Genomic DNA, 43,637 nt, shown 5'->3' on the forward strand with positions numbered 1-43,637 from the left:
ACCAAAGCGATCATCAAACATGACTTTATGTAAAAAGCTGGCGAGCTTTAATGACACCTCGCGATTGGGGTCAAATGATACATCTCCTTGCGCTTTCCACACGGCGGCAATGTCGTTAACCTCTGTGGTCATCCAAGTTTCGATTTGGTCCCAACGGGTTGAAAAATACTCACGCATTGCGTTTGCAAACACTTTTCGGTGGACCTGCCACTGTTCTCCGGCTTCTAATTCTAAAAAGTGCTTTTGTGGTGCGATTTGCAAAATTTCATAGTCCGCTCGAACATTAAATACATCGTTTTGAGCGACCAATGCTTCGCGTACATATTGATAACCATTCAGCGCCACTATTGGGCCCTTGGCTGTTTCTACCGAGTAGATATCTCCATATTTTTTCGACAGAGATTCGATTATTAGGTGAAAATCCTCACCCCAAAAAAACTGCTGTCCATCCTCACTGTCAAATGAAATATGAGGAATTGTCGGAGTTAATTCGTCTAGATTTAATTTGCTTTGTGGTAAAGCTTCTGCTGTATCGGTGTTTTTCATTGGTCAAATCCCACTGACTAAGGTTGATAATTCTGGTGTTGCAAATTGATTGTCGAATTGCTCTGACTGCATGTACCAAGCAAGTGGAAATTTCTCGGTAATGCGAAAAATTTTTCTACCTTGTGAATACACTATGTAAGTGCGGTACAACACAAGATCTTTGGGCTCTATGGCAAAATGCTGAGACAGCTCATTTGCATACTCAAAGCCCCAAGCGAGCAATGTCTTATACGTTTCTATTTGAAATTTTTCCCATGCTTTGCCAATGGGAATACGTGTTTCAGTTAATGCACGAGAAAAGTTCACATTCATATTGCCGTGGTACACTAAAGAGTCTGCATACAAATAAGGCAACCCAGTTTGGTCACCATTAAGCGTGATCACACGCCGCTGGCAATGCATCTCTTCTTCATGTGGTACTACTCCAACTTCCGCTTCGAGCAATTTGTCGACGACAATTTTTTCCCCAACAATGCTTTCTAGCAGCTGGGTTACAGTTCCATCAGTACCTAGAATAATTTTTTGTAGGTAGCTGAGGTTACTCAGGTTATACGCTTGCGTGCTTAAACTATCGTCTAAATTGCACAGGCTTTCATCTGACAATCGAATCATGTCCTTTCCTCGTACTATTTACTTGCTGATCTCGCGTAACCCGTCTAAACGCAAACGAGACAATAATTTCTGTGCGGCCAGTGCCACTTCAAAATGAATAATTCGCGGCCAAGAACTTATGTTTGGAAAGCTAAGCAAAAATTCTCTTGCCGTGTGAGTCATGTTATTTGGCCCATCAAGACGGTATTGGGCTGCAAATTGCGGATTGTGTAACAACTTTACACGTAACATAGGGTCTTTAAATAAGCTGGGAATTTGAGGCATACAACCAACCAGCTTCGCCACTGAATCCATGTAGTGACAATAGTTCACAAGAGAAGCGACATGTGGTGTGATCTTGTACTCAGTTTGCCAATGTTTCGTATCGTACTTAATCACGTCATGCATTTCTGATAGTGTTGGCAACTGCGCCTCACCACTTGCGAGCTTGGACAAATAACGGCATTGCATCTCTGCGATAACAGGAATGCCGCCTTGTTGTGGCCTGACAAAGCCAATGAATGATAGTGAATGCCCCATTTCGGGTATAAACAATTGTTTGTAGAGGTCACGCATGTTGGCAATACTGACATCCAAAAACGGGAAGCTCAGCTGATAACCTGTGCAAAAGACAACCGCATCAACCTCTTCACGCGTCCCGTCTTTAAATACTACTGCATTTTTCTCAAACCGTTCTATACCACCAATATTTGGCGTAACCTTACCGTCGGCAATAGGACGAAATAATCGTTCATTTTTAGTCACAGCTTGATGATGAGATGGTCCGGACTTTTTCAGCCACTCACCGCGAATACGCACATGGTCGTTGCGGCTCGTCACATACTTATTGAAAATGCCCTTGGTGATCCCACCGTGGTATCTATGCGGTAATTTATTTACGATCCGTGATGTGAGCCATGATGTATCTATTGTGAAGTACGGATCTTCTTGGAAAGCCATATATCGAGGCGCCACCGCAGGATACCGACGCAGCGATAAAATACACTTTCTCGCCACTTGCGAAATTTCTGATGTGATGTCTGCCGAGCTTTCGCCTAAGCCAACACATAATACCCGTTTGCCAGCATAGTTATGTTTGTCGCGATAATCATTCGAGTGCTCAATGTTTCCTTGATACATATCCAAACCAGGTAAGTCTGGTAACTTAGGCTTTTGGAAATGTCCTGAGCAAACTGCAACCATATCAAACTCTTTTGTTTGTTCGGTATCGGCATTCTTGTAGGTGACGAGCCATTTATCACCTTGCTTTTGAACACAGCATACTTCATGGTCATAATGAATATGCTTAGCTATATCAAAACGTTCAATATATTCGCCCAAGTAGTTGATATACTCTTTTTTTGACCAAAATTTCAACTTTTGATGGTTGGGCACATAGTCTGAGTAGGCCATAAAATAGTTTGAAATAGTCAGGTGTAAGTCGTCATAGATTTTTTTATCTGCGAAAACACCTCCAAAACTTTCTGCTTTTTCAAAACAAGTTACTTGATGGCCGCCATCTGTTAGCTGTTTGACGGCGGCAATACCAGATAAACCAGCACCTATCACTGCTATTGTCTTGTTCATAATTCTCTCCGTGTATAGCAAGGAACTGCACACCACAGCCATAACGGCTCTGCATAAAGCCATATGATATTTGTACAATTCCGAGGTTAATGTTTACTTTGTGTAAACTGGTTACGCACCACTTTGCACAGTATTACTCCCGTGCCGTGGGCGAGTTTCTGATAAGCTTCGACGCGATAATTTGCCGTTACCATTGCGTGGTAATGCATCCCAATAAACAACATGTTCTGGTAGCATGTATTTCGGCAATCGTTTGGCGCAATGCATTTTTAACGTCAGCAATGACGGGGGCTGGGAGCCACATGCGATGTGCGCGATAAGGTTTTTATTTTCATCCAGCTCTACCAAACATTCCTTTATTTCAGGATGCTGATACAAGGCGCGTTCAACCTCACCCAAATGCACTCTGTAGCCTTTAACCTTCACCATATGGTCTTGACGGCCGATATACATCAACTCTCCAAATTCATTGATATAACCAATATCACCCGTGTTATATGCTGCTTGCTGGCGTAACTCTTTGCCCCAATAGCCATCAAAAACAGTTGGACCAACGACAGTTATAAATCCTCTTTCACCTATCTCAACGCCATTACCTTGTTGATCACAAATGGCGATACGAGCCCCACTTGCGGCATAACCGATAGGTAATTCTTCAGGTACACTGTCTGGTACTTTGTAGTAGCTGCATACATTGGTTTCAGTTGGCCCGTAAAAATTAAATAAGTCACTTAAGGGAAACTGCGCTCGCAATAAGGAGAGCGACTTAGTGTCAAAAGCTTCACCTGCAAAAATAATGGTATGAAGCTGCTTACACTTTTGACCAAACTGAGGGTCTGCATTCATCATCATGGTTAATGCCGTTGGCACTGAATACCAAATAGTAATTTCTCGCTCAGCGATAAAATTAACTAACTTTTTAGGCACATAGCTGTCCAGCTCAGAAACAAGGTGCACACTCGCACCTGTTGCCAATGCCACGTAAATATCCAGTACAGACAAATCAAAGTGCCATGGCGCATGATTTGAAAACCTGTCAGATGCAATGGGTTTGATCTTGTCGATCACCCACTGTACAAATGCCAAAGCATTGGCATGACTAATACGAACCCCTTTTGGTACGCCCGTTGAGCCCGAGGTGTAAAGCATGTAGGCTAAGTCGTGAGCGCGCACATCAGAGTCGCTTTTAAACCTCGAGGGCTGACAAACTTCTATATCATGCCAAGTGCAAACTGAATTCAGTTCACAGGCTTGTGTTGCCGCAGCGCTAAGCTCCCCATCACTATCAAGCACGACAAACAGACAGTCATCAGCACGTGTATCGCGATATTGCGCTAATTTCGTTTGGGTCGTAAACATCGCTTTCATCGTGCAGTCGGTGCGAATAATATCAACACGGACCATGGGGTTCATGGGGTCAATGGGCACATATACACCACCCATCTTGGTCACGGCCAACATAGCAGCTAAAGCGCGACATGATTTATCAGCCCAAATGCCAACCCGATCACCCGCTTTTAGGCCTTTGCTTTGCAAAAGTACGGCTATTTGTGTCACTGCAAGAGATAAATCACCATAGCTATATGACTCGTTATTATCGGCCACCGCCAGTGCGTTATCACCTCCTTTGCAGAGTCCCTTGTGTAAAACATCACTGAGTATTTTCATAGCAAGCCCAACCGATTACAGATAAGTTCTCGTTGAATGTCTGAAGTCCCTGAAAACAGCACTGACCCCAATGCGTCGCGAATACTCGAGTCCACACCACTTTCTTGCAGATAACCTAGAGCACCATGCACACGGATCGAGTCTATCCCTGACTGTACAAAAGCTTCACTGATCGCAAGCTTGCTTGAAGCAACGGCTTTGGTGTTATCAACATTTTGTGACTTTTGCCAAGCTGCAAAGTACAGCAGCAAACGGGCACTTTGTAGACGGACTTCCATATCGGCAATACGGTGAGATACAGCTTGAAATTTGCTGATGGTTTGATCACCTTGCTTACGCGTATTTGCATAGTCGATACAGCGCTCTAAATCACGCTGCATCACGCCAATAAATAAAGCAAATAAGCAGCAACGTTCCCAGTCCATTGACGCGGCAAAAATTCTCGCACCTTGCCCCTCACTGCCAAGTACATAATCTTTGTGCACTTTAACTTCATCGAAAAAAACTTGATTAAGTTGCGCTGAGTTTAAGCCCAGTTTTTTATAGCTATTCCCTACTTCAATGCCTGGTAAATCCGCAGGCACCACAAAAGCGGTTTGGCCCAGGTAACCGAATTTAGCATTCGTAGTGGCATACAGTACAAAGTAGTCAGCCACACCGCCGTTTGTCACATACGACTTCGCGCCCTGAATGATGTAATAATCACCCTCACGCCATGCCTTAGTTGTTAACTTTGCGATGTTAGAACCAGCTTCTGCTTCAGAAATCGCATTGGCAGCAATCTTTTCTCCGCTTGCCAATAAAGGCAGTAACTGCTGTTTTAATTGTTCACTGCCATGCTCATAAATCGGCATCGCACAGGCAAACGTGTGTGCTGCACCCGCAAATAAAATACCGGTATCTGCGCACCCTTGACCCAAGCCTTCTAGGACTTTGACCGTTGTCAAAATGTCAAAGCCGCTCCCAGATGGCGAATACTTGCTGTCGATTGGTAGTCCAAAGTAGCCAAACTCGCCAAGCGCACGCCATGCATCCATTGGAAACTCCCCCTGCGGCAACTTAGAAAAATCTAAGTCTTGTGCAAAGCTCAGTGCATGCTCAAACAACTCGAGCTGATCCTCATTCCACTCAAAGTTCATAATCAATCCTTCCCTTAGAAGGAAAAGCGCAGTGCTTTTCCTTTACCCTACCATTTGCTTGCGATCGTACTCTTCAATGGCATTTCTGAAGATTGTTGGCGCTTTCCAGCCCTCACAATCAAAACAGCAGCCACCCAGAAGTCGAATAACTTCGTCACGTAGATCAGGGTTTTGCATCTGATAACCAAAGAAAATTGGGTAGATCCAGAAGTAGCGGATCAAATCTGCTGCAATTTGCTGCCCACCGTTACTCCAGTCTCGATAAGCATAAAATGGGGTTTTCCAATCATTTCCATCGATGGCTTGCTTGATTGCATCCGCAGCACGGATCCCCTCCTTCATAGCAAAAGACACACCGTAAGAGAAAATTGGGTCCAAGAATCTGTGCGCATCACCAATACACAGCCAGCCGTCACCAACAAAGGGTTCAATGCGGTATGAAAAGTCAGCCATGGACTGAGAATCACCGATACGCTCAGCATTTTGGAAGCGACGTCTGATCTCTGGGCTAATATTTTCCATTCCCCATTCGATAGCATCATCTGGGTTTTTACATTCTTTGTAGTAGAGGTCTTTTGGGATCACTATCCCTAAGCTGTCAGTATCTGGTGAAATAGGAATGATCCATGACCAGTGGTATTGTTTTGAATACAAAATGGTGGTGTTTGTCGAAAACGGCGGCAAATCACGTTCAACCCCCTTATAGTGTGCAAATGAAGCAATCTGCTGGGAAAAGAACTCAATCTCACGCTTTCCTGCGATGCCCTTTCTCGATAAGAAGGTATTTTGTCCACTGGCATCGACCAACACTTTTGAACGCACTTGGTGTTCCATATCATCAGCTTTGTATATAGCGCCAACAACTTTGCCGTCATGCTTGATCACATCCTTAACTAAGCCTTGTTGGTATTCAACACCATGTTCTAACGCCTTACGCTTGAGCATATTGTCAAAGTCACTGCGTCTAACTTGCCAAGTAGGTGCCAAAATTGGAATGAAGAACTCGTTTTTAGACAATGATCCGATAACATTTACACCCGGTTTATCAGGAAAACCAGCTGCATCCATTTCTTCTGCCAGACCTAAGTCTCTGATGATCTGACCTGCGTTTCCTGTCAGCGACTCGCCAATATGGAAGCGCGGAAATTCATCTTTTTCAATGCATAAAACTGACAGACCTTTTTTACGACATTCAATGCCACATAAGCTTCCAGCAGGACCACTGCCAATAATAACTACATCGTAACTCTTAAATGCGCTCATGCCATGTCCACCTTAGTTAAGAAGTCTTCAACAACCCAGACAAACTCTTCTGGACGCTCAGATGCCGAAAAGTGACCACATCGAGATAACCGAGTGACAGTGGCATTTTCAAGTTTTTCGGCGGCTTTTTCGCTCCATTCAGGTGGAATAATTTGGTCGTGGTTTCCTGCAACAAACAAGGTTGGAACAGTGACATTATCAAATGTCGTTGCCATCGACTTTTTCGCATATTCATCTAGGAAGGTGTGATATGCCGGGCGAGACAGCACATCATTTAGCAAGTCTTCCAAAGCTGGTGTCATTTTTGGTGGATGGTAATACGCTGCGGCCAAAAACTGTTCGGGGTTAGCAGACATTTTTTTCAAATCTCCCCACCAGCTCTCTACATCTTCAACCAAACCAAATCCGGTGCAGACCAATGCTTTAACTTTATCAGGGTGGCGCCTAGCAATTTCCGTTGCAATCATGCTGCCGGCAGAGTTCGCAACCAATACCCAATCTTTTTCTTCCAGTGTTTCAAGGTATTGCAACGTATATTCTACGTGGTCAACATATGAAGGAGAGTCGTTTTCACTCTCGCTTAGGCCAAACCCTGCTAAATCTAGTGCAACAGCGTTGTGACGTCCCTGAACGGAGCGCAATGTAGAAGACCAAGACGTCGAAGGGTTACCTAATGCAGGAAGCAAAATCCACAAAGGACCGTCTCCTTTGACGCGTAATGTATGCTGTTTAAAGCCACTGCCCGCTTGCACCAATTCACTTTGAATACCGTAGCTTTGCTGCAGTTTAACTAAGCGGTCTAGCTCAGAGCTTGCTTCTTGTGTCTGGCTTTGCTCCTCAGTGCTTAACACTTTGATTAAAGCGCATAGGGTCTCAATATTTTCAAAGTGTACTGGCGTAATATCATGCTCTGGGATTTTGGCACCATAACGCTGGTCAACATGAGCGAGCAGCCTGACCATGGATAAAGAGTTTAAAATTCCAAGTTCCAGTAATGGGGTATGTTGATCTAGATCGGGTGCCGCCCCTTCTAGTAAGTCTTGATTTATAAATTCAATAAGTTCTTCAATCATCCTAGTTTCCTATCTAGTCTGGCAATATTGTTAACCCTCAAAAAACATTCAAAACCAAAATTTGGTTTTGCGTATCATCAGGCAGATTTTCTTTTGGCACTCAACTCAAGCAACCTTGACTGTGTGCTTGTGCTTAATTCGTTCGCCTATAAAAACTCTATCGCTATCTAGTTTTTTACAACATAGCCCCAGTGGACTATCCCTTTGGTCCGAACGGACTATAGGCAGCAATGAGTAAAAAACTTACTTTGTTGGCATGATCACTAAGTTAGGAAACAAGGGAATATGAAACAGGGTAATAACCATTTGGTAACTCCAGTAGAAAGAGCTGCAACGCCACATCTGGAACCAATTTATCAAGCCATTGAAAACAATCTTGGGTTTATCCCAAATGGTATTCTCACCATGGCTAAAAACCCAATGCTTGCACAAGCTTTTGGACAACTATTTGGCTGTTTGAGTAGATTCGAGCACATTAGCAGCGAGCTTAAATGGGCAATTGCAACCATCAGTAGTAATGCTGCGGGGTGCCAATACTGCCAAGGCCACTTTTCTCACATCGCCAGTCGTGTAAACGTCAATAGAGCTAAGGTTTTGGCGGCATTTGAATTTGAAACAAACGTGCTTTTTGATGACGCAGAACGTGCTGCACTGCGCTTTGCTTTTGCATGCAGTACTTCACCTGCACACCTTGAAAAATCACACTACGAGACATTGGGCAAACATTACTCAGAAGAGGCTGTAATTGAAATTGCTGCTGTGATTGCCATTTGTGGCTTCCTTAACCGCTGGAACACCGCCATGGATAGCCAACTTGAAGCGGATCCAGCTGCCATTCTCGACGAAATAAATCAGATCACTAAATTTACCGTATAAGGACAACATTATGCCTGAGATTACATTTATAGATTTTGCAGGGAACGAAACCAAGGTAGATGTACCAAATGGCACATCATTGATGCAAGCTGCCATGGAAAATATGGTCGAGGGCATTGAAGCTGAATGCGGAGGCTCAGGTAGCTGCGCCACTTGTCACTGTTACTTGACGACTGATTGGCAAGGAAAAATTGCCGAACCCAACAGCAATGAAAGCGATATGTTGGAATTGGTTGCTGAGCCAAAGGATCTAAGTAGGCTAAGCTGCCAAGTTATGGTTTCAGATGAACATCATGGCTTGCAAGTCCACTTACCACAATCTCAATACTAAAGGAGCTAAAGATGCAAAGGTGTGTCATTATCGGTGGAGGTCATGCGGGCGCCCAAGCGTGTACCAGCTTACGAAGAGAAGGATGGACGGGTCAGATCATATTACTAACCGATGAAGACAGCTTGCCGTATCATCGCCCACCACTGTCAAAAACCTATCTACAAAACAAAGTCAGTGCCCAGCAGTTACTTATCCGGCCGCTAAATGCGTATAGAAAGGACGACGTCGAAGTAAAATTAAATACGCGTGTTGAGCGTATCGAGCCCGCCATACAAAGTATTGTGTTACAAACCGGCGAGCGCCTAAGTTACGACAAGTTATTAATTTGTACTGGCAGCCGCGCAAGGAAAGCGGACTGCATGGGAGCTGATCTTAACAATGTTTTTTATATAAAAACCCTCAAAGATATTGAAAAGCTATCCGCATCAATAAATTCCGAAAAAGGGAAACCGAATAAACGTAGAATTGTCATGGTCGGTGGAGGCTACATCGGGTTGGAAACGGCTGCGGTGCTTAAGAAAATGGGCCATGATGTATCTATTATCGAACGGGAATCAAGACTATTGGCTAGGGTGACAGCTCAAAGTATTTCATCCTTTTATCACAAGCTACATAAAAGCAATGGCATAAAAATATTCACCGATACCAACGTCATTGCTTTTCAGGGCAAAGACACCGTTAGTACCGTGTTATGCGAAGACAAAGTGATCCCTGCTGATATTGTGGTTGTTGGAATTGGTGCTAAAACCAACGTCGAGCTGGCAAAAAGTGCAGGGTTATTAATTGAAAATGACGGAATTGTCATTAATGAACTGTGTCAAACCACAGATAACAATATTTATGCCGCAGGCGATTGCACAATAGGTATAGAGCATCATAGTGGATTGGCCACTAGGATAGAATCCGTTCCCAATGCTCTAGAGCAAGCAAAAACAGCCGCCGCGACGATATGCGGTAAACATAAACCTGTCACAGCAGTGCCTTGGTTTTGGTCTGATCAATTCGATTGTAAAATTCAAATTGCCGGACTTAATCAAGGTTATGACGAAACCATTTTACGTCAATGCAACGAGCAAGCACTGTCACTGTGGTACCTCAAACAAGGTAAAGTCATTGCCGCAGATTGCATCAATTGCGCCAAAGAGTTTATGGCCGCAAAGAAAATCATTGCACTAAAGTTACCCATACCCAAAGAAACATTACTTAATACCGACATTGACCTATTTCAAGCACTAGCCCAACTCACACAGCCAAGCTAGCCATCTCACATAAAACGGCGCACACCCCAAGCGTGAAAGCCAAAAGAGCCCGTAAAGGGCTCTTTTTTTCCTTAAAGTCTCATTTATTGATGGTTAAAATCCCAGCTCAGAATCAAAAACAAATTGAAATACGCTCTAGGATTTTGCCCGCCACAACGAACTCATAGTTAAAACTGGCTTATCAATTAATGAGGGCTTACTTAACATCGAGTATCTCGATGGCGTCCCCCTTGCCATAGCCGGCGCAGAATTAAATATGAAGATCAATCGCGTGCATATCGTACTGCGCTATATATGCACGCAAAATGCTTAGACGTGAACTGACTTATGGGAAGTGTGTGGCTTTGCGACACCAAAGTCTTCTAAGATACTGTAAAGACATGGTAATACCAAAAGCACCAAGCATGTGGATGCCATAATGCCAAAAACAATACTGGTCGCCAGTGGTATCAATATCTGAGCCTGCAGACTGCTTTCAAACAATAAAGGAGTCATCCCTGCAATAGTTGTGACAGACGTGAGTACCACGGCACGAAATCTATCATGGCTTGCCTGAGCGGCAGCATCATGTACGCTCATTCCTTGTTTTACTCGGCTTTTAACAAATTGAACCAATAATATAGAGTCGTTTACGACAATGCCCGCAAGTGAAATAAACCCCATGAGCGACGGCATAGAGAAGTTGATCCCCATAATAAAATGTCCCCAAATGACCCCTATCATTGCAAGTGGAATTGAAACCATCACAATAAGAGGTTCAACATAGCTATGGAATTGCAGTGCGAGTAGCAAGAATATGCCAATCATGCCCAAAAGCATTGCTCGACGCATTGAGTTTTGAGTTATCCCTGCGTTTTTAACCTCCCCCTCTATGCTGTATATCAGACTTGGATAATGCGCTTGTAGGTCAGATAAAAACTGCTTTTTCAGATCTTGAACCACAGCAGACGCCGTATTGAGATCACTGTCAACATCTGCATACACAGAAACACTACTCAGGCTATCGATGCGATTTATCACTGCAAAGCCACGCGTTTGTTCAATATCAACCAATGCAGAAAGGGGAATAGCCACCCGAGAAGCCGGGTGAATAATTGGAAAGTTATCAAAGTCGCTGTACTCATCCATACTGGTTTCACTCAACTTGACCGTTACTTCGTAGTCTTCAAGTCCAATATGCGTTTCCAGCAATTTGGTCCCTTGAAATGCAGGCCTTAGTTGGTTGGCAATCGTAGCTGAATTAATCCCTAGCTCCAGCGTGCCTGGCTGTAAAGTTAAAGTATATTCGGGCTTACCTGGCCGCAAGTTATCAGTAATATTTTGCACCCCGTCATACCCTTTTAACCAATTCTTTAGATCATAGGCCGCATGAGCAAGTTCAGTGGTGTCCTCACCCATCAATCGAATATCAATCGCACGACCTTGCGGGCCAAGTTTTGGCTCTTTGAAGGACAGTGCCAGTGCTTCTGGCAAATTTCCAAGCTCCGCTCGCCACATATCAGAAAAGGTTTGGATGCTTGTATTTCGTTGCTCTGCGCTCAGTAAATCAACAGATATATATGCCAAATTCGCCCCTTGATCTTGGTAGTCAGGGTTTTCACCGTAGGTGATAGTCATAGCCCGTACCAACTGCGCTTCTTCGCCCTCACTAAGCTTTTTATTGGTGCGTTGTAACGCAGCTTCAATCTTTGCCATTGATTGCCGAGTCACCTCAAACGGGGTGCCGTTTGGCATCAACAGCCGCCCTTGCAGTACATCGCCATCAATATCGGGAAACGCCGTAAATTTTAAGGTGCCTGATACCAACATACTCAACGAAAACAAAAAACACGCAATCACACTTCCAATCACCAAATACCTGTACTTAATAAGGCGATTATTTAAGCCAAGGATAGCATCATTCCAATGCCTAAATTTGCTCTCAAACCGACTGCGGATCACCACCACTTTTTTCGATAGTGCCGTGTCTTTAGCTTTAGATTGCAACGCATGAGTTAAATGATTTGGCAGAATTAAAAACGCCTCTATCAGTGATACCGTGATCACCGAGATAAGCACGATTGGGATCACCTTTAAAATTTGTCCTAAATTTCCCTCGATAAACACTAAACCAACAAAAATACACAAGGTTGTGACAAAAGAAGAGATAACTCCTGGTAAAACCACCATAGTGCCCTGCAACACCGCTTCTTTTACGGCTAAGCCCTGCTCTATTTTGGTACCAATAGACTCAGCGATCACAATGGCATCATCCATTAAAATACCGAGTGCCAGTAGCAAAGCTACCATAGAGAGCATGTTGATTGAGATGCCAAAATGCAGCATTAAAAAAAAGCTTGCTAAGAATGATACAGGTAAGCCCATCACCACCCAAAATGCATATTTGAACGAGAAAAACAGCCACATCACGCCAAACACGAGTAGTAATCCTTGCCACGCATTACTGATCAGTAATGAAATTCTGTCTTTAACTAAGCTGGTATTGTCACTCGTTAATGTTAATAAAACGCTGTCAGGTAAGTTCAATCTGACATCAGCCAATGCAGCTTCTGTCGCCTGTAGTACTCGCAAACTATCGTCTACAGAATTCTTTTTAACCGTTAAAATGGCTGCTTGACGGCCATTGTAATAAATTCGATTTTCATCTTTTTCAAACATGTCTTGAACTTGGCCAAGATCAGCTATGGTCACATCGTTGCCTTGCGTCCCTGACGCAACAACAATATCACTGAGCGCCTCGGTGTCTTTCCTTTCGTCCATTAAGCGGATCTGAGTATCTGCATAAGCCGTGTTGAGTGTTCCAAGAGGTAATTCAATATTTTGCCCAGTTATTCGCTTCCCGAGCTCCTCCATACTCAAACCGTGTTGGCGAAGCATTTCTTGGGACGCCGTGACTCTCAATTGATGCTTTGAGAAATCATTAATTTCAACAATGGGTATATTTGGGTCCCGTAGTAACTGTTGTTTGACTTTTTCAGCCAGTGCCTTCAACTCTACACGGGATAGATCGTTGTGTTTTGACGCAAGCGCTATGCTCACCACCTCTTGTGTTCTACCGCGCTCTTGGATTGTCCACTGTTCAACTTGAGATGGAAAATCATCAATGGTATCAATGGCATTCTTCACATCGGTAGTAAACTGTTCAAAGTTGCCCTGCTCATACATTTTGACCGTCATTTGGCCAAGGTTTTGCCTTGCAACACAGTGCCGCTCTTCCATGAAGCTAATGCCATCTAATGCATTTTCCAAGCTCAAGCAAATCTTCTGCTCAACATTTTCTGCAGTTGCACCGGGATAAGGAACCAAAATATCGATTTGATAAGTCTCAATTTGCGGCAAAGTTTCGCGCTTAATCTGTGGCAAACTGAAAAGGCCAATGGTCAAAAACAACATCATTAATATATTTGCCGCCGTTGGGTGAGCTATAAAAAAACGGATCATTGATGACGCTCCCTATCGGTAACATCACTGAGTTGCTCAGAGGCTGTTAAATTCAATCGAGTACCTTCAATTGCAGGGAACAAATCGGTTGTAATTAGTCTAGCGCCACTTAGCTTGGGGTTATCAATCAAAAAACTACCAGACTGCTTTATTGCCCCGCGTAAAGATACCTTAGTTAATTTGTTATCATCACTGGCAATAAGTGCATGACCATCTCTAATAAAATACCTAGGTACAACAACAAAATCTTGCTCACTTGCCGACAAGGTTACTTTTGCCCTCATCCCTGCAAGTAGTGGCGGCTTTTCACCTAATTCAATTTGTTTGTAACTGTCACTAATTGACACTACGACGCCGACCGTCTGGCTTTGAGGATCAATTTCATCACTGAGCCTTTCAATTGATGCCTTCCAATAAACACCTGGTTGCGCAAGTATTTCAACTTTTGCCTCTAATCCCTGCGCTTTCAAGTAGCTTGCCATGCCACGCTCGGAAATAGTTTGCATACTCGGAGTCCGATTGAAAAAGCTTGAGAACTGGTTAAACGTTTGATAGGTATATTGTGCATTGATCAGCACTTTTTTGATGTCACTGGCACGGTATAAGCTCGTGCCCTTGGTCACCAGCTGCGCTCTTTCAATGTTGACTTGGTGAATACGGCCAGTAAATGGTAAATGAATTTTTGTGCGCTCTATGTCTATACGCGCTTTATTAACATCCGCCTGAGCTTTTTTTACCTGAGCTTGCAGTGCTTTCACTTCCAGTGGCAGTACGTTTTTTTGATTTACATAGCGCTGTAATTCTTGCTGCTGTGCCAGCATATTTTGTTGTGCTTTATCCAGCTCAGCTTGAGACACGCTAGCGTTGTCCAATAAACGTTTCAAACGCCTATGCTCATCGCTGGCAATTTTTAATTTGTGCTCGCTAAGCTTGATGTCTAGTAGGTTGTTCTTTATCGCCGTTCGCTTAACAGCCAGTTCAACTTCAGCGCTAGCTAAATCCGCTTCTGACTTGGCTAACTGTAATTGATAGTCACTGTCATCAATTTCTATCAACAAAGTGCCCTCTTTGAAGATTTCTCCTTTTTTTAATGCCGGGTGCAAATAAGTTACCACCCCCGACACTTGCGCAAGGCTATTGAGCTGAATATTTGGTGTTACCTTGCCATACCCCACAATTTCAGGCCTGATAGCCTGCATGGTGAGTACTTGATACTGGGCAAGTTGGCCAACTTCTTCAATGTCATTATGTTTGGTCGATGATGTTAATCTTACAACTAACAACACCAGTACTATCCCCACTAGGACGGCGATAGGCAGGTTTTTTTTTGCGCTAAAATTCCACCTCATTGATGTTACTCTCCTTAAGTCCATATATGAAATGCCGGTATAAATCCTTCGCCCACGCTTCACCTTGGATCTCGGTATCATCTATTTGCCAAGCTTGCTGACGCAAGGTTTTCAAAATATAGGGAGACACTAAAAGTGTAATGAGCTGAAAAGCGGCTAACTTCGCTTTTTTGGTATCTGAAATGCCTGTTTCTTGTTGAATAAGTGGTGGTAAAAATTTAGATACTCGTGCAGGGAATGCAGCCATAAAAGCCTGAGCTAAAGGCGTTGTTTTATTTAGAACTTCTTCGCTTAACAAATGCACAATACCCGGGTGAGACTGCAAAATTTCGCCAAAACGACGAATAAATAAATACACGGGGTTTTTGTGCTCCCCCAGATCTTCAAACTGGGAAAACTGCTCATCAGCAATAGACTTTATCAATTCAACAAATAAATTCTCTTTGCCACCAAAATAATATTTAATCATTGCCGAGTTGATGCTAGCTTCAGAGGCTATATCTCGGATCGTAATTTGGCTGTAAGACTTAATATTCAGTAATTGCTTGGCTGAGAAGATCAGCTTAGCTTTTTGCTCAGCTTGCTTGATCTCGCATACAGGACGGCCCCGTGTGACTTTTTTTGTGGTCTTTGATTCCATTGTGTATTCTTATTTTTTTAATCGCACGGTTAATTAAATAGAAAGTCGCAGCTACAGTCAAACAAATGTTTAAACTTTGCTCAGACTAGAACACTTCCAGACCACAATTCGTAGCTCGTGAAAGACACTTCCAAAACGATAAGTAACAGTAAGAAACTCACAAGTTGGCCAACTTTCACTTTCGAACAAACATATGCGCCCAGCGGTGCCCCAATGACCACAATAGGAATAGCGGCCAATAAATAGCTTTCTATTTGAGGTGTAATGGCACCTAAATACCAAGCATTCATGGCGCTGCCAACCAAAGATGTAAACGCCATAACAACCACAGACGTCGCGGTCGCTTTTTTAATATCCGCATTGTAGGCAATGACCAGTAGGGCAAACAACGCAATATCTGATCCAGACCCAACTAATCCACTGGCTATTCCGCCGACAAACGCTACCACCATAAATCGCAAAGTGTTTGGTTCAATCCGCTGTGCGCTGCGCTGATGATGTGCTTTTCGCCACCAACGCAACAACATAGTGACCGCGAAGCACAGCAGTAAAAAGCTGAAAATAGATTTTACCAGTAGCCGAGGTGCGGTAGGTGCAACAAACATTAAGCTTAAAACAACACCAAATGCCGACATTGGCAATGCCAGTAGAACTAAATTTGTATAGATAGGAATACGACGACACAATATTGTAATTGTCGCAGCTGTCATACCAAAGCTTTGAATAGCCAAAGAAAATACTTTGGCAGTACTTGGCTCAATAGCCAGTACCTTGGTCATGACAGGAAATGCTACCGCCCCGCCTCCAAGTGCGGTCCCCCCTGCGACAAAAGAACCCAATGCCATAGTCAATGCAATTTCGAACTCCTGCAATACTTGCAACATCGCGCTTGAAAAGCCTTGCATCCAAATTAGAGTCGCGTAAATCAACAAAGTGAAATAAAGCGGCCAAGTTGCCGGCTGTCTCAATTTTTCTATCATGGTGTTTTTATGTCCCTGCAATCATGACTCGCAGTTTAACAAACGAAAAATAGCCCTGCGAATAGTCTGATTGGACCATTAGGGGTAAAGCCCCACTAGCCATTTGTAGAAGTTTTAAACAGCCTTACGCTTTCGTTAAGTATTAACTTATTTTGTACCTACTTACATTTGACTTAGATCAACTTGACAAATTAAAAACTCGACCCAGCAATACTAATAACCCAATAATCGGATTAAAAACATAGACTTAAAATTCTAAGACTCTTGGCAACTTTGTTTAAAAATAAACCATATAAAAAAATTAATAACCGTCACAAACACATAAAACAACACTTTTTTAAAATTTAACACTTATTTACCACACAATTCGTTCACTTTTCGTTGATATCAATTAGCCGTTCATGTTTAATTAATCACACGATTAATTAAATAGGTATCGTCACCAATCGTACTTACTGAACACCAGAAAAGTCGATACGCCTATCGAAATCGTATTTGTAAAGGAGAATGCATATGTTTTTGGGCTGCACAAAAGAGCTTTCTAGCGTACTTAAAGCAATAGAGTTGCTTAAAACGTCAATTATTGAACGCTCACTAGATGGAATAGTATTTCAAGAAGCGATGTCGTTTGCCGAATCGGATGAGCTGTATTTAGCTTTAATTGATAAATCCAGCTTAGAAGTCAAAACAGAGTGCTTACGCTCATTTCCACAAGATTTTAAAGAGGATTTACTCACTGTTGCGAAAGTGAAGAAATTCACAAACATCAATATATTGAAGAGCTTATGCAAGGATAGAAACCCATTATCTGATATCACTATTTATGATTTAGATAATCCAAATTCAAACTTTTTAACACTGGTTGCGTTCAACAACAAGCGTTCCAATCGAACTGCGCCCGCTTCTTACTTAATTGAGTTGGTCCTGCCTTACCTGCACAAAGCTCAAATTTCTCGTTATCAAAATGACAAAACCTCTCGCTCCCCTATACAATCACTTACGAACCGAGAAAAAGAAGTACTGGACTGGATATCATCTGGTAAAACAAATGGTGAAATTGGCATGATCTTAGGAATTAGCCAGTACACAGTAAAAAACCATGTTGCAAAAATACTAGAAAAGCTCAATGCCCCAAATCGTTCTGCGGCGATGGCGTTGACCAAAGAGCTGAGCTTTAGCTAAACATAGTTACCTTACAAATACCCGAAACTATTAATAAATTCATTTGGCTGCAGCACTTGCTGCCAAATGAATAACAAGCATACAAACGAAACACACCATGGATTGATTTTTTAGCCTGTAGATATAGGCGGCTTTACGTATTCCCCTGCTCACATGTCATCTTTTAGCATACATGCGCTAGAAGTGAACAGCCAATATCACACTATTTTGCGAACCTGCACTGCGCTTTTGCGGATCATGAAACGTATCAACAACTAAGAACCCGGCTTTTTTCATCATGCCAGCGGAGGCAAGGTTTTCTTCATGCCTTTCAATGAACACCGCTTTTGCACCTTTATCTTTAGCCAACTCGATACAGTGATTCAAAAGCTGTGTGGCTATCCCTTTGCCATTGTGTTCAGCTGACACAACAACATCCCCTATAAATGAGATATGTTCTAAATCTGCATATTTAGTAAGGTAATCAGGGCTAGATGTTCCATCGATCAAAACAGCCATACCGACGACTTCATCAGCTTCCAATGCCACCATAGCCTCTGCACTAGCGCACTCTACCAATGCAAATTCATCATCAACACCGTCAGGGGTTAGATAATTCCACTCGTTAGGACCGTGTTTCCATAATAGTGATTTTAGATTGGATAATTCTGATAGTTTTGCTTTTCTGTAAGTGATCATTAAGTGAATACTCCTTTGGGACTTAATTTACACCAATCATTATATAAATGAATTGCTTAGTAAATAATTTTAGAGCACTGTAAACTTAAAAAGCCCTATATTGCTACGCAAAAATAGGGCTTTTAGTTGTTGCTTCAAGAATACAACTTATATCAGCTGATACAACAAAGGGCTATTGCTTTGTCATTTTGCTCACTGCACCATGGTTAAAATACGTCGCATAATAAGACAATTGATGTAAATCACCCATTTGATGTATTAACTGAAATCCATCAGATACTTTTTTGGTCAAAGTAAAGCGATAAACCCATGGAAAGTCGAAGGTAAGCGTTAAAACGTTGCCATCAATATCCCAGGTAAACTCGCTGCGATTTCCATTCTCAGAGAGAGAATATCCCACTCCATCTTCAAAGTGGTAAGTACTCAATTCATTACCGAATTCATAATATTTTTCGACAGACCAAGTACCAATTATTTCATCCTTCGACACATTTAGCCCCTGCTTAGCGTCAACCTTCGATAAAACCTCTTCCGTTGTGGTTTGCTCGCTCAATTGGCCATCTGAATATCTGTCAGTGGTTACTGTCAACACTACATTTTCATTTTGCTCTTCAATTTCAACCTTACTTAAAACTTCGAGAAAATAGTCAGGTATATCTGTTACTGGGGCACCTGTTAAGGTTATTTTCCCATTAGACAACGCATAGTCCATATCCCATTCTGTACTGGATGTACGTCTGAAGGCCACTTTGCCATTTATCATTTGCTCGATGGAGTAATGCTTAGAATTGAACTGCGTGGTGTCAAGCAGATGACTTCTTTGCCGGGGCACAGCACCGGGCTTTGTATACCAAGTCTGATGTTTATCGTCGCTGCAACCTGCTTCAAGTTCATAAACACATACACTGATAAAATTATCAGTCTCTTCAAGTAGAGATACTTGCATTTCAGTATCGCCATCAGAGTATTGAAGAAGGCCATTTACAATCTGCACTGGGTAGCTAGCATTGTTTCGTGTAATTGTGCTGATGAATTCGTCATTGTTGAACCCCTGCTCTCGAGATATTTCAATTGTTGGCGAGCTTCCCATCTCTGATTCAACATAAAATCGTGTGAAATCACTCAGCATTTCAGATGAGAACTGCTTATACGTATATTCTGGTGTATAAATGTAGTGATAGATACCTTCACGGGTCTGACCTTCCTGCTCAGTGCCCACTTGCTCGACCATACGGCGATAGACTAAGTAATCACTTCCCTCTACAGCCAAAAACTCATATTCCATATACGCAGTTAATTCACAGCCTTCCGTTACCTGTTCACATACCCGGAAGAGGTTATCTCTAAAATATTCTCTATAGAAGTGGTTGTTTTCCAACTTGCCATGACGGTATCGCGTTGACCCTGAAGCTCCTACTCTCACATCAAGCTTTTCTGAGATTCGAAGTTCATGCAAAGCCTGTGTACGACCGATAAAGCCAGTCCATCGTCCAGCAATCTGCTCAGCAGTTACCGTCAAATCAGACTGCTTTGCAACCATAATTCCGCCATATGACACACTACGCTCATTCTCGTCGTCAACCTTGTGCGTTTCTTTGGCAACCAAAGTCACACCGATAGAGCCTGCATTTGTAGGCCATAATTGAAGAACTTTTGCCCCTTCTCCGCTTTCAATACTGACAACTAAAGCATTGCCTTGCAATTGCCATGTTGCAGTTTCACCTGCAATGTTTGAAGTAACGCTACCATCTTCATTGAACATATAGCGTTTGATAGTTTGGTCTTGCGATACAAAATCTCTGTCGAATAACTGTATCAACCACGTTTTACCCACTACCTCATCAGCAGTTAATGAAGGGATAGATTGCTTATCCATTAGCCGATAAATATCTAGAGTATCAAGCTGTGCTTCTTGGTTTAGTTCACCATCAACAAATTCTTGAGTATGTGTATTCAACTCAATGATACTTGAGCCGTTGCTTGCCCGTAATGTATCTATCGATAATTTAGATGATTTATGTACAACCGATGCGTAAACCCGATTGCCTTGCTCATCAACTACCTCTGCACCGTTCTCATCCCTTTTTACTCTGCGGGAAGTATAAAGAGTTACCGGCTCTTCAAGCTCCATCACTGACAACCCATCTATCAAACTCAGCTTGCTCACCGCTACAGCAGTTTCAGCGACAAACTTACCTTGGCCATTTTCATCAAGGGACAAATGATAAGCAGATGTATTGTAATATTTAGATTGATATAGCAGATAGTCACCTTGAAGAGACACCACTGCATTAGACGTTAGGTTTTTATCGTCCAGTATTTGCTTCTTAACTTCAGAGAAGTACGCCGAATTGCTTGATTTGACCATTTGTTCAAATTCGCTGGCTTTCTCCTCGTTGCTTACCAAAGCTAAAGTCGAAGATACGCCTTCAGGTAACGAGTAGTTTTCAGAGTCGACAATCACCTTAATAAGCGTCGCCAGTGTTAACATCGACTCTCCATCAACAGCCTGTAAGGCATCATTTAGACGCTCATCACTCACCAAATCAATGCCTGTGCGCTGCAACAGTGCGTATTCAGCGGTGGTCACATTGGTCACGTTAACTGAAAAGTTTTCCTCATTGTTTAACACGCCATCATCACCCGCTTGTGCTTTTAGCGCGCCAATGGTGCCAAGTTGAGAAACAAACTCAACTTCTGGCTGTGCATCAGAGCCCAAAGCGACAATTTTGAGCATTTCATCGACTTCAGTTTCGTCAACTTCGATAGTTGCAAGGTACTCACCTTTTTCATTAGCAATAACGTCAACATGCTGCTCACCTGCGACAAGCTGAACTTTTGCATGTTGAATTGGGCTATCTGTGACAACACCTTGAACCGTTAGGCTTTCTGTGATGCGGTTAATGTTAACTGTGTGTACTTGTTCAACTTTTTCATCTTCGTCATCAATAACAGTTACAGTAAAGTTGACGACGTGATCTTGATTAATATCAGGTACGGTAAACGTCGCGTTGCCAGTGTTATCCGTTACCTTTTCAAGATCGATACTCGCATCATGGGTCCATGCAATGGATTTAATTTCGCCATCGTCTTGGGCACTGAGCGTCAAACTAAACGCCGCTTTTTCTTGAACGTCACTAGGGCCCGATATCGTGACAACTGGAGGTGTAGGCTCTGGTGTTTGATTGTCAGGCGCTGGCTGCGGTGTTGCCTTATCAGGTGCAGTAGGTGTAACCCCCTGATCAACAATTGTTTGGTTATTATTTTTTGGTTCTTCGTGTGACTCTGAGCTACCACATCCTGTTAGCATTATCGACGCAATCGCAGAGGCCAAAATTGGCATTTTATAGTGTTTTTTTGTATACATATTTTGCTCATTAATTAAGCAAGGCGCTTAAAGATTTCCTGTATTTTTTACTTGTTCGCAATATTGCAACAACCGCAAGATGCTAACAAAGTGAGCATAAAAACAAAACACCTAACAAAAAAAAATTAAATTAAACATATAGACAACAAGAAGAGCCTCACAATTAACATTACCCAGCACAGTTACTATTTGCAAAACCCCAAGTGATACGCGCACACTTATCGAAGCGACGTGATTTCCTATTGGTATATCTTAATATTGATTAATATAGAAAATTTAACTTCCCGTACACTGGCGAGTTGCGATTTATTACTAATATAGAGAGTTTGCAGTCTGAACATTAACCTGAAACAAGTAGTTTGACAGGTAACCGGGTTGAATTATTAAGGTCTTGAATTAACCTGTGAAGGGTCTGCAGGCTCATTGGAATATTGAAATGGCGTTTTTTGTACGCATAGCCTTCAAACCATTTTCATCTGGCCAGTATTAACGTACCTAGTTAACGCTTTTTGAAACGCTGAGGGAGTAGCCCTTGTAACCACTGCCACTCCCTATTTTACTGAATTTACTCAGGGCTTTTTTTCTCTGGACGCTCTTCTGAGCGACCTATCGAACATCCCTATTTAGCTATTCGCTGCCGCCTTGTCTTTCGTAAAAATAGTCAAGTTAAGCTCCTCAATAAGCCTATCCAGCTTTGGGTGGTTTTCTTTATCTAAGATAGTTTTATAAATCCATGTATAGTATGGATTGCCTTGAAGTAACTCTCTAGCGCTACTTTCACCGATCAGGGAAGACATTGCTCGATACTCTAAATAGCAAACAAGTAAGTGTGACAGGGTGCCACCTTCGGTGCCGCTACCCAATGGCCTTTGATACTCGACTTTAGGAAACTCCTTTTTAATTGCACCTTGAAACTCATCAATCGTCCCCTTCCCGTTCAATACCACATGCCAGTGAAATTGCTCATGCAGAAAGGTAGATAACACTTTCATGTCACTTTTTAAATATGCATCAGCCGTATTCATGGTTAGTATAGGATGGCTGTGTGGTACCCTTGCACTTTCATTCACCAGTATATCTTTAGTATAAATCCAGTGCTCTATATCATATTCACCTACGAGAGCATGTATAGTATTTTTTATTTCAACTTCTTTTTCAGAATCATTCGCCATTTTTATTGATATCTTTGCATCAGAAAGAAAAGAAACCATAGTTAAAAATACAAATATTACTTCTTTAGTCATCAAACAACCTAGTTATTATTTTTAATTCACATTTAAAATACACTATCATTATAAACATAAAATGAACGATAGAATATATTGGAGTAATCAACTCAGTGTTATAAAAACCAGAAGCGCACAAAACTTCATCGTATTGCATAAAGGAAAAGCTAACGTATTATGGCCCGGCCTGTTTTCGCAGTCACAAATGCGATAAGAAGAAACGCACAACCAATCACACCGTTTGTATAAAAATCTAACGATAAACCAGCATTAAAGCCTTGAGTAATAATTACTGCAAGCATCGCTCCCCAACAAGTAACCGGGATCAGCAGTAAAAGTCCGATACTACGAGTAACTCGATTAACTAAAAACGCAGCAGCATTGAAAATAAAAGACAAAACCATGCATATCATAAAGCTCCCTATAAGCAACGAAAAGCCAAACGACCGACTATCCGAAATACCCTCACCAAACACAGAAGAGATAAATATCCATATCGCAGCAATCAACAGCGATGCACTAGAACCATAAGCGAAGTAAGCACCACCTCTGGCATATAGTGGAGCTTGGATAGATACTCGTGGATATAACTTGAGAATGCCTAAAACACTTGCAGCAAGTCCGATGATCGCTGGAACTGCAGCCCAGAGCAAAGACATCTGGTATCCTGAAAAATGCCTGAGCCATAAACACACCGTATTTACTAGCATAAAAACGCCAGCGATTAAGAACAACTTCGTATCCCAATTTGTAGTGCATTTGGTCATTTTATTTGCGCTCATTATATATCTCTCCTTTCCATCTTTTTGTCAGCATCACGTTTTGCGATAGATTACGTTGCCTAGCTATTTAAGCGTGTATCGTAATTGTTGATGCTAGTATCCTTGAGAAATACGAAGTTATCGTCCTAACGGGCCCGTTCGAACTTTTTTATTTCAAATATTTTCAATAAGTTAGGAAGTTTTGGTTTTTTCATAAATTGCAGTTTCTAATACCATGGCAATCAATGAGGAATGCGGCTCAAGTTAAGTATGGTCTCTGGTTCAAAAGGCGTATCACGACGCCTAAACGAGCAATTTACTGCGTAGCTGTTGCAGTACAAAATTGGCTAACGCTTGTTTTGGCATTACATTGCTTATTTTTAGGTCACAGCGGTGCCGAGTTTGCTCAAGCACATTTAGATAGATATCTCTTAGGTAGTCTTCATATTCACATAGATATTTGGGTATGGCGGTCAGTGAATCACTATTTGGGCTGTTGATATTTCTTGAGATAACCCGTGCCAAGCAGATCTCAATTGGTATATCCAGCACAATGGTAAAGTCAATATGCAGCGCCATAGCGCGCCTGCATTGCCCAAACGGCTCTTCAATAACAATAAAAGGTGCGTCGGTATAAAGCTTCAAATGCTCGAGCGCAGCAACAAAACGTGGCGTGGTAATTTCTTCAACATTACAACCTCTTTTCAGCCATTGCTTCATGTTTTTTGGGTAAGTATCCACATCAATATAGTCATCGAATACCAGAGACGGACAGTATAGCTGTTTTGCAAGACGTTTAACGAGTGCCGTTTTGCCGCTCCCAGACACACCACTGATGGCTATAACTACTGCTTTTCCCATTCAAGCATCTTACCACTAATACATACGCACTTTATGTCGCATTATTTGGCAAACGACCTACAATGCCACGCTAACCCAACCATTATTATTGCAAGCAAATTGACCGAGATAGAGACCGTATCAAAATTGAGTGATAGGCCAATAACGGAAAATGGGTTCAGACCAAAGCTCCATTGTTGCCATTTAACTGTTAAAATTTGCAATAAACTCATTACGAGTAATGGCGTAATAATAAAAAAAGGCTTGTTTTTCCAGCTGTAAATAAAATAAGCATACAGCACGGTAAAAAATGCCATAGAACCTGCTTTAATATAATCAGTGAGGTCCGTAAAGTTATCACTAACATTCATAAAGAGTACTAAGCTAATTAAATTTAATACTAATGTTACTACCAAAAGTGAATAACTTAATTTATACCTTTTCAGGGATTTAAACCGAATATCCAACTTCTCTTGCGTCATTTATTTGCCCTGCGTAATTTTTCTAAATCTCTTCCTACAATCGCTTCAAGGTGCTCAGTCACTTTATCGGCAGGCCAATTCCACCATGCAATGTCTTGCAGAGCGTCGATGATACTTTGCTCGAAGCGCTTTTTAATCACTTGAGCTGGGTTTCCGCCCACAATGCAAAATGGCGGAACATCCTGAGTGACCACTGACTTGCTGGCAATGATAGCGCCATTTCCAATTTTTACACCTGGCATAATTGTTGATTCGTAGCCAATCCATACATCGTGTCCTATCTCTGTGTCACCTTTAAAGGGTAATTCACCATCCTGAGGCATTACTTTTTCCCAACCATTGCCAAATATTTGGAAGGGGTATGTCGAAAACCCTGACATTTTATGATTGGCACCGTTCATGATAAATTTTACGCCTGTTGCAATAGCGCAATACCGACCAATTTTCAGCTTATCACCGATAAAATCAAAATGATAAAGGACATTCTGTTCAAAGTTTTCTGGGCCAGCGGGGTCATCATAATAGGTGTAATCCCCCACTAGAATATTGTTAGAGCTAATAAAGTTTTTTAAAAAACCAACTTGGGGGAACCCGGTTAACGGGGATTTATCGTCTGGATTTGGTCCGTTCAAAACTACTCCTTAATTGTATTTATGTGTCGAATAAAAGCTTATCAACGGGGACCTGGTCAACTAGCCACACATTGTTTTGGGTTTTATAGAACTTGGCACCCAGTTGAAACATACTTTTCGCCTTGATACCCAGCAACACCGCGTTGCCATAACGCTCTCCAACAGCAATCGCGCTCTGCTTAGATTCTGTTAAATGAACATGATGCCGTTCACCTTTTATCAACCCACTTTGCTTAATTGACTGCATAAACCGAGTTGCCGTGCCATGGTATAAAATATCAGGAGGGGTTAATGGCGTTAGACCGAGCTCGACTTGAACTGAGTGTCCTTGATTGGCGCGGATCTTTTTACCATCATCACTTATTGCAAAGCGTTGTTTGTCATTTGAGTTTACGATGGACTGAATAAGCTCATACGATAGTGAAAAATCTTTTGAATTTTCAATCAACTCCTCTATCTGAACCCAACCTTGGGCATCGAGCTGTATATTAGCCATCTCAGGCTTATGGCGAAGAATCAAACTTAAGTATTTAGATATTTTCTTATTTTGCATAGAGCTTAATTTATCCTATTTATAGAGATAAATTAAGCTCTTTTTACAATATAATCAAAGTAGTACATGTACTGCCATATCAATATTCGTATGATCTGAAATAAAGAATACGAGGCGGCGCGGACATAAATGCAATCAAACCTTTTAAAACACCATTGCTATCGATAAATTGCATATAATTTTTATGGTGCTCTACACTTTGCCAATCTTCATCAATCAGCATGGTGGTCTTGTTCTCATCAAAACTGATTGATACTCGCTGACACCCTGCAAACCCTTTTACAGCAGGCACATTCTCAGTTAGAAAGTCATCCAACAGTTCGGACTTTACTTCACTTAACTGACATTCAATAATTACTTTTACAGACATATTTGCTCCTCAGCATAATAAGTCATTTCAGTTTAAGCTGAGAAGTAAGAGTAAATGCCGTAATTCGAGAAAAGTGCCGTTTTTCGGTCAAGTTTTCATCGCACCTTGTTTTGGTGTCTCGCCATACTGGTTTTTATAAGCTTTGATGAAGTGTGAGATATTGGTATAGCCAACTTCCAGTGCAATATCAGAAACCGATAAACAACCTCGTTCAACCAATGACTTAGCGTATTCAACCCGTTGCTTGATCAACCACTGCTTTGGCGGCTCATTAAATTGATGTTTAAAATCACGTTGAAAGCCAGATAAGCTACGACCCGATAATTTTGCTAGATCTGCAACAGAGAGTTTTAAAACAGACTTATTCCCAAGCAGCCTTTTTAGGTTTCTACGCGTAGGCAGGGTATGATCAGCCATACTCAACATTGCAACGAACTCATCACCACTGACTTGACGCAGGATAAATAACAGCTCTGTAAGCTTAACATGGAGTATAGGATTAATATCCATTCCTTGATCAACGCACAATCTGAGCTGCTCGAAGAAGCCTTTAATTAAGCAGTTTTCCAGATGTAGCGAAACTGGCGGCGGTTGCTTGCCCTTGGCTACCGGCGTCAATTTATCAGACAACAAAAATTGTTCAATTACACTTCTGTCAAAAAATACCAGCCACGCCTTTAGATTCTGAGTACTGCGGACAAAATCGGAATGTAAGTTTTGACCTTGGCATAATAAAACCGATTGCCCAGCACTAAGTTGGATCTGCTTATTATCCCAGCATGTCAGCGTTTCAGAACCTTCTTCAACATAGACAATGCACAGTTGATTAGTATAAAACTCAATATCTAGTAGGTTTTGCTCTAAATCCTTGCTGTAAATGGCTGAACCATTGCGAGCTGCCAATTTACATACATCCGATAGCGCGCCAAGTGCCTGGGGGATCACCAAAACATGTTGCTGGCAATAATTTGCTGTATTCATCCTTGTTGCCTTATCAAATTTAAACATTACAAACTGGTTACATGCAGATAATTTAGACTAGTTAGGGCGGTAAAGTGAAGAAAGAATTACAATTTAAACGGTGATTCCAACGCCTTAATCTTTTGCTTTTGAACATCGATTTCAATACTTATGCCCAATGGTAATATCATTTGTGGATCTGTGTGTCCAAAATCCAAGTTGGTCACTATTGGGAGCTTGTCACAACCGAACTCTTCTTTAACAACTGATAAAATGACCTCATCAAGCAATTGTTTTTCGTCATCACTGTAATCCCGTGCTCGGCCAAAAACCAGCCCAGAAAGTTGCTCAAATACCCCCATTACTCCATAGTTACGCAGCCAATACCTAACATAATCAATTGCTGGCTTCTCTTGGGATGTTTCTAGAAAAAGTACTTTACCTCGCCAAAAATCTTGTCTTGGCCAGTACTGTGTGCCTTTAAGCATTTCAAGTACCTCAATACACCCACCAAACAAGGGTCCACTTGCTTTGTATTTTTTCGCTGAGTCACCTTGATAGAACCTCGGCCCTGTATTGATTTGTTGTGGTTTCAGCTGCCCTGCAGCGCTCGGTTCTGACCAGTCAGGGTAACCGTCACTGAAATGAGTGAATACAGGAAACTCAGACTCATTATGCTCCCCGTATATAAATGATCTAACATACGTTTGATACTCATCAGACATATTATGGATCTGAGCAAACCCAGCCATTACAGATGGCCCGTTAAAGGTCACTATTCCTAACTGATGTATAAATGCGGACACAGCCGTAAAATCAGAGAACCCCATTATAAACTTTGGGTTGGCCTTAATAATTTCTGCGTCCAGATATTTTAATATCCTCGCAGAGTCTGAGCCGCCTATGGTCGAAATGATCCCATCAATGTTGTCATCACCAAAAGCATTGTTTAAGTCACGAGCTCTAGCCTGCGGGCTGTTGAACACTTCGTCAATATCCATGGTAGCTGTTGGATATTCAACCACGTTAAATCCAAGTGCCTTTAAGTTACTCAATCCTTGATGATAAACTTGAGGAAATACTGATGGTAGACCCGTTGACGGCGATAATACGGCAATATTATCACCCGGTTTTAATTGCTTTGGCTTAATCATCTTAGTGTCCATTTCTATTAATAATATCAATATATTCAAATATTTATTTAATTACTACCCTTATATACATTTACAGATAACAAGCACCAAATGCTAAAGACTGCCAGAGTTAGTGAATTGAGCGGGTTATTTGTTATGTAGTAGTCCCCCAATTGTGCACTTTTTGTAATTTATGAAAAACCCTGTTAGGGTGAAAAACACGTATATCGAACGGAATAGCTATTTTTTGGATTAATAGAAGAAAGATTTTCCCCATCAAAACGGGGCGAAAATTCAGTTAAAAACACTATAAAGGAGTTGTTATGTTCTGGATGATTAATATTGTAGGCGTCGCTATTGCCATATACTTTGTAGATCTCGAATCCAATTCAGTCATTCAAAGTGTGATCAGTCCAATTGTGATAGCGGTGCTTTCTCTTGCCATAATTATAAAACTGTTTATTAACAGCAAAGCACAATCAGCTTCTTACATGAGTAACAGCGGAAATGGCGCTCATTCAGGAAGCCCTTTCATATATGGATCAGAGAAAAATAAGCCCTCAGGGGAGAGTGACCACAGTAGCGATAGTTCAAGTCCTAGTCCTAGCTCGAGCTTCGGTGACAGTGGCGGTGGTGGTGGCGAATAAAACCTTGCCCAAATACAAAAAAGCCTGCGTTAATAACCTCGCAGGCTTGTTAATATTGCTGTTCGTTACTTAGCAGCCAAAGCAGCTCGTGCTTTATGAAGCTTGGTATAGCTTTCAATCAATTTAAGGTGCTTGTCCAACCCTTTAAGCTGAGTATTGGTTTCTGTTAAGCCATAGAATTTAACATCACCATTAATCGAACCAATCACATTATCCATGATTTCTTGGCCAAACATGCGTGACAGGTTATGGATATAGTCTTCAATCTCTAGCTCTTCATCAAGGGCTATTTCCAAAACAGTCTGCATCGCTTGATAGAACAGCCCACGTTCAACTGTGTTGTCATTGTACTGAAGGAAAGACTCAACCAGATCCATTGTTTCTTCAAGATCACCCAGCGCCAAATAAATTAGCAGCTTAAGTTCTAGAATGGTTAACTGACCCCAAACAGTGTTTTCATCAAACTCAATACCGATTAATGTAATGATATCGGTATAATTATCCAGCTGGCTTTCTTCTAGGCGATTTACCAAGTCAGCAAGCTGCTCATCAGAAAGCCTGTGTAGGTTAAGTATGTCTTCTCTGTACTGCAGCGCTTTATTGGTGTTATCCCAAATTAAGTCTTCCGCAGGGTACACTTCCGAATATCCAGGTACAAGAATACGACAAGCAATACCTAAATCAGTGAATTCAGCAATATACGCTTCCTTACCTTGCTCTTGTAAAATCGCAAATAATTTGTCGCACTCTTCTTCATTGGTTCCTGAAAAGTCCCACTCAACAAAATCATAATCTTTCTTCGCGCTGAAGAAGCGCCATGAGATCACACCCGTTGAGTCAATAAAGTGTTCAACAAAATTCTCTGGCTCAGATACTGCCATACTGTTAAATGTCGGACGAGGTACATCGTTTAAGCCCTCAAAGCTACGGCCTTGTAGTAGCTCAGTTAAGCTGCGTTCAAGCGCAACTTCTAAGCTTGGGTGTGCACCGAACGAAGCAAATACACCTCCTGTTTTAGGATTCATCAGGGTGACACACATTACAGGAAACTGACCACCTAAAGAGGCATCTTTAACAACGACGGGAAAGCCTTGTTCTTCTAGCGCTTTGATACCATCAACAACGCCAGGATATTTGGCAAGCACATCCTCTGGCACATCAGGTAAAACAATTTCTTGTTCAATGATCTGCTTTTTAACTGCACGTTCAAAAATCTCAGATAAACACTGTACTTTGGCCTCAGCCATGTTGTTACCTGCACTCATTCCGTTACTTAAGAATAAGTTTTCAATCAAATTAGACGGAAAATAAACCGTTTCACCGTCTGAATGACGAGTGTATGGAATAGAACAAATCCCGCGCTCGACATTACCCGAGTTTGTGTCAATTAAGTTTGAGCCTTTTAGCTCGCCGTCCGCATCATAAATTTCGCGTGTATATTGATCTAAGATCTCACTTGGAAGCGCATCATTTGGACCCGGCTTAAACCATTTTTCATTTGGGTAATGAACAAAGTCACTATTCGCGATTTCTTCGCCAAAAAACTGATCGTTGTAAAAGAAGTTACAATTTAAGCGCTCGATAAACTCACCCAATGCAGAGCAAAGTGCACTTTCTTTGGTCGCCCCTTTGCCATTGGTAAAGCACATTTGAGATGCCGCATCTCGGATATGCAATGACCAAACATTTGGTACAATGTTGCGCCATGAAGCAACCTCAATTTTCATACCTAAATCGGCCAAGATCCCTGTCATGTTGGCAATCGTTTGCTCTAAAGGCAGGTCTTTACCGAGGATAAAGGTGTTTGCTTCTTGCTCGGGTTTGACCATTAACATTGCTTGCGCATCATCATCAAGGCTTTCAACATCTTCAATTTGAAAATCAGGACCCGTTTGGATGACTTTTTTCACAGTACAGCGGTCTATCGAGCGTAAAATGCCCTTTCTGTCTTTTTCAGAAATGCTTTCAGGTAGCTCAACTTGAATTTTAAAAATCTGATTATATCGGTTTTCAGGATCAACGATATTGTTTTGAGAAACACGGATTCCGTCTGTCGGAATGTCTCGTGAAACACAGTAAACCTTTACAAAGTAGGCCGCACAAAGTGCTGATGAAGCTAAGAAATAATCAAACGGACTAGGTGCTGAGCCATCTCCTTTATAACGAATAGGCTGATCAGCAATAACACTAAAATCATCAAACTTGGCTTCAAGTCTAAGATTGTCGAGAAAATTAACTTTAATTTCCATTGAACTCTTCCACAGTTTTGTGCGGCTACCGCAGGACTAAGGTAACTTCCTCAGTGATCCGGTAGCAAAAATTATCTTAACTGTGCAATTATCTTCTTTTTCACGCCAATAGTCTTGGGTTAATTGCAGATAAGGAAAAATAAATGATGTTTTGGCAGGCTTCTTTGGTCAAAGCGGATGAAATTCGCCCACAGCTATCGCTATTTCCTTTCTAACTCAGCAGCTCTCGCATTCGGATTAGCAGTATTAAGAGAATCTGGCAGCACGTAAAGCCACCGAGCGCGCACATTACAAACCTTGTAACACCATATCTTTAACTTTGTGTGCTTTTTCAAAATGATCTAACTGGTGCGTCTGTATCCACCAAGTTGCAGCTTCCATCAGTAATTCTGGGTCACTATTTTTATTGGCAAAAAAAGCGTAAAAAGAAACGCCAACGTTGACCCCCTTTTTCTCTATTTTTTGGTCGCAGACTTGTACAATTTTTTCTCTTAGGCTTGCTCTCATAATTGGCCATTTATACCCTACAACTGATATGGAGATAAAATTATACGCGAATATAATAAATATTAAATGTAAATAGTATTTATGGGACTTGCAAATAACCTAAGCTATTTACAAACTCCCAAACATTTACGTTACTGGACAAATACTGAATGTGCACAACAACTTAGAATAAACCACCCATTAATCTATATTGTTTTAGAAATACAATATTCACCTTTCACTATCGAATAATATAGCTTTTACTTTTTAGCCCTTAACGTTGACACCTGATCATAACCGATGCCCCAATTGTCAGTGTCAACTTCATCAATCACAACAAAAGCCGTACTGGGTACTTTGTTCAATACAGATACCACCAACTGTGTTGCACCACTGATCAACGCCTGTTTTTGCTCTTTTGTGACGCCTTCTTTTGTGACTTTAATATTGATATACGGCACTTTACTCTCCTTTAATATTTAGATATCGGCATACATTTTGTTGACAATGCGCCACTGCCCCTGCTCTTTCAATAAACCTAAAAAATCCAAATATTCACGCCCAAGTAAAGGGCAATACAGTTTAACTAAAGCCTGATCACCAACAATATCGAGCGAAATGACTTTGTAATTGTATTGCTCTCCTTGTTCGAAGGGCACGGACCGCCTACTGACTAAAGCTAACCACTCTTCTCTTGTTCGCCTTATACCTGGTGTTTTGAGCACTGCACAATCACAAAAAATATTACGTAACTTTTCTACATCTGCGTAGTGCAGCCCATCGCAATAGCGTTTTATCACGTCATTTACCTTATCAATCTCGGCAATGTTATCTTTATAATTCATTGAGACCGCCCTTGTGTTAATTGGACTGTTCGGCGCTAACAGCTGCTTTAAATGAGTCTCGCTCTCTCACTTTATCCAACATCTGTTGTACATTATCAGGAATGTGTATATCGACAAAAAAGTGCTCTCCCCAGCTCGCATACACGGCTAAGAATATATCTGCTACGCTAGGTTGTTGACCGCCTAGAAATGGACCTAGGTGCGCCCTTGACTCAAGCCGCCCCCCAACTGTTTGCCAAATCAAATTGATCTGCTCAGCCGCTTTAATCAAAGTGCGTTCCCGCTCACTCACACTTTCAATATTGTGCGTAGCAAAAAACAACCGGCCATAGGCTGGGTGCATGGTGGCATTGGCCAACATCAAATCCTCTATGATTTGTTGCTGTATATTAGGGCCTGATGACCAAAAATCGCTCGGGTGTGACTGAATAAGATGAAGCATAATCGCAGCCCCTTCTGTCAATACCTTGTCTTGCATGACTAACGCAGGCACATTCCCCAGCGGGTTTATCGCTGTAAAATTATCTGTATGTAACTTATTGATCAATGTGAATTCTTGCCCGAGCTCTCGCAAAACAACCTGCACAGCAAGCGAACAGGCACCGGGCATAAAATATAGGGTATACATAAGCTTTTCTTCCTCTAAGTTTGTCTATAGTCCTGAAATTGAAACCACTTCAAATTTCATAAAGCCAGTGTAGAAAAACTGATTTATCTTATATATAGTCACAATACGAACCACATGTTTCCTACATGGAAACAATTTATAGGAGTTCAAAAGTGGATAAATTACGTGCAATGGAAATATTCGTTGACCTTGCTGAGTATGAGAGCTTTACCCGCGTGGCAGAATTAAGAAATACCACCAAATCCATGGTAAGTAAGGAGATGTCAAAGCTAGAACAACATCTCGGTGTGCGTTTACTGCACCGTACGACACGTAATCTCACTCTGACTCATGCAGGGAAAGTCTACCTAGCTAGCGCAAAAGATATTCTGGTTAAACTTGCTCAAGCAGACTCTCGCATTCAATCGCACACAAATGTGATAAAAGGAAAGCTCAAGGTCAACGTGCCAATGGCACTTGGCCTTACTTTATTGACCGATTTTTTCAACAACTTTATGCGCCAACACCCATACATTGAGTTGGATATTCATTTAAGTGATGAAGATATTGACCTTGTGGAGCATGGCTTCGATCTTGGGTTTCGTGCAACAAGTAAACTACTTGATTCAAATTATGTAGGCAGACCACTCACCCAGTTTAGCTATAAAATCTGTGCATCCTCCGAGTACGTCGATAATCACTCCGTCATTGTTAAAGCCGCAGATCTACAAGATCACAATTGCTTTGAATACACTTACTTTAAAAACAAACACATTTGGCCTTTAGAAAATGGAATTGCTATCAGCGGCTCATTAAAAGTGAATAGCACACCATTTATGCTAGAAGCCGTTAAAGCAGGTCATGGTATTGGTTTTTTACCTGACTTTGTATGTGATAAAGCACTTGCAAATGGAGATGTGATTGAGCTCTTAGAACACTGTAAAAAGCCACAATTGACTCTGTACGCACTGTATCCAGCAAGACATTTTGTGCCTGACACTGTGCTCACCTGTATAAAATTGCTAGAGCAGTATTTTGCCAGTTTGACAGCCCGCCCCCTTACATCATGACAGGCACTTGAAAGGAAAAAGTAACGCCACCAGTTACCGTCATTTCGATATCGCGTACAATTTCGACAAAATAACCATTAGGATCTATCTGATATCCAGCAGACTCAATGGCTTTGAAAAGTTGCTCAAGTGCGACACTGTAGCCTGAGTCGGACACAATATATACATCGCAACAAAAATAATGGCCTTCGGCCAAGAAGATGGTGTGTTCAGATGCGCAAACTTGCCAATCCCCTATGCGTGTTTTGATATCTTGCCAGCTATTTTCTAGCTGGCTGACAGGCGTCATCCCCATGATGCGGGTTGATCTTTCGCCAAGTGTTTCAAAAATTGTGTCCCATTCGGTGCTGATGTTTGGCAGTAATTTCATCCCTCTTTGTGGATACCAAACCAATTCGCAGGGTAAATTTTCAGCGAGCTTATTTTCTAAAGAACCGTATTCATCAGGGTGTGCAAGCTTTGTAAGTATTTCGGCCGTCTGCCTTGGCGTCCCCGTCACGCCCATCGCGCGGATCTGTTTTGCCGTTAAACCTAGGGTATTTTTTAAAGCCTTGCCCAAAGACTGAGATGATGCAAACCCACATTCGTGAGCTATGTCGATAATTTTATAGTCCTGTTTCGAGAAAATATAATGGACAGCATATTGTAAACGTACTCGACTCAAATATTGCCCAGGCGTTTCTTTAAACAACTCTGAAAATTGGCGATGGAAATGAAAAGGTGATATCGCACTTTGCGTGGCTATTTGCTCCCAACATAGACCAGACGCAAGGTCTTCATGCATTAATTTGAGCGCAGTCACGAAACGCGTTTGTAGATTCTTTGGTAAGGACTCCAATAGAGCGTATTCTGGTACCAAAACAAATGGTGTGGGTTTGTTTTCTGACATAGGCGCGATAGTTGTAACGAAAGCCACAACTATCGCGCGCTATTTCAAAAAATGCAAATAACAGCCTGTAAGCAATTGTAGTTAAGCCGTTTGCTCTGCCAACAACAAATCTCGACGTTTAGGTTGTTTGCGACAAAAAAGTCCAAGCAATACAGGAATTAATATTAGTGTCACTGACGTTGCAAACAGCTCCCCAAAAACCAGAGCAACCGCCGCAGGTTTTAAATACTGTGCCTGTTCCGCTTGTTCAAATAGAAGTGGTAACAAACCACATACGGTGGTTATTGTTGTTAAAAATATCGCCCTAAATCGACTTGTTCCAGCTTGGCGCAGAGCGTCATCCAGTGACAGGCCGCCCCGGTATAAGTGATTAAAACGCGTGATCAAAACCAAAGAGTCATTCACCACGATCCCTGTCATCGCCATCATACCAAACATCGACAACAAGCTGATCGGCAAGTCCATTATGTAGTGACCAAATATCGCCCCAGCAAACCCAAAGGGAATGACCGCCATAATTATCAAAGGTTGCCAGTACGACTTAAGCGGGATTGCCAACAAAATATAAATCAAGATTATCGTCATTAACATCGCTGACTTAAATCCTTTAGACACTGCGGTTATTTCTTCAAACTCACCACCAGCTTTAATTTTTACACTTGGAAATACTTGCTCTAAACGGCTAATTTCACTCTGTAGCTTTTCCATCACTTCCTCAGGTGACTGAATATGCCGATCTTGTTTCCAATAAATGTTTACAACTTGCGCTCTGTCCCTTCTATGCAACACATCAGGCACCTGCTCGAAACTAAATGTTGCAACATCTTCTAATCGAACACTATCGCCATTACTCAAAGTCAGTAAACTGGCTTTGAGTTGTGCCAAATTTTGCCGCTCATGTTTAGCATACCTAACCAGCACCTTGGTCTCTTGTCCTTGATCCAATATTCGGTGTACCTCCCTTTGCCCAAATGCTTCTCCGGCAAACTTTGCGACCTGATGCTGAGTTAAACCAAGCTGTTGACCGTAATCACTCAGCACAATTCGTACTTGCAGCTGACCACCTTTTGCGTCGTCATAAATATCAGATACTCCAGCTTGTGACACCAGTGCGTCATAAAGCCTAGAACTGACTTGTTTTGCGATTGCTTTTTCGGGGGCTGTGATGGAAATAAAGGTACCACCAGCAGGAGCTTCTGCTGCGGAAAATTGCACAGAGTATGCGCCTTCAATAATACCCGTTTGTTTGCGCCAAGTATCCGTCAGAAGATAACTGGGCAGAGTACTCAAAGACTCACTAGTGAGCTCAGCTGTCACTTCAATATCGCCATAACCATCTGACCACCCGAGTAAATTTACAATAGGCTTAGACGTCAATTGAAACTCGGCTTGCAGTTTATTTGCAACTTGATTGGCCGATCTTTCCAGTTGAACCAATGCTTTTTCCTGCAATTGTAAAGGCGCACCATCTTGCAAAGACACTTTAGCCGTAATGTATCGCCCTGGGATCTCCGGAAACACCGAGCTACGGATAGTCCCTGTCGACCACATGCCATATGCAAGGGTAATAAACGCCGTAAAAAATAAGATACTAGCTGCTTTATAACGAATTGATACATTAAGTATTGGTAAGTAAACCCGTGATTTCACAGTTGCGAGCCAAGTTTGAGCGCCTTGCTGTATTCGGCTGATAAATGTGTTTGAGTTCTCTGTGTAAGAGGAAGCGCCTAAATGAGAAGGCAAAATGAACTTACTTTCAATCAGTGAAAACAGCAGTGCTATTATCACGACCACGGAAAAACCTGCTAATAACTTAGCGAGATCGTTATTGATCCAAAGCATCGGAGAAAAAGCAGCTATCGTAGTGAGTGCACCAAATATTGTAGCGACAGATACCGACTGCACACCTTTAAACGCTGCTACTTGCCCATTCTTACAGGCACCACGCTTATCGTATATGGCCTCTCCTACCACTACCGCATCGTCAACCAGTATGCCCAACACCAGAATAAAGCCAAATAAGGTGATATCGTTAATGCTGTGGTCGGTCAGTTGTAACGCCCCCAAAGTACCAAACAGCGCAACTGGAATACCAGCTGATACCCAAAACGCCAATTTTAAGTCTAAGAAGATCCCCAGTAATATAATTACAATGAGCAAACCTTGCCACGCATTGTTACCTAATCTAAATAGCTGCTCTTCAATATAAGGGGCCATATCCGCCATAGTATCGAGATGGACATCTGCGGGCAGCTGGCGGCGCAATTGCGCTAACGTGTCGTTCACCGCAGCACTCACATGTAACAAGTTGTCCGATTGACTCGTACTCACTAATAACGCAATGGCATTTTGCCCGTTATTGCGCACTATTGAGCCTGTTTGTTGGTAATCACGATAGACGTGTGCAATATCAGCTATGCGTATTGTTCCCGTCGTCTTTACGACAACAGGCACGTTTTTAAGCGCTGTAACACTATCTGCAAAGCCATCGCCCCGCAGCAGCAAACGACCACTCTCACTTTCTAACTCGCCACTTCTTGTTTCCAAAGAGAATTGCTCTATTGCTGACGCAACATCCTCTAACGTAATACCTAGTTGAGCAATCTGAATTGGATTAGGCTCAATCACTAACTGAGGATTGCGACTGCCCCAATTATCGACACGAGAAATATCGGCATGCTTTTTTAGCGCAACTTCAACTTGCCTCGCAATTGGTTGCAAACTGTTATTTTCCCTTTGTGCTGACACGATCACAAATGCAGCCAAATTAGTAAATTCATCTTTGGCAACTATGGGTTTTTCAGCTAGTTCAGGAAAGCCCGCAATGGCATTCACGCGATTTCGTACATCATTCAAAAGCGTATCAATATCTGTAACTGTGGTCTTTCTAACCGTCACTGTCGAAAGCCCAGCACTTGATTGACTGACAACTTGCTTGATGCCTGCGACCCCGCTTATTGACTCTTCAACTCGCTGCGTAATTCCCTCATCAATTTGCGCAGCTGTGCCGCCGGGATAAGGCACCGTAATGGAGATGGTTGACGGCGGGATCTGCGGAAAGGACTCAACTCGTAATTGCCCTAACGCGAGCACACCACTGGCGATAATCGCCAGCATCAATAGATTTGCTGCCACGGTATTGTCGATAAACCACTTGGTTAGCCAGCTCATCAAGCACCTCCGCTATCTGCAAGTTGAACCTGATTTGAAAGCGGTTCAACTTGTGTTCCAACAACCATGCTAAGTAGCGGATAAACCACCACTTGCTTCGCACTATCGTCCATTTGATTAAAGCGAATGTAGGTATGTGTTTGGCTTTTCGACAGGATCTCTACAGGCTCTTTTTGCAAAGTACCGTCATCATCAACAGTCCAAACAAAGCCATCTCTGGTTAATGCACTTTGCGGCACTTTAAAAGACAGTGGCTCTCGAGCTAAGCCAATATTAACCTGCACAGGCTGGTTTGGCATGAGCCGAGTTGTCAGTTCATACGGATCCGAAACTTTTAAAATTAACTGTCGCTGTCTAGTTGTTAAGTCCATGCGAGGCGCAATATACCTGATCTGTGCAGGCCATTTACCGCCAGAACGGTCGGTCACGTTAATTTCGAGCAGTTGATGTTGCAACTGGCGTTTAAGCCTACGCCAAACTGGCTCTGAAATAGGCAATACCACATCAATGCTGTCGCTTGCCGCAACTTCAAATAGCGCTTCACCTGCGCTTAGCCAATCGCCTGGGCTCACGGATCTCGATAAAATTACAGCATCGTATGGGGCAACAATTTGCGCTTCTTCGAAGCGCTTTTGCATACTTTTGAGCATCAGCTTTGCCTGACTCAAATCCGCTTTTGCTGCGGCAACTTGCGGCTCTCTCTTGGCAAAGCTGCTCTGGTTTTTACTCGATAACATACTCAAGGCAACGGACTGCTCGTGAAGCTGTTGCTCCAATGCCAACTCTGAGTGATAAACACGGCTTTGTGCCTGCGCCATTTCAGACTCAAGGTGAGTTGTATCTAACTTTGCCAAAGGCGTCGCTTTTTTCACAAGCGCTCCCGGCTCAAGCTCGGTATCTAACCACGCTAATTGCCCATCACTCGTTACCTTTAACTGTGTCACAAAACGAGCACGTGTATTACCAATTAGATCCAGTGTTGGTATATGAGACTGGGGTAATACGATTGTCGTTGATACTGGTTGCTTAATGCTGTGATTCGTTTTCACAACTGGTGCTTCAATAGCAAGTTCATCCACCACGATCAGCGCCATAAATATCGCGCAAAACCCTGCGCCAATCGCCATTATATTCTTATACTTCATAGCCAATTTCCTTCTCAGTGAGTACTTGTTCGTTTCGGTTTAGGCGCTGAGTGATCTCCTCTAGGCGCGATAAAACTTGCAGCGTCACAGGCAACATAATTGCAGTGTCAACGAATTCGAGTGAATAAGTGAGGATAGAAAACACCTCCCCTGTAGTTGGGCTTGGCAGCAAGTTTACGAGCCATAAATTGCCAAGCACCGACATAAATAGCAGCGCAAAAATAAAGCCATAAACCAGAGCTTCTGTATCTGAGAGGGCGATCTCATGTTTTTTTAGTTTTTCTAAATGGGCGCTCAATGCTGCAAACGGTTTGCAGCTCAGTATTTTTACCTGTTGTTCCGTTTGATCATTTAATTTGCCATTTAAGCGCTTAAAGGTTCCGTGGCAACAGGCGTAAACGAGTAACATAGCAATACTAGCGACCAACACACTTAGCGCGAAATACGTATGAAATGTAGCTAAAATAATGACTATGGATACCAATTGGATTGCGGCAGTCAGCAAAGCAGGTAAATCGTTTTCAAGAAAGTCGACAAGTTCTCTCGACATAGTTAATCGCGCATTTTTTGCGGAAACATCCGCACCTCTTAAATTGTGCGCAACGGTTTCAGCGAGCTTAACGCGAATATCACCGTATACCCGCGTATCGTAAAAACGGCGCAGCACGCTGATGACGATTAAACCGAGTAAGCTGGCAGCAAACCCCAGTAGCGGCGTTGTATCTTGTGCCAACACACCATCGATTGCATAACCTATCAATAATGGCAGCAAAATAAGTAGGATGTTTTCAGCAATTACCATTAACCAAGTAATGGCAACCTTAACAGGGCTTAATTTCACTACCGACCACAGTGAAATGGAGTTTTGAATGGACATATTATGCTCCTAAGTACTTCTAGAGCAGAATTATGACCAATTATAAAGTGGAAAAAGTGTCCTCACTTGCTGTTTTCAATGCTCATTGGCTTTATCAGCAATGAATCATAGAACATGGATTGCGGGGCAAGCCCACAATGACGGACCTTATATAGCAAAGTTCACGATGAAGGGCCTTATCCGGCAAAGTTCACAATGACGGGCTTAAACACGAAAACCCAATTGACATGTCTCAAGCGCCCACCCAAATGGCACGGCTTAAACATCAAATCCAAATGACTGGTCTTAAACATCATGGCACGCCCTCCCCTCCATCACCCTGAACTCGTTTCAGGGTCCATAGTGCAAAAGTCAAATAACAGAGCGCGCAGCGCCGACATTATTTTGCGCAAGATGAAGCGAGCTGTTTTATCAGTTGCCGAGGTAGTTACCTATAATTCAATCCCACCACCAATAAACATGGATTGCGGGGCAAGCCCACAATAACGGGCCTTATCCAGCAAAGTTCACAATGACGGGCTTAAACACGAAAACCCAATTGACATGTCTCAAGCGCCCACCCAAATGGCAGGGCTTAAACATCAAATCCAAACGACTGGTCTTAAACATCATGCCACGCCCTCCCCTTCGTCACCCTGAACTCGTTTCAGGGTCCATAGTGCAAAAGTCAAATAACAGAGCGCGCAGCGCCGACATTATTTTGCGCAAGGTGAAGCGAGCTGTTTGATCAGTTGCCGAGGTAGATACCTATAATTCAATCCCACCACCAATAAACATGGATTGCGGGGCAAGCCCACAATGACGGGCCTTATCCAGCAAAGCTCACAATGACGGGCCTTACAATATTAAGGCCCAAAATAACCGCTTTGCCTAATGTGCAACTTCGACTGTTACACCAAGCTCATTATACTTTCTTATTCGTCAGGTCTTTTTTGACCTGTGGCGTTTCAACCAAGCTAAAGTGCGCACCTTTGTTGCCATGAATATACACTTGGCAACCCTGCCAACTTGATGGGATGCTCCACTGCTGCTGGGGCTGAACTTCATACTTCGAATAGTGATTGTCACACCTAATTTCCAAAGACGTTAAATCACCTTTGATATCTGATATCGTGAATGCATTTCTCGCCAATTTATGGCGCCACAAGGATCTTGTTATTTCACCTTTTACCCAAATGAGCTTACTTTCATCTTCAACCAGTGCGTGTACCCTATCTATGTAAGGTGCTAACTTTTTAACCGATGCTTCTGCTCCAGGTAACTCTGACAAGCGGTCAAATAGCGACAGTGCATACGTAAGCTTATTTTGCTCCATATTTAAAACTATTGCGCGAGAAAGATAAGCGATATACATTTCATCAGGCACATGCCCATCATTAAACTGTATTACTCTTACAATGGCGCGTAGTTCATTCACTCTGTCGTTTTTCGCCGCGTAATATCGCGCTTTTGCCACCCAGAAATAGCTGTCTTCAGTAAAGTTTCTTAACTTTCGCTCTTCCATTTCACGAAATAACTGCGGTACTGAATCAAGATCGTTTTTATCAATTTTTGAGACTATCTTTTTATAACGGTTTAAAAAAGGACGAGAGACCCCTCTATAGTCTTCCGGCATAAAAAATGTTAATTGAACTTGATTTTTACACTGTTTGACGGGTTTATTATTTTGCATCGCAGGCTTAAATTGCCACTTATTAACAGCGTTCAATGCCGAACGCTCAAAAGATACATCCCCAGAAGATCGCTCAACAACAGCAGATTCAACCTCACCCTTTTCATTTACCACGTAACTTAATTGTACCCATCCCTCTCTGCCGCGCTCTGCGGCCTGCCTAGGAAAGATTGCCGCAGGTTTATCTATTGGCACAGCATCAACGAATTCACCACTTGATTGCGCAGATGAATCAGAGTTTAAAGACGCGCTAGCTTGAAACGAAAAAGCTGCAACTAGTATTATTGAGATGAATTTCATAAACATCCTTTTTTAATTAAAAAAACATCTGCGAGACGATACGCCATTATCAGATGTAGGTTCCTTTGCTTGTAGTGCAACTTAAATATATTAAATATTTAAATTGCTACTGGAAACCTTACAATAAGTTTTGAATGTTTTATTCATATTGCATTGCTAAAAAAATCAAAAAATATCTATATGTAAGTTTATGTAAAAAGCACAAGACAAAGTTAAAGTTATATTTAACGAGTGCATAATACATCAAGTTTAAGTAAATACACTAATCTACTTGGTAAAATTTCAATAGCTACCCGCTGAATAAAACCACAGCCTCTAGTGGTTACACTTTAATAACACAGATGTGTTTTTATTAACCTAACAAGTCGGAAAATTTGAATAAGAGGAATCAATATGAAACTAGCACTTAATAAAAAGCGCATGAAAAGCCTAAGTACAAACGGACAAGATTTACCCAAAACACAAACTCTTAATATTGCAGTAGGTTGCAATCCGGGATGGGCACATTGCTTTGGCAATACTTTAGCATGCTGTTCTCAAGGTACTTGTCGCAGCCGCTACTGCCAACAATAATTACCGTGGTCAAAACATAGATTGCGGGGCAAGCCCACAATGACGGGCTTAAATACCTAAGCCTACAATAACTAGCCAACCCAATTGACATGTCTTAAGCATCAAATCCAAATGACTGGTCTTAAACATAAAGGCACGCCCCCTCCCTCGTCACCCTGAACTCGTTTCAGGGTCCATAG

At 42.1% G+C, this 43,637-nt stretch carries 39 protein-coding genes (1 of these 39 only partly in view); 7 read left to right on the forward strand and 32 right to left on the reverse strand.

Going from position 1 to position 43,637, the window contains the following annotated elements; all coding sequences use genetic code 11:
* The 7 genes from MHN81_RS07660 to MHN81_RS07690 form a co-directional block, all read right to left on the reverse strand.
* Positions 1-546: the 5' end (the start) of a cytochrome P450 gene (locus tag MHN81_RS07660; RefSeq protein WP_239425442.1), read on the reverse strand. Its footprint begins 831 nt before the window's first position; the window shows 546 of its 1,377 coding nt (coding positions 1-546); the start codon lies at positions 544-546; the stop codon falls past the left edge of the window.
* A gap of 3 nt (positions 547-549) precedes the next feature.
* Positions 550-1,158 (reverse strand): chorismate pyruvate-lyase family protein, encoded by a 609-nt coding sequence (locus MHN81_RS07665; protein ID WP_239425443.1) that lies wholly within the window; start codon positions 1,156-1,158, stop codon positions 550-552.
* A gap of 18 nt (positions 1,159-1,176) precedes the next feature.
* A complete protein-coding gene (locus tag MHN81_RS07670) occupies positions 1,177-2,724 on the reverse strand; it encodes an NAD(P)-binding domain-containing protein (RefSeq protein WP_239425444.1) in 1,548 nt (515 codons plus the stop codon).
* Between the two features lie 111 nt (positions 2,725-2,835).
* Complete coding sequence (locus MHN81_RS07675) at positions 2,836-4,392, reverse strand: amino acid adenylation domain-containing protein (RefSeq protein WP_023401493.1); 1,557 nt, start codon at positions 4,390-4,392, stop codon at positions 2,836-2,838.
* Entirely contained in the window at positions 4,389-5,531 is a 1,143-nt protein-coding gene (locus MHN81_RS07680) for an acyl-CoA dehydrogenase family protein (protein ID WP_023401492.1), read from the reverse strand. Before MHN81_RS07680 ends, MHN81_RS07675 begins: the two co-directional genes overlap by 4 nt.
* A 42-nt stretch (positions 5,532-5,573) precedes the next feature.
* Positions 5,574-6,794, reverse strand: coding sequence for an NAD(P)/FAD-dependent oxidoreductase (locus MHN81_RS07685; RefSeq protein WP_239425445.1), 1,221 nt, complete (start codon positions 6,792-6,794; stop codon positions 5,574-5,576).
* Positions 6,791-7,867 (reverse strand): alpha/beta fold hydrolase, encoded by a 1,077-nt coding sequence (locus MHN81_RS07690; RefSeq protein WP_239425446.1) that lies wholly within the window; start codon positions 7,865-7,867, stop codon positions 6,791-6,793. Before MHN81_RS07690 ends, MHN81_RS07685 begins: the two co-directional genes overlap by 4 nt.
* 285 nt (positions 7,868-8,152) lie before the next feature.
* Between MHN81_RS07690 and bmp8 the strand changes: the two genes are divergently transcribed.
* From bmp8 to MHN81_RS07705, 3 genes are read left to right on the forward strand one after another with little or no spacing between them, the layout of a single operon-like run.
* Positions 8,153-8,743, forward strand: a complete 591-nt coding sequence (gene bmp8 / locus MHN81_RS07695; RefSeq protein WP_239425447.1) for a tribromopyrrolyl-2-carboxylate decarboxylase Bmp8 — start codon at positions 8,153-8,155, stop codon at positions 8,741-8,743.
* Positions 8,744-8,753: 10 nt separating this feature from the next.
* A complete protein-coding gene (locus tag MHN81_RS07700; protein ID WP_239425448.1) occupies positions 8,754-9,074 on the forward strand; it encodes a 2Fe-2S iron-sulfur cluster-binding protein in 321 nt (106 codons plus the stop codon).
* 11 nt (positions 9,075-9,085) lie between these two features.
* A complete protein-coding gene (locus tag MHN81_RS07705; protein WP_023401487.1) occupies positions 9,086-10,333 on the forward strand; it encodes an FAD-dependent oxidoreductase in 1,248 nt (415 codons plus the stop codon).
* A gap of 309 nt (positions 10,334-10,642) precedes the next feature.
* Here MHN81_RS07705 and MHN81_RS07710 read toward each other — a convergent pair whose 3' ends face one another.
* The 4 genes from MHN81_RS07710 to MHN81_RS07725 all read right to left on the reverse strand — a co-directional run bounded on the left by MHN81_RS07710 (position 10,643) and on the right by MHN81_RS07725 (position 16,743).
* On the reverse strand, positions 10,643-13,774 hold the full coding sequence (locus MHN81_RS07710; protein WP_239425449.1) for an efflux RND transporter permease subunit: 3,132 nt from the start codon (positions 13,772-13,774) through the stop codon (positions 10,643-10,645).
* Positions 13,771-15,123 (reverse strand): hypothetical protein, encoded by a 1,353-nt coding sequence (locus MHN81_RS07715; RefSeq protein WP_239425450.1) that lies wholly within the window; start codon positions 15,121-15,123, stop codon positions 13,771-13,773. Before MHN81_RS07715 ends, MHN81_RS07710 begins: the two co-directional genes overlap by 4 nt.
* Positions 15,107-15,763 (reverse strand): TetR/AcrR family transcriptional regulator, encoded by a 657-nt coding sequence (locus MHN81_RS07720; RefSeq protein ID WP_239425451.1) that lies wholly within the window; start codon positions 15,761-15,763, stop codon positions 15,107-15,109. The genes MHN81_RS07715 and MHN81_RS07720 overlap by 17 nt, the downstream gene beginning before the upstream one ends.
* An 80-nt stretch (positions 15,764-15,843) precedes the next feature.
* Complete coding sequence (locus tag MHN81_RS07725) at positions 15,844-16,743, reverse strand: sulfite exporter TauE/SafE family protein (protein WP_036977227.1); 900 nt, start codon at positions 16,741-16,743, stop codon at positions 15,844-15,846.
* A 513-nt stretch (positions 16,744-17,256) separates the two neighbouring features.
* Between MHN81_RS07725 and MHN81_RS07730 the strand changes: the two genes are divergently transcribed.
* A complete protein-coding gene (locus tag MHN81_RS07730; protein WP_023401482.1) occupies positions 17,257-17,925 on the forward strand; it encodes a helix-turn-helix transcriptional regulator in 669 nt (222 codons plus the stop codon).
* Between the two features lie 177 nt (positions 17,926-18,102).
* Here MHN81_RS07730 and MHN81_RS07735 read toward each other — a convergent pair whose 3' ends face one another.
* The 11 genes from MHN81_RS07735 to MHN81_RS07785 form a co-directional block, all read right to left on the reverse strand.
* On the reverse strand, positions 18,103-18,603 hold the full coding sequence (locus MHN81_RS07735; RefSeq protein WP_239425452.1) for a GNAT family N-acetyltransferase: 501 nt from the start codon (positions 18,601-18,603) through the stop codon (positions 18,103-18,105).
* Between the two features lie 172 nt (positions 18,604-18,775).
* Positions 18,776-21,970 carry a hypothetical protein gene (locus MHN81_RS07740; protein WP_239425453.1) on the reverse strand — a complete coding sequence of 1,065 codons (3,195 nt, stop codon included), beginning with the start codon at positions 21,968-21,970 and terminating at the stop codon, positions 18,776-18,778.
* Positions 21,971-22,593: 623 nt separating this feature from the next.
* Complete coding sequence (locus MHN81_RS07745) at positions 22,594-23,214, reverse strand: hypothetical protein (RefSeq protein WP_023401479.1); 621 nt, start codon at positions 23,212-23,214, stop codon at positions 22,594-22,596.
* Between the two features lie 149 nt (positions 23,215-23,363).
* On the reverse strand, positions 23,364-23,978 hold the full coding sequence (locus MHN81_RS07750; protein ID WP_239425454.1) for a hypothetical protein: 615 nt from the start codon (positions 23,976-23,978) through the stop codon (positions 23,364-23,366).
* Positions 23,979-24,260: 282 nt separating this feature from the next.
* Entirely contained in the window at positions 24,261-24,818 is a 558-nt protein-coding gene (locus tag MHN81_RS07755; RefSeq protein WP_239425455.1) for a hypothetical protein, read from the reverse strand.
* A gap of 41 nt (positions 24,819-24,859) precedes the next feature.
* A complete protein-coding gene (locus tag MHN81_RS07760) occupies positions 24,860-25,168 on the reverse strand; it encodes a hypothetical protein (protein ID WP_239425456.1) in 309 nt (102 codons plus the stop codon).
* Between the two features lie 107 nt (positions 25,169-25,275).
* Positions 25,276-25,911, reverse strand: a complete 636-nt coding sequence (locus MHN81_RS07765) for a Vat family streptogramin A O-acetyltransferase (RefSeq protein WP_239425457.1) — start codon at positions 25,909-25,911, stop codon at positions 25,276-25,278.
* Positions 25,912-25,930: 19 nt separating this feature from the next.
* Complete coding sequence (locus tag MHN81_RS07770) at positions 25,931-26,464, reverse strand: RNA 2'-phosphotransferase (protein ID WP_239425458.1); 534 nt, start codon at positions 26,462-26,464, stop codon at positions 25,931-25,933.
* Positions 26,465-26,543: 79 nt separating this feature from the next.
* A complete protein-coding gene (locus MHN81_RS07775) occupies positions 26,544-26,834 on the reverse strand; it encodes a hypothetical protein (RefSeq protein WP_023401473.1) in 291 nt (96 codons plus the stop codon).
* Between the two features lie 87 nt (positions 26,835-26,921).
* Positions 26,922-27,815, reverse strand: coding sequence for a helix-turn-helix transcriptional regulator (locus MHN81_RS07780; RefSeq protein WP_239425459.1), 894 nt, complete (start codon positions 27,813-27,815; stop codon positions 26,922-26,924).
* Positions 27,816-27,901: 86 nt separating this feature from the next.
* On the reverse strand, positions 27,902-28,948 hold the full coding sequence (locus tag MHN81_RS07785) for a S66 peptidase family protein (RefSeq protein ID WP_023401471.1): 1,047 nt from the start codon (positions 28,946-28,948) through the stop codon (positions 27,902-27,904).
* 302 nt (positions 28,949-29,250) lie between these two features.
* Here MHN81_RS07785 and MHN81_RS07790 point away from each other — a divergent pair, with 302 nt between their 5' ends.
* Entirely contained in the window at positions 29,251-29,574 is a 324-nt protein-coding gene (locus tag MHN81_RS07790) for a hypothetical protein (RefSeq protein ID WP_023401470.1), read from the forward strand.
* Between the two features lie 65 nt (positions 29,575-29,639).
* Here MHN81_RS07790 and MHN81_RS07795 read toward each other — a convergent pair whose 3' ends face one another.
* The 5 genes from MHN81_RS07795 to MHN81_RS07815 all read right to left on the reverse strand — a co-directional run bounded on the left by MHN81_RS07795 (position 29,640) and on the right by MHN81_RS07815 (position 33,782).
* Positions 29,640-31,823, reverse strand: coding sequence for an OsmC domain/YcaO domain-containing protein (locus MHN81_RS07795; RefSeq protein ID WP_239425460.1), 2,184 nt, complete (start codon positions 31,821-31,823; stop codon positions 29,640-29,642).
* Positions 31,824-32,111: 288 nt separating this feature from the next.
* The gene (locus MHN81_RS07800; RefSeq protein WP_023401468.1) at positions 32,112-32,330 is read right to left on the reverse strand and encodes a DUF6500 family protein; all 219 of its coding nucleotides are present in this window, start codon (positions 32,328-32,330) and stop codon (positions 32,112-32,114) included.
* A 239-nt stretch (positions 32,331-32,569) separates the two neighbouring features.
* Positions 32,570-32,770, reverse strand: coding sequence for a 4-oxalocrotonate tautomerase family protein (locus MHN81_RS07805; RefSeq protein WP_239425461.1), 201 nt, complete (start codon positions 32,768-32,770; stop codon positions 32,570-32,572).
* Positions 32,771-32,788: 18 nt separating this feature from the next.
* Positions 32,789-33,154, reverse strand: a complete 366-nt coding sequence (locus MHN81_RS07810) for a nuclear transport factor 2 family protein (protein WP_239425462.1) — start codon at positions 33,152-33,154, stop codon at positions 32,789-32,791.
* 16 nt (positions 33,155-33,170) lie between these two features.
* Positions 33,171-33,782, reverse strand: coding sequence for a glutathione S-transferase (locus MHN81_RS07815; protein ID WP_239425463.1), 612 nt, complete (start codon positions 33,780-33,782; stop codon positions 33,171-33,173).
* 152 nt (positions 33,783-33,934) lie between these two features.
* Between MHN81_RS07815 and MHN81_RS07820 the strand changes: the two genes are divergently transcribed.
* Positions 33,935-34,831: a LysR family transcriptional regulator gene (locus MHN81_RS07820; protein ID WP_239425464.1), complete on the forward strand. Its 897-nt coding sequence runs from the start codon at positions 33,935-33,937 to the stop codon at positions 34,829-34,831.
* Here MHN81_RS07820 and MHN81_RS07825 read toward each other — a convergent pair.
* The 5 genes from MHN81_RS07825 to MHN81_RS07845 all read right to left on the reverse strand — a co-directional run bounded on the left by MHN81_RS07825 (position 34,821) and on the right by MHN81_RS07845 (position 42,885).
* Positions 34,821-35,747, reverse strand: a complete 927-nt coding sequence (locus MHN81_RS07825; protein WP_239425465.1) for an AraC family transcriptional regulator — start codon at positions 35,745-35,747, stop codon at positions 34,821-34,823. The two genes, MHN81_RS07820 and MHN81_RS07825, sit on opposite strands and share 11 nt — an antisense overlap.
* A gap of 54 nt (positions 35,748-35,801) precedes the next feature.
* A complete protein-coding gene (locus MHN81_RS07830; protein ID WP_239425466.1) occupies positions 35,802-38,891 on the reverse strand; it encodes an efflux RND transporter permease subunit in 3,090 nt (1,029 codons plus the stop codon).
* Entirely contained in the window at positions 38,891-40,036 is a 1,146-nt protein-coding gene (locus MHN81_RS07835; RefSeq protein ID WP_239425467.1) for an efflux RND transporter periplasmic adaptor subunit, read from the reverse strand. The genes MHN81_RS07830 and MHN81_RS07835 overlap by 1 nt, the downstream gene beginning before the upstream one ends.
* Complete coding sequence (locus tag MHN81_RS07840) at positions 40,026-40,913, reverse strand: ABC transporter six-transmembrane domain-containing protein (protein WP_239425468.1); 888 nt, start codon at positions 40,911-40,913, stop codon at positions 40,026-40,028. The genes MHN81_RS07835 and MHN81_RS07840 overlap by 11 nt, the downstream gene beginning before the upstream one ends.
* A 904-nt stretch (positions 40,914-41,817) precedes the next feature.
* Positions 41,818-42,885, reverse strand: coding sequence for an energy transducer TonB (locus MHN81_RS07845; RefSeq protein WP_239425469.1), 1,068 nt, complete (start codon positions 42,883-42,885; stop codon positions 41,818-41,820).
* A gap of 393 nt (positions 42,886-43,278) precedes the next feature.
* Between MHN81_RS07845 and MHN81_RS07850 the strand changes: the two genes are divergently transcribed.
* The gene (locus MHN81_RS07850; RefSeq protein WP_239425470.1) at positions 43,279-43,458 is read left to right on the forward strand and encodes a hypothetical protein; all 180 of its coding nucleotides are present in this window, start codon (positions 43,279-43,281) and stop codon (positions 43,456-43,458) included.
* Positions 43,459-43,637: the final 179 nt, after the last annotated feature.

This window comes from Pseudoalteromonas sp. Of7M-16 (assembly GCF_022347805.1).
Lineage (GTDB): Bacteria > Pseudomonadota > Gammaproteobacteria > Enterobacterales > Alteromonadaceae > Pseudoalteromonas > Pseudoalteromonas luteoviolacea_F.

Excerpts from the sequence above, each read along its gene's own strand:
- MHN81_RS07845 (WP_239425469.1), bottom strand. The coding sequence starts at position 42,885 with ATGAAATTCATCTCAATAATACTAGTTGCAGCTTTTTCGTTTCAAGCT.
- MHN81_RS07700 (WP_239425448.1), top strand. The coding sequence starts at position 8,754 with ATGCCTGAGATTACATTTATAGATTTTGCAGGGAACGAAACCAAGGTA.
- MHN81_RS07740 (WP_239425453.1), bottom strand. The coding sequence starts at position 21,970 with ATGTATACAAAAAAACACTATAAAATGCCAATTTTGGCCTCTGCGATT.
- MHN81_RS07810 (WP_239425462.1), bottom strand. The coding sequence starts at position 33,154 with ATGAATTATAAAGATAACATTGCCGAGATTGATAAGGTAAATGACGTG.
- MHN81_RS07745 (WP_023401479.1), bottom strand. The coding sequence starts at position 23,214 with ATGACTAAAGAAGTAATATTTGTATTTTTAACTATGGTTTCTTTTCTT.
- MHN81_RS07685 (WP_239425445.1), bottom strand. The coding sequence starts at position 6,794 with ATGAGCGCATTTAAGAGTTACGATGTAGTTATTATTGGCAGTGGTCCT.
- bmp8 (WP_239425447.1), top strand. The coding sequence starts at position 8,153 with ATGAAACAGGGTAATAACCATTTGGTAACTCCAGTAGAAAGAGCTGCA.
- MHN81_RS07770 (WP_239425458.1), bottom strand. The coding sequence starts at position 26,464 with ATGCAAAATAAGAAAATATCTAAATACTTAAGTTTGATTCTTCGCCAT.
- MHN81_RS07715 (WP_239425450.1), bottom strand. The coding sequence starts at position 15,123 with ATGAGGTGGAATTTTAGCGCAAAAAAAAACCTGCCTATCGCCGTCCTA.
- MHN81_RS07670 (WP_239425444.1), bottom strand. The coding sequence starts at position 2,724 with ATGAACAAGACAATAGCAGTGATAGGTGCTGGTTTATCTGGTATTGCC.
- MHN81_RS07850 (WP_239425470.1), top strand. The coding sequence starts at position 43,279 with ATGAAACTAGCACTTAATAAAAAGCGCATGAAAAGCCTAAGTACAAAC.
- MHN81_RS07835 (WP_239425467.1), bottom strand. The coding sequence starts at position 40,036 with ATGAAGTATAAGAATATAATGGCGATTGGCGCAGGGTTTTGCGCGATA.
- MHN81_RS07775 (WP_023401473.1), bottom strand. The coding sequence starts at position 26,834 with ATGTCTGTAAAAGTAATTATTGAATGTCAGTTAAGTGAAGTAAAGTCC.
- MHN81_RS07785 (WP_023401471.1), bottom strand. The coding sequence starts at position 28,948 with ATGATTAAGCCAAAGCAATTAAAACCGGGTGATAATATTGCCGTATTA.
- MHN81_RS07760 (WP_239425456.1), bottom strand. The coding sequence starts at position 25,168 with ATGAATGTTAGTGATAACTTTACGGACCTCACTGATTATATTAAAGCA.
- MHN81_RS07840 (WP_239425468.1), bottom strand. The coding sequence starts at position 40,913 with ATGTCCATTCAAAACTCCATTTCACTGTGGTCGGTAGTGAAATTAAGC.
- MHN81_RS07675 (WP_023401493.1), bottom strand. The coding sequence starts at position 4,392 with ATGAAAATACTCAGTGATGTTTTACACAAGGGACTCTGCAAAGGAGGT.
- MHN81_RS07795 (WP_239425460.1), bottom strand. The coding sequence starts at position 31,823 with ATGGAAATTAAAGTTAATTTTCTCGACAATCTTAGACTTGAAGCCAAG.
- MHN81_RS07725 (WP_036977227.1), bottom strand. The coding sequence starts at position 16,743 with ATGATAGAAAAATTGAGACAGCCGGCAACTTGGCCGCTTTATTTCACT.
- MHN81_RS07780 (WP_239425459.1), bottom strand. The coding sequence starts at position 27,815 with ATGAATACAGCAAATTATTGCCAGCAACATGTTTTGGTGATCCCCCAG.
- MHN81_RS07790 (WP_023401470.1), top strand. The coding sequence starts at position 29,251 with ATGTTCTGGATGATTAATATTGTAGGCGTCGCTATTGCCATATACTTT.
- MHN81_RS07690 (WP_239425446.1), bottom strand. The coding sequence starts at position 7,867 with ATGATTGAAGAACTTATTGAATTTATAAATCAAGACTTACTAGAAGGG.
- MHN81_RS07680 (WP_023401492.1), bottom strand. The coding sequence starts at position 5,531 with ATGAACTTTGAGTGGAATGAGGATCAGCTCGAGTTGTTTGAGCATGCA.
- MHN81_RS07720 (WP_239425451.1), bottom strand. The coding sequence starts at position 15,763 with ATGGAATCAAAGACCACAAAAAAAGTCACACGGGGCCGTCCTGTATGC.
- MHN81_RS07830 (WP_239425466.1), bottom strand. The coding sequence starts at position 38,891 with ATGAGCTGGCTAACCAAGTGGTTTATCGACAATACCGTGGCAGCAAAT.
- MHN81_RS07755 (WP_239425455.1), bottom strand. The coding sequence starts at position 24,818 with ATGGGAAAAGCAGTAGTTATAGCCATCAGTGGTGTGTCTGGGAGCGGC.
- MHN81_RS07800 (WP_023401468.1), bottom strand. The coding sequence starts at position 32,330 with ATGAGAGCAAGCCTAAGAGAAAAAATTGTACAAGTCTGCGACCAAAAA.
- MHN81_RS07665 (WP_239425443.1), bottom strand. The coding sequence starts at position 1,158 with ATGATTCGATTGTCAGATGAAAGCCTGTGCAATTTAGACGATAGTTTA.
- MHN81_RS07815 (WP_239425463.1), bottom strand. The coding sequence starts at position 33,782 with ATGTATACCCTATATTTTATGCCCGGTGCCTGTTCGCTTGCTGTGCAG.
- MHN81_RS07705 (WP_023401487.1), top strand. The coding sequence starts at position 9,086 with ATGCAAAGGTGTGTCATTATCGGTGGAGGTCATGCGGGCGCCCAAGCG.
- MHN81_RS07750 (WP_239425454.1), bottom strand. The coding sequence starts at position 23,978 with ATGAGCGCAAATAAAATGACCAAATGCACTACAAATTGGGATACGAAG.
- MHN81_RS07710 (WP_239425449.1), bottom strand. The coding sequence starts at position 13,774 with ATGATCCGTTTTTTTATAGCTCACCCAACGGCGGCAAATATATTAATG.
- MHN81_RS07735 (WP_239425452.1), bottom strand. The coding sequence starts at position 18,603 with ATGATCACTTACAGAAAAGCAAAACTATCAGAATTATCCAATCTAAAA.
- MHN81_RS07730 (WP_023401482.1), top strand. The coding sequence starts at position 17,257 with ATGTTTTTGGGCTGCACAAAAGAGCTTTCTAGCGTACTTAAAGCAATA.